This is a genomic window from Bartonella sp. B10834G3, assembly GCF_016102505.1.
Classification (GTDB): Bacteria; Pseudomonadota; Alphaproteobacteria; order Rhizobiales; family Rhizobiaceae; genus Bartonella; species Bartonella choladocola.
In genome coordinates this window covers 789,580-847,250 of the sequence record NZ_JACFOM010000002.1, presented here as the reverse complement: position 1 = coordinate 847,250, position 57,671 = coordinate 789,580, and the positions used below count along the sequence as shown (strand labels likewise).

Annotated in this window: 44 protein-coding genes and 1 other RNA gene (2 of these 45 only partly in view); 33 read left to right on the top strand and 12 right to left on the bottom strand. The window is 46.9% G+C overall.

Translation table 11 applies throughout. The features are described from left to right. On the bottom strand, nucleotides 1–380 hold the 5' portion of the coding sequence (locus tag H3S94_RS09130; RefSeq protein ID WP_077992828.1) for a UDP-glucose/GDP-mannose dehydrogenase family protein. The gene continues 919 nt to the left of window position 1, outside the view; 380 of the gene's 1,299 nt are visible here — the first part of the coding sequence; it begins with the start codon at nucleotides 378–380; the stop codon falls past the left edge of the window. A gap of 91 nt (nucleotides 381–471) precedes the next feature. Between H3S94_RS09130 and pncA the strand changes: the two genes are divergently transcribed. Then, on the top strand, nucleotides 472–1,083 hold the full coding sequence (gene pncA / locus H3S94_RS09125; RefSeq protein WP_077992826.1) for a bifunctional nicotinamidase/pyrazinamidase: 612 nt from the start codon (nucleotides 472–474) through the stop codon (nucleotides 1,081–1,083). A gap of 281 nt (nucleotides 1,084–1,364) precedes the next feature. Here the strand turns inward: pncA and H3S94_RS09120 are convergent, their stop codons facing one another. Further along, nucleotides 1,365–1,706 carry a hypothetical protein gene (locus tag H3S94_RS09120; RefSeq protein WP_077992824.1) on the bottom strand — a complete coding sequence of 114 codons (342 nt, stop codon included), beginning with the start codon at nucleotides 1,704–1,706 and terminating at the stop codon, nucleotides 1,365–1,367. Between the two features lie 92 nt (nucleotides 1,707–1,798). After that, entirely contained in the window at nucleotides 1,799–2,386 is a 588-nt protein-coding gene (locus H3S94_RS09115) for a hypothetical protein (RefSeq protein WP_198240839.1), read from the bottom strand. Between the two features lie 593 nt (nucleotides 2,387–2,979). Here H3S94_RS09115 and ettA point away from each other — a divergent pair. From ettA to H3S94_RS09100, 3 genes are all read left to right on the top strand, one after another. Next, entirely contained in the window at nucleotides 2,980–4,629 is a 1,650-nt protein-coding gene (gene ettA / locus H3S94_RS09110; RefSeq protein ID WP_077992821.1) for an energy-dependent translational throttle protein EttA, read from the top strand. A 536-nt stretch (nucleotides 4,630–5,165) separates the two neighbouring features. After that, nucleotides 5,166–5,930, top strand: a complete 765-nt coding sequence (gene tam / locus H3S94_RS09105) for a trans-aconitate 2-methyltransferase (RefSeq protein WP_077992819.1) — start codon at nucleotides 5,166–5,168, stop codon at nucleotides 5,928–5,930. Nucleotides 5,931–6,482: 552 nt separating this feature from the next. Beyond that, nucleotides 6,483–7,187 carry a L,D-transpeptidase gene (locus tag H3S94_RS09100; RefSeq protein WP_198231317.1) on the top strand — a complete coding sequence of 235 codons (705 nt, stop codon included), beginning with the start codon at nucleotides 6,483–6,485 and terminating at the stop codon, nucleotides 7,185–7,187. Between the two features lie 449 nt (nucleotides 7,188–7,636). On the opposite strand, the gene H3S94_RS09095 is transcribed toward H3S94_RS09100, so the two are convergent. Continuing rightward, nucleotides 7,637–7,942, bottom strand: coding sequence for a DUF2293 domain-containing protein (locus H3S94_RS09095; RefSeq protein ID WP_198231316.1), 306 nt, complete (start codon nucleotides 7,940–7,942; stop codon nucleotides 7,637–7,639). Between the two features lie 762 nt (nucleotides 7,943–8,704). On the opposite strand from H3S94_RS09095, the gene H3S94_RS09090 reads away from it, so the two are divergent. Next, nucleotides 8,705–9,712, top strand: coding sequence for a metalloregulator ArsR/SmtB family transcription factor (locus H3S94_RS09090; protein ID WP_225868093.1), 1,008 nt, complete (start codon nucleotides 8,705–8,707; stop codon nucleotides 9,710–9,712). After that, complete coding sequence (gene metF, locus H3S94_RS09085) at nucleotides 9,712–10,623, top strand: methylenetetrahydrofolate reductase [NAD(P)H] (RefSeq protein WP_077992804.1); 912 nt, start codon at nucleotides 9,712–9,714, stop codon at nucleotides 10,621–10,623. The genes H3S94_RS09090 and metF overlap by 1 nt, the downstream gene beginning before the upstream one ends. A 1,593-nt stretch (nucleotides 10,624–12,216) precedes the next feature. Here the strand turns inward: metF and H3S94_RS09080 are convergent. Together H3S94_RS09080 and H3S94_RS09075 are read right to left on the bottom strand one after the other, a co-directional pair. Then, nucleotides 12,217–13,479 carry a lytic murein transglycosylase gene (locus H3S94_RS09080; RefSeq protein ID WP_198240837.1) on the bottom strand — a complete coding sequence of 421 codons (1,263 nt, stop codon included), beginning with the start codon at nucleotides 13,477–13,479 and terminating at the stop codon, nucleotides 12,217–12,219. Nucleotides 13,480–13,603: 124 nt separating this feature from the next. Continuing rightward, nucleotides 13,604–14,407: a GH25 family lysozyme gene (locus H3S94_RS09075; protein ID WP_077994591.1), complete on the bottom strand. Its 804-nt coding sequence runs from the start codon at nucleotides 14,405–14,407 to the stop codon at nucleotides 13,604–13,606. A 116-nt stretch (nucleotides 14,408–14,523) separates the two neighbouring features. Here H3S94_RS09075 and H3S94_RS09070 point away from each other — a divergent pair, with 116 nt between their 5' ends. The 25 genes from H3S94_RS09070 (at nucleotide 14,524) to H3S94_RS08950 (ending at nucleotide 46,926) form a co-directional block, all read left to right on the top strand. Next, nucleotides 14,524–14,874: a hypothetical protein gene (locus H3S94_RS09070; protein WP_077992794.1), complete on the top strand. Its 351-nt coding sequence runs from the start codon at nucleotides 14,524–14,526 to the stop codon at nucleotides 14,872–14,874. 120 nt (nucleotides 14,875–14,994) lie between these two features. Then, nucleotides 14,995–15,708: a DnaJ family molecular chaperone gene (locus H3S94_RS09065; protein WP_198240836.1), complete on the top strand. Its 714-nt coding sequence runs from the start codon at nucleotides 14,995–14,997 to the stop codon at nucleotides 15,706–15,708. Between the two features lie 2 nt (nucleotides 15,709–15,710). After that, nucleotides 15,711–16,472, top strand: coding sequence for an N-acetylmuramoyl-L-alanine amidase (locus H3S94_RS09060; RefSeq protein WP_198240876.1), 762 nt, complete (start codon nucleotides 15,711–15,713; stop codon nucleotides 16,470–16,472). A 556-nt stretch (nucleotides 16,473–17,028) separates the two neighbouring features. After that, nucleotides 17,029–17,423, top strand: an RNA gene (gene rnpB, locus H3S94_RS09055) — RNase P RNA component class A. Nucleotides 17,424–17,539: 116 nt separating this feature from the next. After that, a complete protein-coding gene (locus H3S94_RS09050; RefSeq protein WP_077992787.1) occupies nucleotides 17,540–18,853 on the top strand; it encodes an Nramp family divalent metal transporter in 1,314 nt (437 codons plus the stop codon). 150 nt (nucleotides 18,854–19,003) lie between these two features. Beyond that, a complete protein-coding gene (gene rsmH / locus H3S94_RS09045) occupies nucleotides 19,004–20,005 on the top strand; it encodes a 16S rRNA (cytosine(1402)-N(4))-methyltransferase RsmH (RefSeq protein WP_198240835.1) in 1,002 nt (333 codons plus the stop codon). Then, the gene (locus H3S94_RS09040; protein ID WP_077992782.1) at nucleotides 20,002–20,409 is read left to right on the top strand and encodes a hypothetical protein; all 408 of its coding nucleotides are present in this window, start codon (nucleotides 20,002–20,004) and stop codon (nucleotides 20,407–20,409) included. The genes rsmH and H3S94_RS09040 overlap by 4 nt, the downstream gene beginning before the upstream one ends. Beyond that, nucleotides 20,406–22,157 (top strand): penicillin-binding protein 2, encoded by a 1,752-nt coding sequence (locus tag H3S94_RS09035; protein WP_077992778.1) that lies wholly within the window; start codon nucleotides 20,406–20,408, stop codon nucleotides 22,155–22,157. The genes H3S94_RS09040 and H3S94_RS09035 overlap by 4 nt, the downstream gene beginning before the upstream one ends. Nucleotides 22,158–22,175: 18 nt before the next feature. Beyond that, nucleotides 22,176–23,627 (top strand): UDP-N-acetylmuramoyl-L-alanyl-D-glutamate--2,6-diaminopimelate ligase, encoded by a 1,452-nt coding sequence (locus tag H3S94_RS09030; RefSeq protein ID WP_198240834.1) that lies wholly within the window; start codon nucleotides 22,176–22,178, stop codon nucleotides 23,625–23,627. Beyond that, on the top strand, nucleotides 23,624–25,042 hold the full coding sequence (locus H3S94_RS09025; protein WP_198240833.1) for a UDP-N-acetylmuramoylalanyl-D-glutamyl-2,6-diaminopimelate--D-alanyl-D-alanine ligase: 1,419 nt from the start codon (nucleotides 23,624–23,626) through the stop codon (nucleotides 25,040–25,042). The genes H3S94_RS09030 and H3S94_RS09025 overlap by 4 nt, the downstream gene beginning before the upstream one ends. Nucleotides 25,043–25,064: 22 nt before the next feature. Beyond that, the gene (mraY, locus tag H3S94_RS09020; protein WP_077992771.1) at nucleotides 25,065–26,135 is read left to right on the top strand and encodes a phospho-N-acetylmuramoyl-pentapeptide-transferase; all 1,071 of its coding nucleotides are present in this window, start codon (nucleotides 25,065–25,067) and stop codon (nucleotides 26,133–26,135) included. A gap of 4 nt (nucleotides 26,136–26,139) precedes the next feature. Continuing rightward, the gene (murD, locus tag H3S94_RS09015) at nucleotides 26,140–27,531 is read left to right on the top strand and encodes a UDP-N-acetylmuramoyl-L-alanine--D-glutamate ligase (protein ID WP_198231310.1); all 1,392 of its coding nucleotides are present in this window, start codon (nucleotides 26,140–26,142) and stop codon (nucleotides 27,529–27,531) included. Nucleotides 27,532–27,711: 180 nt separating this feature from the next. After that, nucleotides 27,712–28,857, top strand: a complete 1,146-nt coding sequence (locus H3S94_RS09010) for an FtsW/RodA/SpoVE family cell cycle protein (RefSeq protein ID WP_077992767.1) — start codon at nucleotides 27,712–27,714, stop codon at nucleotides 28,855–28,857. 1 nt (nucleotide 28,858) lies between these two features. Beyond that, entirely contained in the window at nucleotides 28,859–29,983 is a 1,125-nt protein-coding gene (gene murG, locus H3S94_RS09005) for an undecaprenyldiphospho-muramoylpentapeptide beta-N-acetylglucosaminyltransferase (RefSeq protein WP_198231309.1), read from the top strand. Continuing rightward, nucleotides 29,980–31,389, top strand: a complete 1,410-nt coding sequence (gene murC / locus H3S94_RS09000) for a UDP-N-acetylmuramate--L-alanine ligase (protein WP_077992764.1) — start codon at nucleotides 29,980–29,982, stop codon at nucleotides 31,387–31,389. Before murG ends, murC begins: the two co-directional genes overlap by 4 nt. Before the next feature lie 11 nt (nucleotides 31,390–31,400). Next, nucleotides 31,401–32,363, top strand: coding sequence for a UDP-N-acetylmuramate dehydrogenase (gene murB / locus H3S94_RS08995; protein WP_198240832.1), 963 nt, complete (start codon nucleotides 31,401–31,403; stop codon nucleotides 32,361–32,363). Between the two features lie 755 nt (nucleotides 32,364–33,118). Beyond that, nucleotides 33,119–34,039, top strand: coding sequence for a D-alanine--D-alanine ligase (locus H3S94_RS08990; RefSeq protein WP_077992759.1), 921 nt, complete (start codon nucleotides 33,119–33,121; stop codon nucleotides 34,037–34,039). After that, a complete protein-coding gene (locus H3S94_RS08985) occupies nucleotides 34,027–34,935 on the top strand; it encodes a cell division protein FtsQ/DivIB (protein WP_369805734.1) in 909 nt (302 codons plus the stop codon). Before H3S94_RS08990 ends, H3S94_RS08985 begins: the two co-directional genes overlap by 13 nt. Beyond that, nucleotides 34,932–36,230, top strand: a complete 1,299-nt coding sequence (ftsA, locus tag H3S94_RS08980; RefSeq protein ID WP_077992755.1) for a cell division protein FtsA — start codon at nucleotides 34,932–34,934, stop codon at nucleotides 36,228–36,230. The genes H3S94_RS08985 and ftsA overlap by 4 nt, the downstream gene beginning before the upstream one ends. 71 nt (nucleotides 36,231–36,301) lie before the next feature. Beyond that, nucleotides 36,302–38,080 carry a cell division protein FtsZ gene (gene ftsZ, locus H3S94_RS08975; RefSeq protein ID WP_077992753.1) on the top strand — a complete coding sequence of 593 codons (1,779 nt, stop codon included), beginning with the start codon at nucleotides 36,302–36,304 and terminating at the stop codon, nucleotides 38,078–38,080. 1,256 nt (nucleotides 38,081–39,336) lie between these two features. Beyond that, nucleotides 39,337–40,251, top strand: a complete 915-nt coding sequence (lpxC, locus tag H3S94_RS08970) for a UDP-3-O-acyl-N-acetylglucosamine deacetylase (protein WP_246786452.1) — start codon at nucleotides 39,337–39,339, stop codon at nucleotides 40,249–40,251. 223 nt (nucleotides 40,252–40,474) lie between these two features. Continuing rightward, entirely contained in the window at nucleotides 40,475–41,368 is an 894-nt protein-coding gene (locus tag H3S94_RS08965) for an outer membrane protein assembly factor BamD (protein ID WP_077992747.1), read from the top strand. 6 nt (nucleotides 41,369–41,374) lie between these two features. Beyond that, on the top strand, nucleotides 41,375–43,042 hold the full coding sequence (recN, locus tag H3S94_RS08960) for a DNA repair protein RecN (protein ID WP_198240830.1): 1,668 nt from the start codon (nucleotides 41,375–41,377) through the stop codon (nucleotides 43,040–43,042). Nucleotides 43,043–43,844: 802 nt separating this feature from the next. Beyond that, nucleotides 43,845–46,004, top strand: a complete 2,160-nt coding sequence (ligA, locus tag H3S94_RS08955; protein WP_198240874.1) for an NAD-dependent DNA ligase LigA — start codon at nucleotides 43,845–43,847, stop codon at nucleotides 46,002–46,004. Then, nucleotides 45,961–46,926, top strand: coding sequence for a DMT family transporter (locus H3S94_RS08950; protein WP_246791215.1), 966 nt, complete (start codon nucleotides 45,961–45,963; stop codon nucleotides 46,924–46,926). Before ligA ends, H3S94_RS08950 begins: the two co-directional genes overlap by 44 nt. Before the next feature lie 68 nt (nucleotides 46,927–46,994). Here H3S94_RS08950 and H3S94_RS08945 read toward each other — a convergent pair whose 3' ends face one another. The 3 genes from H3S94_RS08945 to H3S94_RS08935 all read right to left on the bottom strand — a co-directional run bounded on the left by H3S94_RS08945 (nucleotide 46,995) and on the right by H3S94_RS08935 (nucleotide 50,464). Next, complete coding sequence (locus H3S94_RS08945) at nucleotides 46,995–48,821, bottom strand: aminopeptidase P family protein (protein ID WP_198240873.1); 1,827 nt, start codon at nucleotides 48,819–48,821, stop codon at nucleotides 46,995–46,997. Nucleotides 48,822–48,973: 152 nt separating this feature from the next. Beyond that, the gene (locus tag H3S94_RS08940; protein ID WP_198240872.1) at nucleotides 48,974–49,843 is read right to left on the bottom strand and encodes a 50S ribosomal protein L11 methyltransferase; all 870 of its coding nucleotides are present in this window, start codon (nucleotides 49,841–49,843) and stop codon (nucleotides 48,974–48,976) included. Nucleotides 49,844–49,858: 15 nt separating this feature from the next. Further along, the gene (locus H3S94_RS08935) at nucleotides 49,859–50,464 is read right to left on the bottom strand and encodes an SCO family protein (protein WP_077994587.1); all 606 of its coding nucleotides are present in this window, start codon (nucleotides 50,462–50,464) and stop codon (nucleotides 49,859–49,861) included. A gap of 210 nt (nucleotides 50,465–50,674) precedes the next feature. Between H3S94_RS08935 and H3S94_RS08930 the strand changes: the two genes are divergently transcribed. Further along, nucleotides 50,675–51,316, top strand: coding sequence for a DapH/DapD/GlmU-related protein (locus H3S94_RS08930; RefSeq protein ID WP_198240829.1), 642 nt, complete (start codon nucleotides 50,675–50,677; stop codon nucleotides 51,314–51,316). A gap of 363 nt (nucleotides 51,317–51,679) precedes the next feature. Here H3S94_RS08930 and H3S94_RS08925 read toward each other — a convergent pair whose 3' ends face one another. After that, nucleotides 51,680–52,180 carry an SCO family protein gene (locus H3S94_RS08925; RefSeq protein WP_198240828.1) on the bottom strand — a complete coding sequence of 167 codons (501 nt, stop codon included), beginning with the start codon at nucleotides 52,178–52,180 and terminating at the stop codon, nucleotides 51,680–51,682. Nucleotides 52,181–52,540: 360 nt separating this feature from the next. Between H3S94_RS08925 and H3S94_RS08920 the strand changes: the two genes are divergently transcribed. Continuing rightward, nucleotides 52,541–54,256 (top strand): thiamine pyrophosphate-dependent enzyme, encoded by a 1,716-nt coding sequence (locus H3S94_RS08920; protein WP_198240827.1) that lies wholly within the window; start codon nucleotides 52,541–52,543, stop codon nucleotides 54,254–54,256. A 112-nt stretch (nucleotides 54,257–54,368) separates the two neighbouring features. On the opposite strand, the gene H3S94_RS08915 is transcribed toward H3S94_RS08920, so the two are convergent. Next, the gene (locus H3S94_RS08915) at nucleotides 54,369–56,837 is read right to left on the bottom strand and encodes an ATP-dependent helicase (RefSeq protein WP_198240826.1); all 2,469 of its coding nucleotides are present in this window, start codon (nucleotides 56,835–56,837) and stop codon (nucleotides 54,369–54,371) included. Between the two features lie 75 nt (nucleotides 56,838–56,912). Then, nucleotides 56,913–57,671 carry the 3' portion of a serine/threonine protein kinase gene (locus tag H3S94_RS08910; protein ID WP_198240825.1) on the bottom strand. It continues 348 nt past the right edge of the window, so the window shows 759 of its 1,107 coding nt (coding positions 349–1,107); the start codon falls outside the window, past its right edge; its stop codon occupies nucleotides 56,913–56,915.

The window sequence follows — 57,671 nt, the reverse complement described above, 5'->3', positions numbered from 1 at the left end:
GTGCCGACAACGACAGTCGATTTGATAACGATGACTGCACCATCTTTCATGGCATGGGCCACCTGATCGGCAGCCTGTTCTATAAAATGCAGGTCTGCTTCACCATCGCCGCGGCGCGATGGTGTGCCTACAGCGAGGAAAATAACATCGGCTTCTTTGACGCTGTTTTCCAGATCGGTTGAAAAGAAGAGGCGTTCTTCCTTGATGTTTCTTATCATCATTTCATCAAGACCGGGTTCAAAAATTGTGGCTTCACCTTTTTTCAACCGCGAAATAATATCAGGATTGGAGTCCACACATGTCACGTCGAATCCGAATTCGGCGAAACATACGCCCGAAACCAGCCCGACATACCCGCTACCGATCATGGTAATTTTCATCAAAGTCTTCCTTGCAAAATATCATGCCTTTTTGATATGACTGTTTTCACGTGACTTCAACCGTCAAGTGAGGGAAATAAGGGGAGAAAAAATGGCAGGCGAGGCTCTTATCGTTGTTGATGTTCAGAACGATTTTTTACCCGGTGGTGCACTCGCCGTTCCGGATGGTGATCTCATCCTCCCGACAGTCCAAGCGCTGATGATGCGCTTCGATCATGTTATTCTCACACAGGATTGGCATCCGCAAAACCATCAGAGTTTCGCTTCCAATCACCAAGGGGCTTCCGCTTACGATACCATAAATGTCGATTATGGCCCGCAAACACTTTGGCCGGATCATTGCATCCAAGGCTCGAACGGGGCAGCAATTCACGGGTCTCTTCCCGTTGACAAGGCCGAAATGATAATCAGAAAAGGTATGAATCCGGCAATAGACAGCTATTCCGCATTTTTTGAAAATGACCGTAAAACACCCACCGGATTGCGAGGCTATTTAAAAGAGCGCGGTTTGCACAAGCTTACTTTCTGCGGTTTGGCGACAGATTTTTGTGTGGCCTATTCAGCACTCGACGCAAAGAATTGTGGCTTTGACGTGTCGGTCGCGCTTGGTGCTTGTGCTGGATTGGATCTTAACGGTTCGCTTGATCTCATGTTGAAAACAATGAATGATACCGGAGTGAATCTGTTGATGGGAGCACTTTAACCCGTCAAGCGCCGGTCTTTCAAAAAAAACGGCTTGTTTCCGATAAAACGGCTTGTTTCCGATCGTTTCGCTTTTCTTGAAAACAGTATAGGTCGAACTGTCGCCCGCCGGTTGCTGTCAAAAGGAAAGCACAAACACGTTCCAAACGGCCGCATTAACAACCTGACCAGTCAGGCTTTACCAGCGAAAAGTTAACCCATTCATCTATCAATGCGCTTTCTTCTATAGCTACACGCTTTGCCGGAGCCGGATGATGATTATTAAATCAAGGCCTGAATATTCTAGCTTTTCGGCAGGCGTCTGGCGCAGCGCTCGAAAATTTGTCTGGCAAATTTGTTTGTAATTTCAATCCGCTCGCTATTGGTCGAAAACTGATTCTCCTTATAAGCGAGTTCGACAATTTTTTTATATACCGGATCAAGTATTTTCTGGTCTTCGGGTGACTTTTCTTTTAGCCCGTTTAAAATAAGGCTGGTTGTTTTTTCGATCGGTACGCCGCTTTGACGAACCATCATGACAGAACGACCAACTCCGGCAAGGTCTTTACATTCGATATTGGTTTCTTGTGAAAAAGCAGATGCAGGTAAAAAAGCTAAAAGAAATAGTGTCTGAGCGAAACGCATAAAAGTCTCCCGATTAAAAATAAACGTTCCTTTGACCGGCTATATCGGCACAAAAAGATGCGAACATTTAAAATCATCAAGAAAATTTTTTGCTATTTTGATACCTCTGTCAAGCATGAAAAAGACAAAACATCTTGATAACTTGTCTTTTTATCGAGCCAGAGTATAGCTTGCGATAATTGACCTGATTGTTGTTGTAATTTTTCTGAAAAATAAATCCAATCACCTATATTGAGTGGGAAATAATCAGCCACCGATAAAGATTCGCGCAGTCTTCGCATCATCAGGGGACTATAGACATCAGACCCCATGCGCCGTTTTTCATTTTTCAACCATATACGAGAAAGCCGGTTGTGCCAGTTACGATATTGCTCGCGCTTATCCAGAATCAATTTGGCAAAATGTCCGTCGGCCAAAGCATGAACTGCCCAAAGTCCCAATGGAAAAGGCGCATAAAGAACAATGGCATTTCGAGGTGCGGGATTTTCGACAATTGTATGTCCGGTGATGCGGTAACATATTGTTTTCATTCCGGTAAAGGAAACAGGCAGTTCATAGAGGCTGTCGGGCACGAGAAGAACATTGTTTTCGGCGGGAACAGAAGTGTTTCCATTCCGGTCGAAAATGATAGGTCTTGTGACACCAGTTGATTGTTCGCTCGTCAAAACCTGCCCAACCATTTTATGCAATTCACGCAAATGTCATATTTATATTTTGTTTCAATAAAAGAACATATAACACGATCGCTTGAAAAAACGAAAGAAACTGAAGCAAGCGGTTAAAGGGGGGTAATACGACATTGTTCTCGCCGGACAAGCCTTAAAAACCGCTTTTATGCACAATAATCAAGTGGTTTGAAGAAAGCACAGTGTGCACTGTTTCATGTCAGCAACTGGCTATAATTCGGTTTTTGCAGAATTTGGCCTTTTGGAAACAGAATCCGCTCTTTTAACAATTATATCACTGATAAGCCTTGTAATCGCGTCGATAAATATTCTGTCACGGTTATAGCTGTTATGTCGATCATGCCGGATCTATGTGATCGGAGCGGTGTTAAGGGAGCGCTATTTGCCCATCTTCTTTGAAAGGTTATTTCGGCAAGATCATTTTGGAATTGTTTTGCTCTTCTCAAAGATTGCCGATTGTGCCCGTTTCAGTTAAAAGACCAGAAACAATGTGGTTTCAAAACGTGTTTTCATTAAAAATGCGAGCGAAAAGATCGTTTGTATAAAGGCAGCTTTGAACGCGTCAATCAAGGAATGGAAAAACATATATGGCTCGGCAATTTATCTATCATATGGCGGGACTTAGCAAATCCTATGGTAATAAAAAGATTTTGGACAATATCAATTTGTCTTTTTATCCGGACGCAAAAATAGGTATTTTGGGGCCGAATGGCGCGGGCAAATCAACTATTTTGCGCATTATGGCCGGTCTCGACAAAGAGTTTACCGGTGAAGCCTGGCTGGCAGAAGGGGCAACTTGCGGATATTTGCCGCAGGAACCCGCTCTCGACCTGACAAAGGATGTACGCGGCAATGTTATGGAAGGTGTTGCCGAAAAAAAGGCAATTCTCGACCGGTATAACGAATTGATGATGAATTATTCGGACGAGACGGCCGAAGAAGGCGCAAAATTGCAGGATGTCATTGACAGCCAGAATCTCTGGGATCTTGACTCACAAGTGGATATGGCAATGGATGCGTTACGTTGCCCGCCGGCTGATGCGGATGTTTCCAAACTTTCAGGCGGTGAAAAACGCCGCGTCGCTTTATGCAAATTGTTGCTCCAGCAACCCGATTTGTTACTGCTTGACGAGCCGACAAACCACCTTGATGCCGAAACGACTGCCTGGCTTGAAAAGCATTTGCGCGAATATCCGGGTGCTGTTCTGATTATCACCCACGATCGCTATTTCCTTGACCATGTCACCGGCTGGATTCTGGAACTCGATCGCGGGCATGGCATACCTTACGAGGGCAATTATTCTGCCTATCTCGAAGCCAAGGCCAAACGTCTGGCACAGGAGGGACGGGAAGAGGCTGCAAGACAGAAAGCCCTGACACGTGAACAGGAGTGGATTGCCTCAAGTCCGAAAGCCCGTCAGGCAAAATCGAAAGCCCGTATCAAAGCCTATGACGAATTGGTCAAGGCTGCCAATGATCGTCGTCCCGGTGAAGCACAAATCATCATACCGGTGGGTGAAAGACTGGGGCAGGTTGTCATTGAAGTCGAACATTTAACCAAAGGATTTGGCGACCATGTATTGATCGACGATCTTTCCTTCAAATTGCCGGCCGGCGGAATTGTCGGTGTTATCGGCCCCAATGGTGCGGGTAAAACAACTTTGTTCAAAATGTTGACGGGGCAGGAAAAGCCGGATGCAGGAACAATCCGCATCGGGGATACTGTCAAAATGAGCTATGTCGATCAAAGTCGCGATGCACTTGATCCTGATAAAACGGTTTGGGAAGAAATCTCCGGCGGAAATGATATTATAAAGCTCGGCAAATATGAAATGAATAGCCGTGCCTATTGTGGTGCATTCAACTTCAAGGGGGGCGACCAGCAGCAAAAGGTCGGTAACCTTTCAGGCGGGCAGAGAAACCGCGTTCATCTTGCCAAACTTCTGAAAGAAGGCGGCAATGTGTTGCTGCTCGACGAGCCGACCAACGATCTTGATACAGAAACGCTGGCAGCGCTTGAAGAGGCGCTCGAAAACTTTGCCGGTTGCGCTGTTGTTATCAGTCACGATCGTATGTTCCTTGATCGTCTGGCAACCCATATGCTGGCTTTCGAGGGCGACAGTCATGTGGAATGGTTCGAGGGCAATTTTGAAGAATACGAGGCCGATAAAATACGCCGTTTAGGGCCGGAATCCGTCAACCCGAAACGGGTAACCTATAAACGTTTGACACGATAGTCGAACCGTTAGACACAATCATCCGGTTCTGTTTCAAGAATTATTCCTCAACAGGATTGTGAACGGAAATTGTCAGGAAAGGCGGGGCGAAAAACCCGCCTTTTAATTTGGAATATTCATTTTTATTCCAATCCTGAAATATATCATTTTGCGCGAGCATGGAGTCCGGCAGGCAATATTGACATTAAACTCGCCGAAAAAGACGGGGCGGGAAGAAGTGGATGACAAAAGCGGTTTGACAATTGGTTTCCAAGGATTGTTCGGAACAATCGGGTGTTTTGTAAAGCTTGTCCGGAACAATCAGGAATATGATTTATATTCCAGCAATAATGCGCACCTTTAATATATATTCGTTCGGCAGCTACACTATTGATCCGGTTCGCAGCGATCGGAAAATGGAAAGGCCGCTCCGAAGAATTTTTAAAATCGCGAGAAAAATTCGACTTTCTGCCGGAAAAAATTTGACTTTGTGGATGTCTTGAACCCAAAAAGTGGTAAACTTACTTCATTGCCCGATGAGACAATGGAGAAAATTTATGCAAGATTGGTCAGCAAAACAATATTTGAAATTCGAGGACGAACGTTTGAGGCCGGTACATGACCTCGCTAATGCAGTTCCTCTGAAAGAGGTCAAAACCATTGTCGATCTCGGTTGCGGTCCTGGCACATCGACCGAAGTTTTGTGCCAACATTGGCCTAACGCCAAGGTTTCGGGGTTTGACTCTTCTGCCGACATGATCGCCAATGCCAAAAAGCGCTTGCCGAAAATAGAATTTACAGTTCAAAACATTGAAAAATGGTCGCCGGAACCCGATGTCGATTTGTTATTTTCCAATGCCGTATTCCAGTGGTTACCCGACCATATTGACGAGATGAAACGATTGGTGTCTGCCATGAAAACCGGTGCGGCTTTGGCCGTACAAATGCCGGATAACCTGTTTGAACCGCTCCATCGTGCGATGATTCATGTTGCAGAAGATAAACGCTGGAATGACCGTATCGGCTCTGTAGCGCGAGAAAAACTACCGAATGTCTCGGTCTATTATGATGCTCTGAAGCCGCTCGTCCACTATATTGATATTTGGCAGACAATTTATAATCCCGTCATGGAAAATCATGAAGCCATTGTTGACTGGGTGAAAGGGGCAGCCCTGCGGCCATTTCTTGCGCCACTTAACGAGGAAGAAAAGCAACAATATCTTGCGCTTTATCTTGAGCGCATTACAAAACTCTATCCAACCCAGTATGACGGCAAGGTTTTGTTGCGTTTTCCGCGCCTGTTTATGGTGCTGGTAAAATAATGGATTGCTATTGCCACGAATAAAATTTGCAAAATGAAAAGAGCCATGATTGTTCATGGCTCTTTCTATTTTTACTGTAAACGGGCGGATTTATTCTTTCTGAACTATGACAAAGGCGGTTGTTGTTACTTTTTAAGCCCGTGGAAAATATTGGCTGGCATAAGCAGTCGACAGTCATTCAGGGTTTGTTTTTGGCAATTGTTTTATCCGGTTAAAAAGCTTTTTTAAAAAAACATTCCGCAAACAACAGAACAATTCAATAGCCGGATTGTTGTAATGAAATTTCTTTATTTGTAACCGGATCAGATTGATTCTCTTGAAAGCTATGACGATTTTTTAATATTCAATGGCAACGCATATGACGGATGGTGCTTTACTGTTGCATAATTGTCTTTTCGCTCAAAAAAAATCCTGGAACAGAGGCTAAAAGCTTTAAACCCGCTAAGCCGAACCTAAAAATACTTTCCATCTTATTAACCATCCATTAACCACGTTATACGAGAAATGACGAGCGATATAACGTGTCGCGATCAAGAGGCTTTTAGACGGAAAATGAAATATTTTTGGCAGCAAAAATTAGGGCTTGCAACAGCTCTTGGTGTTCTGGGGTTCGGACTTGTGGGATGTGCGACCACGCCTGCTCCTACTGTTGTATCAAACGACAATGTAAAGGTGGCACCGGCAAAACCGGTTGTGACATCAACATTGCTCGGTACGCAATCGGTTTATGACCGTTATGAGCAATCTCCCGACGAACCGTTCAAAATTCCGCCTGTAAAAATAAAAATCCCCGAACAATTTGAACGCACGGTTGTTCCTTATCCGACAAATGAAATTCCCGGAACGATTATTGTCGAACCGGAAAACCACTATCTTTACCTCATAACCGGTGACGGTCAGGCAATTCGTTACGGAGTAGGTGTGGGTGCTGCCGGTCTCGGTTTTCAGGGGGAAGCAAAAGTACAATTCAAACGCAAATGGCCAAGATGGATTCCGACTGCCGATATGGTGCAACGCAAGCCCCAGCAGTATAAGCGCTTCGCAGACGGTGTGCCCGGCGGATTGAGTAACCCGCTCGGCGCTCGTGCACTTTATCTCTTCCAGGGCAATGTCGACACATATTTCCGTATTCATGGAACGACACAACCGTCGAGCATTGGCAAAAATGTATCAGCCGGTTGCATTCGCATGTTGAACAAAGATGTGGTTGATCTTTTTGAACGCGTGCAGGTCGGCTCGAAAGTCATCGTGCGCTGATAGTTGCTGTAGACAAATTAAAAAGAAGGGCGGGTTTTCGCCCTTTTTTTGTGCCTTTTTATGCGCCCTTTTATGCGCCTTTTTTTGAATTGTGTTGGTTTCTATTGCGTCTATCGCCTTTCGAGATTGCGTCTGTCGCCCTTCGGGTTGAATTTTTTCCGCATATTTCTGCAATATTGAAAAAGAACGAAATAAAAAAGATTTCATATTGAACGTTTGACCGGCTTTGGCAGAAAACAGTTCCAGAGTGTCGCCTTCACCATTTAAGCCCTCCGATCAACATTCCCAAAACATTCCCAATCACACTTTTGCCAATCAGCCCAATCCCCAATCGTTCCGATCACAAATTGCCCCCTTGCCAATCGCCCTAATCGCCAATCAACCCCATTGCCAGTCATCACTTTCTTCGGGGCTAACGCGTGGATATAAAGAACTTGTCCGGCAAGATTTTAGTCGTGATCTTCATAGGTCACAAAACGCGTTGCACGCCATTCGGTGAGTTTTTCGTTAATGTCGTCTATTACAAAAAAACGAGCTGAATCCTTATCATAACCTTCATCACGCAATTCATCATAATTCGTATATGTGTGGCGGATATAGGCGACAATCGACAGCCAGACCGCAATTGAAGGGGGAAGATGTTTCATATGCGCGCTTAAAGCAGCAGATCTGATCGGCTCGCTATCAGAATAGGGAGCTTGCGGGATAAGCAGTGTCAGTTCCTTTAAAACAGCGCGTTGTCTTTTCGTAGTCATGGGTAACAGAAAATCATGGGAAACAAAAAATTTGTCTTGCTTCATTGTTAAACGGGTTTTCGAGCTTTTTCAGATATAGTTCGATATGTCAAAATGCAAAAATTGTTAAAGTAAAGAGTGCCGCAATTCGTTCACTTGATCTTTGCATGTCGCCTTTTTTAGCAATTACAAAAGTGCGGAACCGGTTATGTGGTATAAGGCGCGGTAACTGCTTTTTCATTTTATCAAATATCGGGGCAAGATCAAATGATAGGGCAAATGTAAAAATAACGGGTGAAGCGAAAATCGCCGCCAATTTTTATCCTTTTATATGACCATATTTTTGACCGCTCTTGCCAATATTTCAGAGGGGTAGCGTTCAAACACAAATTATTCGCAAACAGGCGTAATGGCCGTTTATCCGGAAAAACCGGCAGAAATAGACATTAAAGGCATGATAAATATTTGCTAGACTTGATAAAGCCTGACTGTTCAGGACGAGTAAGCGGCAAAATTCCCGCAATGATGACTTGTTTTCAAGACGAAGAATGATTTTCTGTTTTAGAACAGTCGGACAACGGCAAGCCCGCAAAATGATCGAAATAAGCGGGACGAATGAAACTTGCAGCAATTGCTGTGACACCAAAACTGTTCATACGCGTGTAAAATTTTATCTTCCGGAAAAAATCATGATCGGTGATTGTGGGCATAACCAATCTCTCCGCTTGACATTTGCAAAATATATAAAGATATCTTTATATCCATAAAACCGGAGAAATAGTCATGGTTCGCCAATTGGCATTGAACGAAATGGTAGACGTATTGAAAGCTGTTGCCGAGACGACGCGGTTACGGATACTGTTTTTGTTGGATAAGGGGGATTTGACTGTTTCCGATCTCACAAAAATTTTGGGACAATCCCAGCCACGTGTTTCAAGGCATTTGCGGCTTTTGACCGAAGCCCGTTTGATCGAGCGTTATCAGGAAGGGGCATGGGCATATTTTTCTTTGTCTTCATGCTCGTTACGTCAACAAATGTTGAAAACAATACTCGCACATATCGACACAAAAGACGGTCTTATCGAACGCGACATGACGCGCCTTGATGAAGTGAAGCAGCAACGCAGCCGCGCTGCTGCTGCCTATTTTTCCAAGAATGCGCATGATTGGGATAAACTCCGTTTGCTTCATGTTCCCGATAACACGGTTGAACAGACAATGGTTGAGCTTGTCGGCACAACGCCATTCCAATCCATGCTTGACATCGGCACCGGCACAGGCTCGCTATTAAAGCTCTTTTCCCCCCTTTATACCCGCGCAATCGGCATTGATAACAACCGCGATATGTTGGCGGTTGCGCGTGTCAATCTTGATAAAGCGGGTATTTCAAATGCGCAGGTCAGGTTAGGCGATGTGGCCGCCTTGCCGGTTGAAAAAGAAACATTCAATCTCGTCACCATCTATCAGGTTCTGCATTTTCTGTCAGATCCCGAAATTGCAATTTTTGAAGCTGCGCGCGTTATGCGCCCCGGTGCAAGGCTCATTATTGTCGACTACGCGCCGCATGAACTTGATTTCTTGCGCGAAAAATATGCCCATGTACGTTTGGGCTTTTCCGATTCCCAAATGGAATACTGGCTGGAAAAAGCCGGTTTGACACTGGAAAAAACCTTGAGTTTTCAACCACAACAAAATGGCAACACCAAAGGGCTTACGTTGAAGCTGTGGCTTGCACGTGACCCGCGTTTATTGATTGCCCGACAAAAAACACTTGTAACGGAGACCGCATAATGCCTGCCCCTTCACTTTCCCGCCGCCCCGATTTAGGCGACAAGCTAAAGGTTTCATTCGAGTTTTTCCCGCCAAAAACGGAAAAAATGGAAGAAATGCTATGGCAAACGGTGGAACGGCTTGCTCCGTTAAAGCCGGATTTTGTTTCGGTCACTTACGGGGCAGGTGGTTCCACACGTGAGAGAACCGGCCGCACCGTTGAACGTATTATCAAAGAAACGCATCTCAATGCGGCAGCGCATCTAACCTGTGTTGACGCAACGCGCGAGGAAGTTGACAGCGTAGCGCGCCAATTTGCTGCGATGGGCATTCGCCATTTTGTTGCTTTGCGCGGTGATCCGAGCAATGGCATAGGCGGGCGCTATCACCCGACTCCGGGGGGCTATGCCAATGCCGTTGAACTCGTCGCCGGTTTGAAAGCAATTAATCCGGATTTTGAAATTACAGTTTCCGCTTATCCGGAAAAACATCCCGAAAGTCCGGATTTTGCAACCGATATTGATCTGCTTAAACGCAAAATTGATAATGGTGCGACAAAAGCCATTACCCAATGCTTTTTTGATAACCATTTTTATGAAGATTATATAGAAAAAGTACGTAAAGCCGGTATCTATATTCCTATTTTGCCGGGTATTTTGCCAATCCATAATTTCTGGCAGGTTAAAAATTTCTGCGCACGCAATGGAACGCATATTCCCGATTGGCTGGCACAACGTTTTGAAGGGCTGGAAAACGACCAGAAAACGCATGATCTTGTTGCAGCAGCCGTTGCTGCCGAACAGGTTCTTGAGCTTGTGGAACATGGCGTGGAAGATTTCCACTTCTACACGCTCAATCGTGCAGACCTTGTTTATGCCATTTGTTATCTTATCGGTATTCGGCCAAAACAGCAGACCGCAAATAATAAATAATGGTGGTCAAATCGGATTTTTCAGTCTCTTAAAAGGGCTGTTCAGATAAACAGAACCGATAGTTGCCAGTATGATAAACAGAACCGATAGTTGCCAAGGTCATGTGGCGGCGGTTATTGAAAAGCAAAGGGCTTTTTAAGCTTTTGCCGCCGCAAATTTCCGGTTTTCAATATGTGTGCCCGATTGACAGGCGCGCATATTGGCTCTTGTCACATTTATAGCCGACCGGAACTATAAATATTTATTTTAGTGGCGTTCCTATTGTTCGTTACGCGCTGTCGTTCAGGAACGATGCCCGCCACTATTTTGTTCGTTCGGGTTTGGTTTTACCGATTCCAGTTTGGAGCAATTTTGAATTTTCTATTGATGCAAGCGTTCATTCCCGATTGCGACAATTGCCACAGACGCATTTCGCTTCACAAAAACGAAATCGCTCCGATTTTAAAAAGAGATGACAGCCGACGTCGTTTGAACATGCTGTGGGGGCACGATAATGTTAAGGGTGTAATTTTCTACAAATCAACTGAAAATAGATTAAAATTGCTTCATTTTAAGACAATTTAGACATTGTTTTATCATTTTGTTAAAAAAAATAGCAAAATAATCTATTTTTTGATTGTCGTTTTAAAGCTTTTTATTGCTATCAAATCCATTCTCGTCCATATCAATGATGTGCTTTTCAAAAAGCATAACAAATCGGTTAACAACCAGGGAGACCGAGACCCCCCGCAACGGATTTCCCTTGGTTGAAGCCCGACTGGAGCTTTGCTCCGGTCGGGTTTTTATTTTTGGGGATTTGTTCCGCGTCGATTGCCGGTTGAAGTGTTCGTGAAATTTACACAGATATTGATATGCCGTGAAATTCATAATCCATCCCGTTTTTTGCTTTGTTGAACTGCCATTACAATTTTCCAAAAGTTCTTTGCCCCTTTGTTTCCGTACTATGAAACATTGCGTGGAGCCGCTCCTGAAGACAGCCCTAAAATTATTCATAGTGAAACGCTGTTCCGGTTGTGGAGCGGGAGGGGTAGCGACAATGTCTTGGGTTGTCACCTTCCGTTAGTTCCCCTTTGGTGGAATTTCCACCGATATGTCGGTCGCACTTGCGCCAGCTAGCTTTGAAAACAAGCGACTTTATAAAGGTCGGGCAAAAAGCGAAAAATCAGGGGCGGGGGTATCGCCAGTGTATCGGGAGCGGGTTACCGCCAGTCATCAGGGGCGGGGTATTGCCAGTCCAATTCAAAAAAAACAAAACTTGCTCTGAAAGCGCGGAACAAAATTGCGGGTTTAGGCAAAAATAGTTTGCCGAAATAAAAATAATTACCAATCGGAAAATCTGATGGCTCGAAACCCCTGATGGCTCGATCCCCCTGATGTCTCGAAAACCCTGAAGAAAAGGCGCAATGTTCGGGCGGGTGAAACAAATTAAAAATAGCCGGAGAAGGTCTGTTAACCGGAGAACGTCTGTTAACCGGAGAACGTCTATGAACCGGAGAAAGTCTGTTAACCGGAGAAAGTGTAAAAAACAAGCGGGCTTTCACCCGCTTGCTTGATAAATTTTGCGCAGTTTTGAAACTCTATCGGCAGTTTTATTCAAAGCCGGTCGAGCAATTCTTTTGTTGGCCATGAATCGGCAGGTAGTCCCAAACGGAGCTGTTCCGTTCGCACGGCATCCCGTGTCAATATACCATAAACACCATCCACTTTGCCCATATCATAACCGCGGTTTGCAAGCTTTTGTTGTAACTGCTTCATTTCTTCTGTGCTTAACCCCGGATCCGGATGACCGATGTCAAAAGCGGGAGCACCGGCGAGGCGTGAAGCGAAATAGGCAACGGTTGTTGCATAGACAATTGACTTGTTCCATTCGACAAAAATATCGAAATTATCATAGGCCAGAAATGCAGGTCCCTTTCTGCCCATTGGCAACATCAGGGATGCATCGCCATTGTCGGGGCCTAAAGGCCCGTCAAGACCGGTAACGCCCCAACTTGTCCATTGCGAATGGGGTTTGCGATTTTGCCTGATGGCTTCCTGCCATGGCAAATCATCGCGGGTGAGGCGCACTTCTTCAAGCCATGGTTCACCGCGCCGCCATCCGAGATCGCTTAGCATATGGGCAGCCGTCATGACAGCATCGGCAACAGAACCTTTAAGGTCGATTTTACCGTCACCATCACCATCTACACCGCGTTCAAGATAATCCTTCGGCAAAAGTTGCATTTGTCCGATTTCTCCAGCCCATGCGCCGGTTGTTTCGGCATTGACCACACCCTGATCGAAGAGTTTCAAGAGCGCAATCAATTGCGGACGGAAGAGTTCCGGCCGCCGGCAATCATGAGAGAGGGTGAAAAGGGCGTTCAAAGTATCGAAATTTCCTTGCACCGCACCATAATCGGTCTCCAGCCCCCAAAAGGCTGCAATAACCGGTCCCGGAACACCGTATTTTTCTTCCGCCTTTGCAAAAACATCGGCATATTTTTGCAAGTTTTCCTTGCCTTTTTTCAAGCGCGCTTCTGGGATGACGCGTTTTGAAAATTCCGCAAATGTCAGATTGAAAATAGCCTGACCATTATCACGGTCGATTACTTTCTGGTCGATTGTTGCTTTCTTCAGTTCGTCGATAGCGTGCTCGCTCACACCCGCTTTACGCGCTTCGTCGGCCACATTCTGCCTGAACGTTTCAATCGGCGTACCACAGGCTTCCCGTGCAGCCTTGGTTGCGGCATCTTCGGTTGGTGCGGTATCTTCGGTTTGTGATTGTGCATCAGGTTGCTGAGCTTGTGACAGCGGGCAGAAAACTGTCGCAAACAAAAATGTTGAAGCTGCCAGAATAGCCTGTCTTGTCTTGAACATTTGTCTTCATGTCCTGCATATTGTGATGTTTGAAATGTTTTGAACCATTTATTATCAGAAATAAAGGTCTGCTCCTAGCTGAAGCTTATGTAAAGTTATATTCATTGTTGATTGTCACGGTTTTTTATTTTCCCGAAACAAATTTTTGCCATTCATCACGGCTGCCGTAAAAAACGTTGATGTCGGCGTCGCCTTTGATACCCGGCACACGTCCGGTTCCTGTATATTGCCAGAACGTCCACGGGTGGGGGCCATATTTTTCTTGCGGATGTCCGGCGACTGACCTCAGCCAGAACGAATAACCTTTTATTTGTGACAAACCGTTGCGGTCGAAGAAATCGACTGTGGTGTAGATAATGGGCTTCTTGCCATAATATTTTTCAACAATGGACAGGAAGACCTTCATTTCACTGCGAACAGTGTCTGCCGGTGGACGGATTTTGCATGTCGGTGAAGAATCATTCCACTCCATATCAAGAACCGGCGGTAGCGCAGTCGGGTCCTTCGGCACATTTCTGATATACCATTTTGCCTGCTCGGAAGCGGGGCGGCAATAATAGAAGAAATGGTAGGCTCCCCGCGGCATATCCACTTCCTTTGTACCATCCCAGTTGTGGATGAAATTATCATCGACGCGGTCACCACCTTCTGTCGCTTTGATAAAAGCAAATGAAATGCCGCTATGTTTGACCGCCGCCCAGTCAACAGCCTGTTGATATTTCGAGACATCGGTTCCGTGAATGGGGTAATGCCATGGCGTAAGCGCAGCCCAATCATGGGGCTTGCGATCATCGAAGCGGGGCGCGTTGATCGGCCCTTTCGGCGTTGTGCCGGATGGCGGCACAATATCGCCAAGGTCATAGGACACGGATGTGCAGCTTGTAAGCAAAAGAGCCGATGCAATAGCTGCCGAAATCTTGTGCGCAATTTTCCGAAAATTATTTTTAAACAACAATTCCACCCCTATAAGGCTCTCAAATCACAGTTCACCATTGCTAAAAATAGTAAAAGAATGGCATATAAATAAAAACTTTTGGAAAAAATATGAAGAAACTTCGTTGGCGCCGTATCATCGTTCTTTTTATCGTCCTCCTTCTCGTCATTGCAGGACTTTGGTGGACTTATTCCTATTTTATGAATGGTAAGAGTCAATCGAATGGAGAAAAAGCACTTCCCGAAGGTGCGGCCATAAGTTTGCCAAAAGTACCACTTACACCATCGGATATGACAGAGGCGCAAAAACGCGATGTCATTAATAAATTGATGGAAGATGCAAAGGCGGCTGCCTTGAAAAGCGGGCAAAGTGAAGAACAGGCAGAAAAATTTGCGCGTGATGCGGGCGAGGTTGCCCGTCAGGCAATGAACCGTCCTTCGACTGTCGATGGTGATAAATAGCGGCAAAATCAATTGCATTTAAACAGGTTCAATGGTTGACTATCGGGCGGGGGCCAAGAAATCCCGTTGCGGCACAAGAACACGAGACAAAGCGGGCTTTTAATATATCGGAAAAATAGAATGCCTTCATTATGGACACGCATCGGAGAGCTTATCAGCAATGTTGCTGGCGACGTATTGAACGCCATTGTCGAACGTGTGCGCACCATTTTTGAAGGTGATCCGGAAACACGCAGACAAGTTGCCTTTTCTGTTGCCATGATTGCTTTATCGGCAAAAATGGCAAAAGCCGATGGCGTTGTAAGCGATGCGGAGGTCAAAGCATTTTATGAAATTTTTTCGGTGCCCGACCACGAGTTCCACAATGTCGAACGGCTCTACAATCTGGCAAAACAGGATATTGCCGGTTTTGATGTTTACGCTCGCCGCCTGTTTCGGCTTTGTCACGAATCCGACTGTCAGGGACAATTGCTGGAAGATGTGCTGGAAGGGCTTTTCTATATCGCGAAGTCCGATGGAGTGATTCATGAGGATGAATTGGACTTTCTGCGCAATGTTTCCGATATTTTCGGCTTTTCGCGTGAACGTTTCAAAGCAATCAGTGCGCGCCATGCCGAAACGGGAGACAGCGACCCGTGGCTGGTATTGGGGTTGAACAAGGGCATAAGTTTTGAAGATGCGCGCAAACGTTATCATCAATTGGTGCGCGAGCATCACCCCGATAGGGTCATAGCACGAGGATTGCCGAAGGAATTCATGGCAATTGCCAATGAGCGTCTGGCTGCTATTAATAACGCATGGGCTATCGTGCGTGAGGAGTTTGTTACGGCATGACAATGCAACAGTTCAAAGCTGATTATCCGGAGGCGGTTGTCCGCCCTTCGCCTAATTTTGAAGAACGCAAGAACAACACAAAACCGCAATTTCTCGTTCTTCACTATACGGGCATGGAAAATGCCGAAAGCGCCGAACAACTTTTATGTTCGCCCGAAGCGAAGGTTTCAGCCCATTATGTTGTGGAAGAAGATGGAAAAGTCGTTCAACTGGTTCAAGAGGCGTTTCGCGCATGGCATGCCGGTGAAAGTTTCTGGCGCGGTATCACAGATGTTAATTCAAGCTCGATCGGCATTGAAATCGTCAATGGCGGGCCTTTGTTGAACTTTCCCGATTATCCGGAAAAGCAGATCATATCGGTCATTAAATTGTGCCAATCCATCATTGAAAGATATTCGATTGAACCGAGGAATGTGCTTGCCCATTCCGATATTGCACCGCATCGCAAAACCGATCCGGGTGAAAAATTTCCTTGGGAAACACTTTTTAAAGCCGGTGTCGGCCATTTCGTGCGTCCTGCACCAATTGCCGGGGGGCGTTTTATGAATATCGGCGAAAGCGGCCGTCCGGTCGAAGCGTTTCAATCCATGTTGGCTCTTTATGGCTACGGTATCGAAATAACCGGATCTTTCGATGAACGTACGCGATTGGTCACACAAGCTTTCCAGCGCCATTTCAGACCTGAAAAAGTCGATGGTGTTGCAGATGTTTCGACGATCGACACGCTTCATCGTCTGCTTGGCACGTTGAAAAGCCTTGCATAATTTATGTTTTTGAACCGGATATTGATCGCTTGAATCATAACGATCAATGAGAAAACGCTTGGAACACTGAATAACAGGCAATAGCGGAAAAACAGATTTTTGAATTAAAACCCTGTGCATCCGGAAAATTTCAGAAACGATTATGAACAGATTGAAATTGTTTCGGGGAATTTTATCGGGAGAATTGTTTTATTTTCGGGTGGGGCGATTCTATTATTCAGGCCGAGCCGGATTAATTTATTTCAACTCTGTTATCGGGGATTCTATCCTGAAAAATATCGGCTTTTTTAAAAAGGGAAGCGCTATAAGTTTCCGGATATGCTCTCGCTGCCAGTTCGGCTTCAGTACATATATATCCATGTTGGCGAGAAGACGATGAAGGGGGACATTTCCACCTGATTATTCGCGAATCGATTTTAAGTCTCCGATAAAGAAGCTTTTGATATTCGGCCTTGAATGACGGGCGGTTGTTCAACCAAAGGCAGGATATGATTGCGACTATTGTTCCGGTTTTTATCGGTTTGCAGCAGCCCGATTTTGTTTTATAGAGAGCCGGTCAGTTGGTCGGGCAGCCGCGCCTTCTCAATACCGAAAGGTGAAAGGTGAGGAAAGTCCGGGCTCCATGGAATAACGGTGCCGGATAACGTCCGGCGAGGGTAACCTCAGGGAAAGTGCCACAGAAATATACCGCCTGTTCAATCAGGTAAGGGTGAAAAGGCGGGGTAAGAGCCCACCGCGCATCCAGTAATGGATGTGGCAAGGTAAACCCCACCGGGAGCAAGACCGAATAGGAATGACACGCAAGCTTTGCTTGCAGCCGATTTCCGGGCCTGTCATTCGGGTAGGTTGCACGAGACGGGTGGTAACATCCGTACCAGATGAATGGCTGCCACGCGGAATTTTTAATCAAATTTCGCCATACAGAACCCGGCTTATAGACCAACTGACATTTTCCTTTTGTGCTATTTACCTTTTTAGAATTCACAAATATTTTTATATAACCCCGATTGACGGGATAGATCGATTAGAGCTAATGCAAAGCATTCGCAATTAGAAAGTTTTGTTGCATGTCTCTTCAAGATGATAAATTCTCCCGTAAGTCCTCGCTCACCGAACGGACGTCGGAAGGCATTTCTGCAATGCTTGCCGGCAAGCGAAAGGGCGGACGTACATTTCTTCTCATGGTTGGGCCTGCCGTTATTGCCTCAATCGCCTATATGGATCCCGGTAATTTCGCGACGAATATTCAAGCTGGATCGGGATACGGTTATACGTTGTTGTGGGTTGTGTTGCTCGCCAATCTTATTGCCATGCTGTTTCAGGCACTGTCGGCAAAAGTCGGCATTGTAACCGGCCGCAACCTTGCAGAACTCTGCCGTGACAATCTGTCAAAGCCTGTCGTTGTGGCTATGTGGATTATCAGCGAAATTGCTGCAATGGCAACCGACCTTGCCGAATTCCTCGGCGGTGCTATCGGTCTTGCCTTGTTGTTCAATATGCCGCTTATTATCGGTATGATTATCACCGCAATCATTACCTATGCACTTCTGATGATTGACAGCCGCGGTTTTCGCCCGACTGAAATTCTGATCGGTATTCTGGTTTCCATTATCGGTATTTGTTATCTGATTGAAATGGTGATCGCGCCGGTTGATTGGGAAGCTGCGGGTTTGCATCTTTTCACGCCGGAAATGCCGGATGCCAACGCTTTGTTGATTTCTGTCGGCATTATTGGTGCTACCGTTATGCCGCATGCGCTTTATCTCCACTCCGGCCTGACACAGGCACGTGCCAAAGTCCAGAGTGACAAGGACCGTCGCCAGCTTGTCCGCTATTCCAACCGCGAGGTGATTGTCGCTCTTGCTATTGCGGGCATGGTCAATATGGCCATGGTTATTATGGCGGCAAGTACCTTTCATGGTGCGCATAACGACATCGCCGAAATCGATCAGGCCTATCACACATTGACACCGCTTCTCGGTATCGGTGCGGCGGGTGTTTTCCTTGTTTCGCTGATTGTTTCAGGTATTTCAAGTTCGGTTGTCGGTACTATGGCCGGACAAATGGTGATGCAAGGGTTCGTCGGCTTCTATATACCGATCTGGGTTCGCCGTCTCGTTACGATGATACCGGCCTTTATTGTTGTGGCCCTTGGTGTCAACTCGACAGAAGCGCTGGTTGTCAGTCAGGTTATTCTTTCAATCTCGCTGCCTGTCCCCATGATTGCGCTTCTCTATTTTAGTGGCCGCAAGGTCATTATGGGGCAATTTGCCAATGGAATTGTTACCCAGATTGTTGCCATTCTTTCGGCAATAGTGGTTCTTATACTGAATTTTGTTCTACTCTTCATGACATTCGGTTTGATACCGGAAATTTCGTGAATGACGGGTTCAATCCTAACACTTCGTTAAGCATAACTGTGCGATAAAGAAGATTGACGCATTCTGACCGGTTGAAAGGTCAGGATGCGCCAATCCATTCTGCTGCATTCAAAGTGCAACATTTTTTAAACGTGCTGTTAAAAGATAACGATGCCAACTGTTAAGGATACCGGTTTTAAACGTCATATCCCTGTTTTACTCGCACCTGTTGTTGCGGGAATGGATGCTTGCGCGGGTAAAACAATTATCGACGGTACGTTCGGCGCAGGCGGCTATTCACGCGCGCTGCTTGATAAGGGTGCCGATGTCATTGCCCTTGATCGCGACCCCGAAGCAATTCGTGACGGTCAGACTCTGGTTGAAGAATATCGTCCGCGATTGAAACTCGTTCATACCGAATTTTCCAATCTCGGCCACGTGACAGAAGATAAAGTCGACGGGGTTATTCTCGACATCGGTGTTTCATCCATGCAAATTGACGAGGCAGAGCGCGGTTTCTCGTTCCAGAAAGACGGGCCGCTTGATATGCGTATGTCGGAAAAAGGTTTCAGTGCGGCCGATGTCGTCAACGGGATGAAGGTGAATGATCTTACCCGCATTTTCGGGCTTCTTGGTGAAGAACGTCATGCAGCACGTATTGCCAGAATGATTGTTGAAAGGCGCGAGAAAAAACCGTTTTTGCGAACCTCCGACCTTGCGGACGCTGTCGAAACATTGGTCGGGCGCAAACCCGGCGACCACATTCATCCGGCAACAAGAATTTTTCAGGCATTACGCATCTATGTCAATGACGAGCTTCAGGAACTGGTCAAAGCACTTGAAGCCGCCGAAACCATATTGAAGCCGGGGGGAAGGCTTGGGGTTGTAACGTTCCATTCACTTGAAGACCGTATAGTCAAAAAGTTTTTTGCTTTCCGTTCAAAAGCACCGGCGCAATCGCGTTATTTACCGGTCGTGGAAACAGAAAAACCGATATTCAGGCTCGTAGCCAAAGGCGGAGTGACGGCAGATGAAAAAGAATTGCAATTCAACCCGCGTTCACGCTCGGCACGTTTGCGATTGGGTATCCGCACCGAAGCTGACGTAACACCTCTTGATAAAACGATATTCGGTCTTCCTGAACTTGCTCGATTTAACGGAACTAGAAAATGACAGTTTTTCGTACATTTGATATGATTCTGGTGGCGATTATGATTTGTGCAGCCGGCATTACCTATAAGGTAAAATATGATGCACAAAAGCGCATCGGCGAGGTTCAGCGTATCGAAAGACAGATCGTTGCAGAGAAAAACACCATCAATCTTCTCCATGCCGAATGGGCGATGATGATCGAGCCGGAACGTATGCAGGTGTTGGTCACCCGTTATCAGGACCAACTCGGATTGCAGGTAACAGATGCCCGCCAGATTATCAAATTGCAAGATATACCGGAACGGCTGCCGGACCAGATTGAAAATCTGATTAAAGACGACGAACTTGAAGAAAAGAATTCCCTGCTCGCCAGAAACGGCAATGCCAATGTCGATAATATCGCAACAGGGAGTGTCCGGCCATGAAGTTGATACCGTTTTTAAAGCGTAAACCGAAGGCCGCTCCCAACCGGTATGAAGAGTTACAAAAGGCCGAATACCGTTCGCGCAGAACCCGCCGCCGCCTCATGGTGGTGATAAGCTGTTTTCTCAGCGTCTATGCGGTCATTTTTGCCCGCCTTATTTATTTCGGTATAGAAGGCGGGCAGATTGAAGAAGCATCCGGCCCCGCTGTCGAGCAATCGGCCGCGCGTCCCGATATTCTTGATCGTAACGGGCGGCTTCTTGCAACCGATTTGAAAACCTATTCACTTTTTGCCGAACCGCGCCGCATCATTGATGTGGATGAAACAATAGAATTGATTTCAACGGTTCTGCCCAATCTTGATTGGCAGGAAACCTATAAAAAACTCAAAAAGAAAACCGGTTTTGCCTGGATACAGCGCGGGCTAACACCAAGCCAGAAAGAGCAGATTATGGCTCTTGGTATTCCCGGTGTCGGCTTCCGCACCGAAGTGCGCCGCTTTTATCCGGGTGGGCCTACAGCTTCCCATATTCTCGGCATGGTCAATGTCGACAATCAGGGCACGGCGGGAATGGAAAAATATATCGATAGTGCGGGTTTAAGCGATTTGCGTGCTGCCGGTCTTGCCGACGAAACGTCGCTTGAGCCGGTAAAATTATCAATTGACGTACGTGTTCAGGCCATCATGCGTGATGTGTTGGCAGACGCTATGCAAAGATATCAGGCCATTGCTGCCGGTGCGGTGGTTATCAATATCCACACCGGCGAAGTGCTTGCCATGGCTTCCATGCCCGATTTTGATCCGAATAATCCGGTTGATGCACTTAAAAAAGATCGCCTTAACAGGATGACAGCCGGCACATTTGAAATGGGTTCGACGATTAAAAGCTTCACTACGGCAATGGCACTTGATTCAGGAAAATTCCAGTTGAACAGTGTCATTGACGCGTCAAAGCCGCTGGCCGCCGGACGCGGACATTTCATTCGTGATTTTCATGGTAAATATCGCCCGCTAACCGCTTGGGAAATTTTTATTTTTTCTTCCAATATCGGTTCGGCAAAAGAAGCACTGACAATCGGCATTGACGGGCACCGCGAATTTTTGAAGAGAATGGGACTTCTCGACCGTATGACGACGGAACTTCCCGAAGTCGCCCGTCCGGTGGAGCCAAGACGGTGGAAAACCGTCAATTCCATGACCATTGCGTTTGGCCACGGCATGATGACAACGCCTTTACAAACCGCAGTTGGCGCCAGTGCTTTGATGAACGGTGGCAGGCTTATCGAACCGACATTTTTAAAACGCACGGCAGAAGAGGCGCAAGAACATTCCAAACAGGTGGTTGCACCGGAAACAAGCCGGGATATGCGTTATCTTTATAAATTGAATGGCGATATAGGTTCGGGGCGCAGAGCCAAGGTTGAAGGTTATCGTGTTGGTGGCAAAACCGGAACTGCCGAAAAAGTCGAAAACGGCAAATATTCAAAAAATAAACGGTTTAACGCCTTTCTTGCGTCGTTCCCGATTGATAATCCGCAATATGTGGTTTTGACAATTATTGACGAACCCAAGGCGGAAGAAGGAAAGTTCGGCGCAACAGCCGGTTTCAACGCGGCTCCGATGGTGGCTGAAATTATTCGCAGATCGGCTACATTTTTGGGCGTAAGACCTGATTTCAGGGAAGAATATGCACCTGTTCTTGCCTCCTCCGGCAACCAGAAATTGCCTGAAACGTCGTTTAATGATTAGAACAAAAGGGGTTAGAACATGAAACTCGATCAACTCGTAAGCGGCGTTCAACAAAAGTCGATTGTGCCCTCTATCGAAATCAAGGGCGTTACTGCCGATTCCAGAAAAGTTCAACCCGGTTTTCTTTTTGTCGCTCTCAAAGGCAATAAAGGCGATGGCGGCGTTTATGCCAAGGATGCAACAAAGCGCGGTGCAGTCGCAATCCTGACAGACCATGATTTTGAACTTGCAGAAAAAAATGTGCCGATCATACGCGTGGTTGATGCACGCCATGAATTGGCAATGGCAGCAGCACGTTTTTTTGGTAAACAACCCGATACTGTGGTGGCTGTTACAGGTACAAGCGGTAAAACATCTGTGGCTTCGTTTACACGCCAGATCTGGAAAGATGCCGGTTTTGCAGCAGCAACCATCGGCACAATCGGTGTTATTACGCCAACAAGAAATGAATATGGCTCGCTCACCACTCCCGATCCGGTAAGACTACAACAGACAATGGCCGAACTTGTTGATGAAGGTGTGACCCATGTTGCTATGGAAGCTTCTTCCCATGGCATAGACCAATGCCGGCTTGACGGGGTAAAATTGAAAGCCGCAGCCTTTACCAATCTCGGGCGCGACCATATGGATTATCACCCGACAGTAGAGGATTATTTCAGGGCTAAGATGCGTCTATTCGACACACTTCTGCCGAAAGAAGCGCCAGCCGTCATTTTTGCCGATGACAAATTTTCCGAAGCGGCAATCGAACATGTCAAACGGGCTAAACGCAAAGTTCTAACCGTTGGTCGCAAGGGCGATTTTATCAGGTTACGTCATGTCGAACACCAACGCTCGCGCCAATTTGTCGATTGTATCGTCGATGGCGAGGTTTTTGAATTCACCTTGCCGCTTGCCGGTGACTTTCAGGTTTCCAATGCACTTGTCGCGGCCGGACTTGCCCTTGCAACCGGTGTTTCTGCGGCGGCAGTTTTCCGTGCACTCGAACGGCTGCAAGGCGCACCGGGGCGTCTCGAACTTGTCGGAACGACAAAAGATAAAGCGGCAATCTATGTCGATTATGCCCATAAACCGGAAGCTCTGGAACAGGTTCTACTTGCTGTAAAAGCATTCACCACAGGAAAAGTCGTGGTGGTTTTTGGCTGTGGTGGCGACCGCGACAAGGGTAAACGCCCGATTATGGGTAAAATTGCTACCAAATATGCCGACATTGTTATCGTCACCGATGACAATCCGCGCACTGAAAATGCCGCCGAAATCCGCAAAGAAATTATGGCAGCCGCAAGCAGCGCCAAAGAGATCGGGGATAGACGCGAAGCTATCCGTTATGCCATTTCCCTTCTTCAAAGTGGCGATACATTGGTTGTTGCCGGAAAAGGGCATGAAAAGGGCCAGATTATCGGAACCGAAGTTCATCCCTTTTCCGACCATCAGGAAATAACGGAGGCCTTGGAAGGACAACACAAATGATGCCATTATGGACTAAAGGCGAGGTGAGAGAGGCACTCCATGGCGACGAGATCGGCAATTTGCCGGATGAATTATCGGGTGTGTCAATTGATAGCCGCACAGTAAAACCAAATGAAATCTTTTTCTGTATCAAGGGCGAAAAACTTGATGGTCATGATTTTGCAGCAAAAGCTACCGAGGCTGGCGCGGGCCTGTTAATTATCGAAAAAGGCCGGAAACCGGATCTCCAAAAACTTGGCGTACCGATGATAGCAGTGGACGACGTGCTCGAAGCGCTCGATCAACTTGGACATGCAGCACGGGCAAGATCAAACGCAAAAATCATTGCTGTAACCGGATCTGTCGGAAAAACCACCACCAAGGAAGCGCTTCGTCATTGTCTTGGAGCTGTCGGAAAAGTTCACGCCAATCCTGCATCTTTCAATAATCAGTGGGGCGTGCCGTTAACCCTTGCCCGTATGCCGGCCGATACCGATTATGGTGTATTTGAAATCGGCATGAACCATCCAGGTGAAATCCGCCCATTGGTAAAAATGGTACAGCCTCACCTTGCCATTATCACCAAGGTTGCAGCAGTGCATTTGGGATTTTTTTCAAGTATTGAACAAATTGCAACTGCCAAAGCCGAAATTTTTGAAGGTGTTGTCAAGGGTGGTGCGGCATTGCTCAATGCGGATGACGATTTTTTCCGCTTTCTTTGCGACAAGGCGAAAGCATGCGGAATTGAAAATATATTGAGTTTCGGCGAAGCAAAAGATGCCGATTACCGTTTGGAAAAGCTCCATATGTTGGCCGACTGTTCCTGCATGAGCGTGAAGATCGGCAACAATGAAGCGATGGTAAAAGTTGGTGCGCCCGGCCGCCATATTGTACAGGATTGTCTTGCGGTACTTGGGGCTTGCGATTTTGTCGGTGCCGATATGGCTCATATTGTCATGGCAATGGCAACATTTAGCGCCGAAAACGGGCGCGGCGCACGCTATCGTCTGGAACTGCCTTCAGGTGGTATATTTACGCTGATTGATGAAAGCTACAATGCCAATCCGGCCTCGATGCGCGCTAGTCTCGAACTGTTGAAACAAGCCCAAACCGGAACACGCGGGCGGCGCATTGCGGTGCTTGGAGATATGCTTGAACTTGGCAAATATAGCGAAAAACTTCACCGCGAACTTGCCGAACCGGTTTTAGCGTCGGGTGCAAATCCGGTTTATCTCGTCGGTCGGGAAATCGAGCCTTTGAAACAGGAGCTTTCAAAAAAGCTCAAAGTCTATTTGAAAGAAAATGTCGAAGAGATTATTCCACTGGTTTTGAAAGATATTCATGATGGCGATGTCATTATGGTCAAATCATCAAATTCCATCCGCTCTTCCCGTGTTGTGTCGGCTCTGCTTGAACGTTATAAGGCAGTCGATTGAAAGATAAAAAGGCTTTGCTTCCATGTTGATGTATTTTTCATCACTCACCGATATTTTGCCTGGTGTCGGGGTGTTCCGCTATATTACGTTCCGCACCGGTGCGGCATTGCTCACGTCGGGACTTATCGTTTTTCTGTTCGGACCGAGCATTATTGCTTCGTTGAAAGTGCGTCAGGGCAAAGGCCAGCCAATCCGTGCCGATGGCCCGCAAACCCACTTCAAAAAAGCCGGTACGCCGACAATGGGCGGGTTGATGATTTTAAGCGGAACGGTCGTTTCGGCACTTTTATGGTGCAATCTTTCCAATATCTATTTCTGGGTTGTCCTTCTTGTGATGTTGGCCTTCGGTGCAATCGGCTTTTATGATGATTATCTCAAAGTCACCAAACAAAGCGAAAAAGGTTTTTCCGGCAAGGCACGTCTGACACTGGAATTTCTCATTGCCATTGTTGCCTCCGGCGTCATTATGCATACGGAATCAACAGGTCTCGCACTTCCCTTTGTGAAAGATTATTTGCTCAATCTTGGCTGGTTTTTTATTCCCTTTGCGGCATTTGTTATGGTGGGAGCCGGTAACGCGGTCAACTTCACCGATGGTCTTGACGGCCTCGCTATTGTTCCCGTCATGGTGGCTGCATCATCATTTGCCCTCATTGCCTATTTGTCGGGTAATATCAATTTTGCCGATTACCTCCAGATTCACTATGTCGCAGGTTCAGGTGAACTGACAGTGCTTCTTGGCGCGGTTGTCGGAGCGGGACTAGGCTTTTTGTGGTTTAATGCGCCGCCGGCTGCAATTTTTATGGGTGACACCGGCTCGCTCGCACTTGGCGGCATGTTGGGTGCAGTTGCGGTTGCAACAAAACATGAAATTGTTCTTGCTGTTATCGGCGGACTATTCGTCATGGAGGCGCTTTCCGTCATTATTCAGGTTTTCTGGTTCAAATTGACAGGCAAACGCGTTTTCCTCATGGCACCAATTCATCATCATTTCGAGAAAAAAGGCTGGACAGAAAGTCAGGTTGTTATACGCTTCTGGATTATTTCTATTGTGCTTGCCCTGATCGGTCTTTCAACTCTCAAACTGAGATAAAAAAATGATTATAGTCAATTCTTTCAAGAATAAAAAAGTTGCACTCTTCGGCCTTGGCGGTTCGGGTGTTGCAACAGCAAAATCGCTTCTTGCCGGTGGTGCCGAGGTTCTCGCTTGGGATGACAACGCGGAAACTGTTGAAAAAACACGTGCCCACAATATTCCGGTGAGCGATCTTCATAACGTCGATTGGTCAAAAATCTCGGCTCTCGTTCTTGCCCCCGGTGTGCCGCTCACCAATCCGGAACCCCACTGGACAGTCAAACTGGCAAAAGCCGCCGGTGTCGAAATTATCGGTGACATCGAACTGTTCATTCGAGAGCGTAACAATTATCTCGAACAGCATAATCTTTCCGATGCGGATATGCCTTTCATCGCAATTACCGGCACCAATGGCAAATCCACCACCACCGCACTCATCAACCACCTATTGAACGAAAGCGGAAAATTGTCGGAAATGGGTGGCAATATCGGCACTGCTATTTTGTCACTCGAAGCGTTTGAAAAAAATCGCTTTTACGTCGTCGAGTGCTCGTCTTTCCAGATTGATCTTACTCCGTCAATCAACCCGACTGTCGGCATTCTTCTTAATATCTCGCCCGATCATATCGACCGGCACGGGACATTTGCCCATTATTGCGAAATCAAGAAACGGTTGGTAAGTGGCGCAAAAACTGCACTCGTTGCTGTTGATGATGAAAATTCGACAAAAATCTATGAAGAGCTTTCACATGACCATCATAATGTTTTGCCGGTATCAAAAGACAAGGTTTTAAAGAGCGGATATTATGCTGTCAAAGACGAGCTTTTCAGTGTGAAAAATGGCAAGCCGGAAGCACGTTTGTCGCTTTCGGGAATAGACTCGCTTCGTGGCAGTCATAATGCCCAGAATGCTTTGATGGCACTCGCCACCCTTGATATTCTGAAAATAAAACCGGTTGAATTGCAGCGGATTTTTGCTTCCTATGTCGGGCTGCCGCACCGTATGCAGCAGGTCAGAAAAATCGGCAATGCTCTTTATATAGACGATAGCAAGGCAACCAATGCCGAGGCTAGCGCACCGGCACTCGCCACTTTTGATCACATTTACTGGATTATCGGCGGGCTTGCAAAAGCCGGTGGTATTACCGCTTTGAAAGATTATTTCCCGAAAATCCGCAAAGCCTATCTCATCGGTGATGCTGCGGAAGATTTTGCCCGTACCATTAACGGCGCATTTCCGATTTCAATGTCGGGAACACTGGAAAAAGCGGTTCAGGAAGCCCATCAGGATGCGGGGTCGGACAAGGCTGAAGAAGTGGCTATTCTGCTTTCGCCTGCTTGTGCAAGCTATGACCAGTTCAAAAATTACGGCGCTCGCGGTGATGCCTTCAAGGCTTTTGTCAAAGCGTTGTAACCTCTTTATTTATTTCTCCGATATTTTATGGCTTCGGCTTGAGAAGGCCGAAGCCATTTTTTTGTCAATAATTGAAAAGTTGAGTTCGCGTTAACCAACCGGAATCTTTTTCGGCGTAATTTCCATGGGCGAATGAGCAAAAATTGTTCTTGAACAGATGATCGTAACGAAGGGGTTGAAATGGTTTCTCGTGCCGACCGTGGACCGATTGCCAATTGGTGGTGGACAATAGACCGGCCAATTCTGGCAGCCTGTCTCATGTTAATGGGGCTTGGCATTATGCTTTCCTTTGCTGCCAGCCCCACTGTCGCCAGCAAAATCGGTATTGCGGATAGTTTCTATTTTGTGCGTTGGCACATTATTTTCAGCTTTCCGGCACTTTTTACAATGATTTTTGTTTCCTTCTTTACCCCGCGCAATATTCGCCGGTTTTGTGCACTGCTATTGCTGGTAACGCTTGTTCTATTGGTCGCAACCTTATTGTTCGGAGCCGAAGTCAAAGGGTCAAGACGGTGGATTTCCGTGCTTGGCGTGTCCGTGCAGGCTTCCGAATTCATGAAACCGGCTTTCGTTGTTATGTCGGCATGGCTTTTTTCCGATCAGACCAGAAAAAACGGCATTCCGGGCTTTTTGCTTGCTATTATTCTATATGGAACATGTGCTTGCCTTCTGGTGCTTGAACCCGATATCGGGCAGACAATGCTTATCAGCGCCACCTGGGGCGGCTTGTTCTTCCTTGCCGGTGTACCGATTATTATTATCATTCTGTTCATCGGCCTTGCCATTGTTGGCGGTTTTGGTGCCTATCTTTTTGTTCACCACGTTCAGGAACGCGTCAACGGATTCCTGACCGGCGAAGGGGATACATTTCAGGTGGATGTCGGGCGTGAAGCCATTTTGCATGGCGGCTGGTTCGGGCAGGGGCCGGGCGAGGGAACAGTCAAACGGATTGTTCCCGACAGTCACACCGATTTCGTATTTTCGGTTGCAGCGGAAGAATATGGCATCGCTCTTTGCCTGCTGATTGTTGCACTTTTTGCCTTCATCGTTATCAGATCCATGAAAATAGCCATGAACGAACGGGATTCTTTTACCCGTTTTGCTATTGCCGGAATGGCTATTCTGTTCGGTTGCCAATCCATGATTAATATGGCAGTGAACCTGCACTTGATGCCGCCAAAAGGCATGACTTTGCCATTTATCTCTTATGGCGGTTCGTCTATGGTGGCGATTGCCATATCTATGGGAATCCTGTTGAGCTTGACGCGTCGTCGCCCTGAGGCAAGGCTTTCCGCGTCGTTACCGACTATTATGCCGGCGGTGTAAAATGACTGATAAAAAAACAATTGTTCTGGTTGCGGGTGGCACCGGTGGCCATCTTTTTCCTGCCGAAGCTTTAAGAGGCGAACTTGTCCGGCGGGGCTATGATGTCCATCTGATTACCGATGACAGGGCAAGACGCTTTGTGCGCACATTTGACGACGATCATGTGCATGTCATTCCCTCGGCAACTATAACCAGTAAAAATCCTTTTGCAGTGGCGAAAACGCTCTGGCAGCTCTTGAAAGGCGTTCGCGCGTCACGGCGATTATTCAAGAAATTGCGACCGGTTCTTGTCGCCGGATTTGGCGGCTATCCCACATTGCCGCCACTATACGCTGCAAAATCGATCGGTTTGCGTGCTTTTATCCACGAGCAAAATGCAGTGATGGGGCGGGCCAATAAAGCTTTGGCTGCACGGGTTGATGCCATTGCCGGCGGCTTTCTTGAAGATCAAGGACCGTATAAAGACAAAATTGTTGTAACCGGCAATCCTGTTCGCGATGCAGTGATTGAAGCCTCGGAACAGCCATATCACCCGTCTGATGGAGCTGATGCTTTCAATCTGCTGATCTTTGGTGGCAGTCAGGGCGCTTCTTTTTTCAATGAAATTGTACCGGCGGCGATAAAACTACTTGGCGATGATGTTAAAAAACGCCTCTCTATTGTCCAGCAGGTCAGGGGTGACGATGAAGAACTCATCGAAACCTATCGGAATCTCCAGGTCAAAGCCGAAGTCAAAGAATTTTTCGAAGATATGCCCAAGCGTATTGCCGATGCCCAATTTATTATTGCACGCTCCGGCGCTTCTACAGTGTCGGAAATTGCTGCAATAGGCAGACCTGCTTTGCTTGTTCCATACCCTTACGCGCTCGATCACGATCAGGCAGCCAATGCTGCGCAGTTAGCTGCAACCGGCGCCGTCAAAGTGATGCAGCAGAAAGAACTCGATAGTCACGAACTTGCAAAAATGATTGATGCGGTGGCCAAAAACAGTGCGCTGTTGGTTACACAGTCAAAAGCTGCCTACAATGCCGGTCATAGAGATGCGACGAAACGTCTTGCCGATCTGGCGGAAGCATTGGTCGCCGGCAAAACAGTAAAAGAATATAAAGAAGGAGAAACTTCATGAAAATGCCCTTGAGTATTGGCCTTATCCACTTTGTGGGAATTGGGGGTATAGGCATGAGCGGTATTGCCGAAGTGCTCCATAATCTGGGCTATAAAGTTCAAGGTTCCGATCAGGCGGACAATGCCAATGTCGAGCGTTTGCGCGCTCACGGAATAAAAATTCATGTCGGCCACAGTGCCGATAATCTGGGGCAGGCGGAAGTTGTCGTTGTTTCAACGGCTATTCATAAAAATAATCCGGAATATATTGCAGCCAAAGAACGTCATTTACCAATTGTAAGACGGGCTGAAATGCTTGCCGAATTGATGCGTTTCAAGCAAGCTGTCGCGATTGGCGGTACACACGGAAAAACCACAACCACTTCACTGATCGGCACGCTTTTGGAAGCCGGTAATCTTGACCCGACGGTTATTAATGGTGGTATTGTCAACGCTTATGGTACCAATGCCCGTATGGGTGAAGGCGACTGGATGGTGGTCGAAGCCGACGAAAGCGATGGTACATTTTTAAAACTGCCTGCCGATGTCGCGGTCGTTACCAATATTGATCCCGAACATCTCGATCATTACGGGACTTTCGAGGCCGAACGTGAGGCTTATTTGCAATTTGTCGAGAATGTTCCCTTTTACGGTTTCGGTGTCATGTGTCTCGATCATCCGGAAGTGCAAGCATTGGTGAGCCGCATTGATGACCGTCGCGTTATTACTTACGGCTCCAACCCGCAGGCAGATGTGCGTTTTCTGAACCACCATATGGAAGGCCCGAAATCGCATTTCGATGTTGTGATACGCTCGCGTAAAACCGGCGCGGTTATCGAGATGAAAAATCTGGTTTTGCCGATGCCCGGTCGTCATAATGTGCTGAATGCCACGGCAGCTATTGCTGTTGCACACGAACTTGGCGTTTCCGATGATGCGATTATCAAAGGCTTGGCGGGTTTTGGCGGTGTCAAACGCCGCTTTACCCATACCGGTAGCTGGAACGGCGTGGAAATTTTCGATGATTATGGACACCATCCGGTTGAAATCAAAGCTGTTCTGAAAGCTGCCCGTGAGAGTGTAAAAGGGCGTGTCATTGCTATTGCCCAGCCGCATCGCTATACGCGCCTTCATAACCTTTTTGACGAATTTGCCACCTGCTTCAATGATGCCGACACAATTCTCGTCGCTCCGGTTTATCCGGCCGGAGAAGACCCGATTGAAGGTGTCAACTCGAAAGCTCTGGTTGACCGGATCAAAACCGCTGGTCACCGTGATGCGCGCTATATTGCTGACCCGAAGGAAATCGCCCCGATTGTCAGAAAAATAGCAAAGCCCGGTGATTATGTTGTATTTTTAGGGGCTGGCAATATTACCCAATGGGCTTATGCTCTACCGAATGAATTGGCAGATCTCGATAAAAAATAAGTTTTGGTCAGATGATAGATGGCGAAGCACTTTTAAAGCGGTTGCAACCTTCTCTTGAAGGCATAAGAGGACGAATTCACCCGAATGTGGATATGAGTAAGGTCACGTGGTTTCGTGCCGGTGGCCTTGCCGAAGTCTTCTATCAACCGGCAGATGAAGCCGATCTTGCGGCTTTTTTAAAAAAATTGCCGCGTGATATACCGATAACAATTGTCGGTATCGGCTCCAATTTGCTGATACGTGATGGCGGGATTGGCGGTGTGACAATCCGCCTTTCGGCCAAAGGGTTCGGTGAAACCCAGCAAGTCTCGCAGACGCGTATTTTTGCCGGTGCTGCAACCACTGACAAAAGGCTTGCTTCTGTCGCGCTCGAAGCGGGGATTTCAGGTTTTCATTTTTATTGCGGAATACCGGGAGGGCTTGGTGGCGCACTGAAGATGAATGGCGGCGCCAATGGCGGCGAGACAGCGCAACATGTTGTTGAAGTCTATGCGCTTGATCGCGAGGGAAAACGCCATATCCTCAATCTTCCGGATATGCATTATTCCTATCGTCAGTCAAAGGTTGATGATGATTTGATTTTTGTCGGTGCTTTGCTTGAAGGGCAGAAAGGCAACAAGGAAGACATTAAAAAAGCCATGGATGAGGCTATTCGTCACCGCGAAGAAGTTCAGCCCATCCGTGAAAAAACCGGCGGCTCGACCTTCCGCAATCCTGAAGGCACATCGGCTTGGAAAGTCATTGATGAAGCCGGCTGCCGCGGATTGACAATAGGTGGTGCCGAGATGAGCCCCATGCATTGTAATTTCATGATTAATAAAGGCGATGCAACCGCCTATGATCTCGAACTTTTAGGCGAAACGGTGAGAAAACGTGTGTTTGAAAAAACCGGAATTGACCTTCATTGGGAAATCAAACGTATCGGCCAATTTATACCCGGTCGGGAAGTAGAACCCTTTGTTGCAAGCCGCTGATCCAATAAAAAAGCTCGATATAAAATGCGCGAGATAATTTAATCAGTAAAAAATGACCTGTCTTGGAAGGTTTGTAACAACAATACGAATTAAAAATATAGAAATACATTTTTCGTAAATTTATTAGAATGATAGAAGCACAAAAATAAAGACATAACCTAAAAATTTATAGTTAACCGGATAAGAAAAAATAAAAAAATAAAGAATTAAAAGGTTTAACAAAATTTGGCTATATATTCTTTTATAAAAAATTTTTTATAAAAACAATGAAGAAAATGTTATTCAAGTTTTAAATAATAAATATAATTTGAATTGATTGAAGTGGTAATGGTATTATAAAAAACCCGCGATTGATAAATTTTGAAATTTATCTTTATTATCGAAAACGGTGTTTTTGCCACTCTGTATTTTCCGGATAGAATTATCCATAGTAGAAAATTTTTCTAAAAATTAATGTGTTTTAATTTGAAATTTTCTTATTTTATGAATTGCCAAGCTTTGTTCCAATCGACAAACACAGACAACGAAAAAAAACTGAAAAAAATCTATGAGTCATTTCAAGGGGATGAACGGAATTTCGCCTTACGAATCAGCATCTTGGATATTGCGGGGCTTGTCAGGGAAGGGCGATTCTGATTCATTATGGTTAACGCTAGTCCATTGATTCGCAAGGATGATTCAGAATTCAAACGATCAATAGTATGGCTTTGATGTGGGTGAACTATATATAGTGGTTGCTGAGGGAGCTTTAGAACATGGCAAAAAAACATGTTGCCGTATTGATGGGTGGTTTTTCCTCCGAGCGCCCTATAAGCCTGTCGTCAGGTACGGCTTGCGCAGAAGCTTTGGAAAAAGTGGGCTTCAAGGTTACCAAGGTTGATGTCGGCCGCGATGTGGCTTCAAAGCTTGTCGAAATAAAACCGGATGTGGCGTTTAACGCTTTGCATGGTATCTTCGGTGAAGATGGACGTATTCAGGGCATATTGGAATTTTTAGAAATTCCCTACACGCATTCCGGTGTTTTGGCGTCTGCTCTTGCTATGGATAAGGGGCGGGCAAAAATTGTTGCATCTGCTAACGGTGTTGTTGTGGCTCCCTCGCGCGTGATGAACCGCTTCGAGATCGGTAAAAAACACCCGATCGAGCCGCCTTATGTGATAAAACCGGTTTATGAGGGGTCGAGTTTCGGTGTTGTTATTGTCAAGGCCGGGCAGAATACGCCACCGGCTGAAATAACTGGTCCGGCGTGGCATTACGGGGATAATGTTATTGTTGAAAAATACGTTGCGGGGCGTGAACTGACATGCACCGTTCTGGGCGATAAGGCACTGGATGTTTGCGAGATTGTTCCGGATAAAGAATTTCAATTCTACGATTTTCAATCAAAATACAAACCGGGTGGGTCGAAACATGTTTGTCCTGCTCCGCTTTCACCAATTATTTACCAAAATGTGCAAAGGATGTCTGTAGCAGCACATCAGGCACTTGGGTGCAGGGGTGTTAGCCGTTCGGATTTTCGTTTTGACGAGGAGAAAGGTGAGTTGGTCTGGTTGGAGATTAATACGCAACCTGGAATGACACCGACTTCTCTGGTTCCGGATATGGCAAAAGTATCGGGTCTATCATTTGAAGACCTTGTGAAGTGGATGGTGGAGGACGCGTCGTGTATGCGTTGAACAGTCAACACGGAGATAGTTTTTCGGCATCTGTTATGTCGAATCTGCCTCGCCTTTACAGGCGATTGCGGCGGACTGTCTCGCAACTTGTTTTGGCTGAAATAGAATTGCCACGCCATTTCGGTTCATTCGCAGTGGTGTTGTTTTTTGCGGCTTCGACTTTTTATGGTATTTCGGCAGGGGGCCATACCGACGAGGTTGTGAAAGCCACGACATCGACTTTCGGTTTTGCGGTCGAAGATGTAGAAATTGCCGGAAATAACCGTATGTCGGAGCTTGATGTTCTTTCGGCTCTGGGGCTTGACGGCGAAACTTCAATGATCGGCTTTGATGCGACAAAAGCACGTCAGGTTTTAAGCGAACTGCCATGGGTGCAATCGGTTGATGTGCAAAAAATATATCCCGATCGTGTGCGTGTTTCACTTGTGGAACGGCAACCCTATGCTGTTTGGCAGCATGGCGACAATCTTGACATTATTGATAATGAAGGTCGGGTTATTGTACCGTTCAGACCGGGGCTGGTTGGTGATTTGCCACTGGTTGTCGGTATCGGTGCTGATAAAAAAGCTTCCGACTTTGTGCATGAACTGGCAGCATTTCCCGAAATTCAGGAACATGTGCGTGCCTATGTGCGCGTTGGTGATCGGCGTTGGGATGTGCTTCTCGATAATGGCGTGCGTATCAAACTTCCGGAAGCAAATGCCATGGCAAGGCTTGCCGATGCTGTCAAGGCAGACAAAGAGCAGGGACTTTTTTCGCGCGATGTGTTGAGCGTCGATTTGCGGCTTCCTGACCGGATTACCGTGGCTGTGTCCGACGAAGCTTTGGAACGGCGTAATAACGTTGTCAAAGAAGAAGAGCGTCGTTTGAAGGCGCAGAAGGCGGGGCGCGCATGAATTTGCTCGGTTCAAGCCATAACGGATTGCGCAAGACGCGGCTGTTGACTGTTCTTGATATGGGGTCAAGCAAGGTTGTTTGTGTCATTGCACGGTTGCGCCCGCTCGATCATACGCAATATTTGCCCGGCCGTACGCATCATATCGAAATATTGGGATTTGGCGTACAACGTTCGCGCGGGATAAAATCCGGCGTGGTCATGGATATGGCAGCGGCAGAGCAATCGGTACGGTTGGCGGTTGATGCTGCTGAGAAAATGGCAGGATTGATTGTCGATTCGTTGATTGTCAATTTCTCGTCTGCCCGCTTGAGAAGCGTGGTTGTTCATGGCGAATATGATGTGAGCGGTCGTGAAGTTTCCATGCGCGATGTCCGCTCGGTGTTGGCAAGTGCTTCAAGAAAAGCTTTTGCCCTTGATCGTCATATTGTTCATTCGATCCCGCTCAATTATTCGCTTGATAGCGAAAAAGGCATTTCCGATCCGATCGGAATGACAGGTAATTTGCTTGGTGTCGACGTTCATGTTCTCACTGCTGAAACCGTACCTTTGCGCAATCTTGAAGCCTGCATCAATCGCGCTCACATCAGTGTAGAAGCAATGGTTGCTACACCGCTGGCAAGTGGTCTTGCAGTTCTCGTCGATGATGAAGCCCGTCTGGGAGCAGCTTGTATTGATATAGGCGGCGGCACAACAACATTTTCGGTTTTTTCGGATAACCGTTTTGTCCATGCCGATGCTATTCCGGTTGGTGGCAATCATGTAACGCTCGATATTGCCCGCGGTTTTTCAATGCCGCTCGAAGATGCCGAAAGACTTAAAGTCATGCACGGGTCAACACTGCCGGGCGGCGTTGACGACCGTCACATGATTAGCGTTGCTCCGATTGCCGACGAGCGCAGCGAAATGCAATATCCCCGTGCTGTATTAACCAGAATTATTCAGGCACGGGTTGAAGAAATTCTTGAAATGGTACGTGACCGTCTCAATCGTTCGGGCTTTGGTCATGTTATCGGAAAACGTATCGTGTTGACTGGCGGTGGAAGCCAGTTGACAGGTTTGCCGGAAACGGCGCGTAAAATATTGGGACGCAATGTGCGGGTCGGCCGCCCACTGGGAGTATCGGGGCTGCCGACTTTGGCTAAGGGATCTGCTTTCTCGGCGGTTGTCGGTTTGATGATCTATCCGCAGACAGCAAGTTTCGAGGAAAAAATCGTCCATACGATCGGTCAACTCAAGACTGGTACGGGGGGGCGCTTTCAACGCGTAGGCCAATGGCTGCGCGAGAGTTTTTGAGTTGTTGAGTTATGTTTTTAAAATTCTACCGCTAAGGGCTTTGCGGTGTACTTATTGAGAAGGAAAAGACAATGACAATCAATCTGCACGGGCCAGATATTACAGAATTGAAGCCACGCATCACTGTTTTCGGCGTGGGGGGCGGCGGCGGTAATGCCGTCAATAATATGATTAATGCCGGTTTACAGGGCGTTGATTTTGTCGTGGCAAATACCGACGCACAGGCGCTTACAATGTCGAAAGCCGACCGTGTCATCCAGCTTGGTGCAGCCGTAACCGAAGGCCTCGGTGCCGGAGCACTTCCCGAAGTTGGTCAGGCTGCTGCCGAAGAATGTCTTGATGAAATCGTGGATCATCTCGGCAATTCCCACATGGTTTTCATTACCTGTGGTATGGGCGGTGGTACCGGTACGGGTGCTGCACCGGTGGTTGCCCGTGCTGCCAGAGAAAAAGGCATTTTGACAGTCGGTGTCGTGACCAAGCCCTTCCATTTTGAAGGTGCCCGTCGCATGAAAACCGCCGAAGCAGGCATCGAGGAATTGCAAAAATGTGTCGATACGCTGATTGTTATTCCTAACCAGAACCTGTTTCGCATTGCCAATGAACAGACAACTTTTGCCGACGCTTTCATGATGGCCGATCAGGTGCTTTATTCGGGTGTCGCTTCGATTACCGATTTGATGATTAAAGAAGGTCTCATTAATCTCGATTTTGCCGATGTGCGTTCGGTGATGCACGAGATGGGACGCGCAATGATGGGAACCGGTGAAGCTTCCGGTGAAAACCGCGCTCTTGCTGCCGCAGAGGCAGCAATTGCCAATCCGCTTCTCGACGAGACTTCAATGCGCGGTGCCCGCGGCTTGTTGATTTCGATTACAGGCGGTCGCGATCTCACATTGTTCGAGGTTGACGAAGCTGCAAACCGCATTCGCGAAGAAGTCGATGCCGATGCAAATGTTATTTTCGGTGCTATTGACGATGAATCGCTTGAAGGCGTAATCCGTGTTTCGGTTGTCGCAACCGGTATTGATCGTGCGAATGTAGAGGGCGCTGAAACAGATGGTCAGGGCAGCCAGATGCCTAATCCGGTTCGCAAACTCGAAAATTCGGCTGCACCGCAAAACGGACCGAAAGCCCAACTTTCCGAGCCGAAAGCCCAGCCGATGGTCGAGGTTATGGAAGCTCTCGAATTGGAAATGAACAGACCGGTTGAAGAACCGTTCCGTCCACAAAGCGAAATCTTTAAAACGCCGATGTCGAATGGCGGCGTCATTCCGCAACGTGCCAACCCGCAAATCCAGGCTTCGTCAACGGTTCATGCGCAGCCCCAGCAAATGCCGCAAACGCCGCGTATGCAGGCTCCCCGCATGGCTCAACAACAAACCAATGCTCCGGTGAATATGGAAGCAACGGCTCGTGTTCTCGACGAAATGACAGAACTACCGTCGATGCGTGAAAAACAGGCTGCACCGCAGCCTCGTCAGGCTCCGGTCAGAATGCCGGAATTGCGTGACTTCCCGACAGTCGCTCGTGAAAAGGCCAATGCTGCAGCACACCGTCAACCCGCACAGCAAGGTCCGCGCAGCCTTTGGCAAAAATTGACACAAAGCCTTATCCATCGCGATGAAGAACCGACGGCGCGCCTCGAACCGGCACGCAAGCAAACACGTGAACCGGTTATGCCAGCACCGGAAAACCGCCGTCAACTTTCTTCGGATGCTGCGGTTTACGCTCCACGTCACCAGCAGCCTGCCGAACCGCAAATGCGGCCGCAGCAACAGCAACGGCAGCCTGTCAACGAAGAAGAACAGTTGGAAATTCCGGCTTTTCTGCGTCGTCAGGCAAACTGAATATAAACGGTAATAACAAATCGGCTCATGAAATAATGAGCCGGTATAATAAAAAGCCCCAATTACCTTCTCAAAACTACCGCTGTTCTCATAAAACAGCGGTTTTTTTTGTTTTGACGGTTCACCGTTAATGTAAGAGTGCCGGAAAACGCGCCCTTTTCACATCTCTGATAGAAATCTATTTGACTGTTTCTCTATAAACCCGTTTTGCTTTTTATGAGCAATTCTTTGGGAGGGGCGCAAGTCGGATCTGTTTGAAAAAGGGAATTGGTTGAAACTGGCTTTTAATAGCCTGCTATATTTCCGACCATGAAACAGTGAGCCGGTATAATAAAAAGACCCAATTACCTTCTCAAAACTACCGCTGTTCTCATAAAACAGCGGTTTTTTTTGTTTTGACGGTTCGCCGTTAATGTTAGAGAGCCGGAAAACGCGCTTTTTTCACATCTCTGATAGAAATCTATTTGAAGCTGTTTCTCTGGAAAACCGTTTCGCTTTTTGTGAGCAATTCTTTGGGGAGGGGCGGCAAGTCGGATTTGTTTGAAAAAGGGAATTGGTTGAAACTGGCTTTTAATAGCCTGCTATATTTCCGATCGTTCAATTTTTGGGCAACGCGACTTGATTCCGCGGGCGTAAAAGGCACCGCTGTGGTTCAAGCTTTATCATTCGCCCGTTCAGTGGACGGGCTGTGGTTCTGTTTTTTAGGTTCACCGTTTATTGCATCCAAATCGTCTGGAACGGGGGGGGGTTATCAACAAGAGTCGGACGAAACGTGTTTTTCAGAAAAACGATAGAACAACCGGTTTTTGAAAAAACGCAGAAACACGAATTATCTAACATAAACCGATGACGTAAAAAAACGGTTGAATAAGCCGCAGAAAGCCGGTTGAGAAACGGGCTGAGAACCGGATTGAGAAACGGGCTGAGAAACCGCTGCCGTATAAAGGGGGCTAAACCGGATAAGAAATGCGGATTGCTCCACGAAAATGCAGCATTACAGATAAAAGCTTGAGGCAATGTGATTGAATAGTGTTTTGAAATAGTCAGGGAATGATAAAACTGCCCGACGGTTCCGATAATCGGTTCCTTTTGTCGACAACGATAGCCGCAATTTTCCGGACAATCATTTTCAAGAGAATAAAACAAAATGCCGCTTCTTTTTAAAAACACCGTTTGCAACCTGTCGTGTTTTATTGAAATTCTCTGTCGAAGATTGTCATGAATGGTGTTATGTGAAGAAAAGTTGGAAAAGCCTCATGAAGGGAAATCTTGCAACTATGGTTGGCAAACATATGAATTCTCGTTTTGATCCTCATTACCAGTCAACATTGGCTGAAGCTGTGACACTGAGCGGGCATGGTGTGCATACCGGTCTTCCTTCCGTTTTGACGATCAATCCGGCTGAACCGGATACGGGAATTATATTTATCCGCACTGCATCGAACGGCGAAAAAAAGAGCTTCCGCGCAATCTCTTCTGAAACCGGCGCGACCGAACTTTCGACAACGCTGGGAACCGGCGAGCTACGTGTTGAAACAATCGAACATTTGATGGCAGCTATCAACGCCTATAATCTCGATAATTTGAGAATCGAGGTTTCGTCGAACGAACTTCCCATTCTGGATGGCGGTTCATGGAGCTATTGCACCGCATTTGAAAAAGCCGGTTTTGTCAACCAGAAGGTGAAACGCAAATTCATCGTTATCAAGAAAATAGTCAGAGTCGAATCGGCAACCGGTTTTGCCGAATTCGAGCCGTTTGACGGCCGCAGGTTCGATGTTTCTATCGAATTTGCCACGCCGGTCATCGGAAAAAGCACTTTTGTTTTTGATTGCGAGCCGGAAAAATTCAAAGATCAAATTTCCAAAGCGAGAACATTCGGCTTTTTGAAGGATGTTGAAACTTTATGGGCTGCCGGTATGGCGCTTGGCTCTTCTTTGGAAAATTCGATTGTGATCGGCACAGATGACAAAGTTGTCAATCCTGACGGTACTTATTACGAAAATGAATTTGTACGCCATAAATTATTGGATGCCATGGGCGATACAGCCTTGGCAGGCGCACCTATTATCGGGATTTTTCGTTCGTTTCGCGGTGGCCATTCATTGAATGCAAAACTTGTAAAAGCGTTGCTTCAGGATGCTTCGGCTTATGAAACAAAAGAATTTTAATAAAATTAGGTTTTAATAACTTCAGTTTTTGGGGAATTGCCATAATTGAGCCTATAAGGAATGATTGACCGATTGAGTAAAAATCGGCTAATCCAATATTAATGTTGTAGGTTGATAATAGCTCATTATAACCTCCCATGACTTCGATTCGGTCTGAAACACGAGCTGGGTGATGTCTTTTGGGTTTTGATAAACGAGGGAATGCCGGAAGGCCGGAGAGACCATGACGAAGTTGAATTCGTATATTATGGATGCTGGAACAAAGAAATCCACTATCGTGCGTAAAGTCATTATCGGGTTGATGCTTGGCAGCGTATGCCTGACAGCCGGTTGTTCAAAAAAAGATAAAGATGTGGATTTGACATCTTATGTCGAAAAGATTGATCCGCCGGATGTTTTGTATAATCAGGCACTTGCCAATCTTGATGCCGGCCGTTTGAGCGAGGCTGCAAAAAAATTCGAGGCTATTGATCGTCAGCATCCCTATACGGAATGGGCACGTAAAGCACTTGTCATGGGCGCTTTCACCAATTACCGCAAAGGCAATTACGATGAAGCGGTCAATATGGCCAAGCGTTATATTGGTCTTTATCCGACATCCGAAGAAGCAGCTTATGCCTATTATATCATTGGCCTTTCATATTTCCGGCAGATTCCGGATATTACGCGCGATCAGAAAGACACAAAACGCGCTATTGCTGCAATGCAGGAAGTTGTCGACCGCTATCCTAATTCCGAATATGTCGATGATGCCAAAACAAAAATACGTTTCGGTCGTGAACAGCTTGCCGGTAAAGAAATGCAAATCGGCCGCTATTATCAGGAACGCAAGCAATATCTTTCGGCGATCAAGCGTTATCGCACGGTTGTTGAAGAATATTCCAACACCAACCAGATCGAGGAAGCTCTCTACCGTCTGACAGAAACCAATTACGCTTTGGGTCTGACATCGGAAGCACAAACGGCAGCCGCCGTGCTGGGGCAAAACTATCCGGAAAGCAAATGGTATAAAGATGCCTATAATCTCCTTCAAAAGGGTGGGGTAGCACCTCAGGAAAATAAGGGATCGTGGATTTCACGTGCTTTGAACAAAACCGGATTGAAAAAAGGTTCTTGAGCTTAGATGCTTATACAGCTTTCGATCCGCGACATTGTTCTGATCGAAAGGCTCGATATCAACTTTGAAACGGGCCTGTCGGTGCTCACCGGTGAAACCGGTGCCGGCAAGTCTATTCTGCTTGATTCGCTTTCGCTTGCGCTTGGGGGGCGGGGGGATGCTTCCCTCGTTCGCCATGGTGCCGAAAGCGGGCAGGTAACAGCGGTGTTCGATGTGCCGCTTGACCACCCTGCCAGAAAACTTATCAAAGAAAATGGCCTTGATGACGAGGGTGATATCATCCTTCGCCGCATCCAGTCTTCGGACGGGCGTTCGCGTGTCTTCATCAACGATCAGGCGGCAAGCGTCGCATTGATGCGAGATGTCGGCCATGAACTTGTTGAAATACACGGGCAACATGCCGATCGGGCGCTTGTCGATATTGCCTCCCATCGTGATCTTCTTGATGCTTATGGCCGTTTGGATGACGATCTCAAAAAGGTCAAAGAGAGTTATCGCCATTGGCACGAGCTGGAAACGGCTTTGAAAAAACACCGCGAAAAAGTTGCGGAAGCTATGAGAGAGGCGGACTATCTGCGCTCGTCTGTTGAAGAACTTGACGCACTCGCCCCGCAAGAGGGCGAAGAAGAAACTTTGGCAATCCGGCGAACAGATATGATGAAAGCCGAAAAAATTGCGGGCGATATTAATGAAGCCGGAGATATGTTGAATGGTGCACAATCACCGGTTCCCGTCTTGGCAAATCTTGTCCGGCGGCTCGAACGCAAAATTCCCGAAGCCGAGGAATTGGTAAAGCCGATTGTCGATTCGATTGATAACGCACTTGAAGCACTGGGACTTGCGCAGGACAGTATTGATGCAGCCATGCGTGCTCTCGATTTTGACCCGCAAGAATTAGGCAATGTCGAAGAACGCCTGTTTGCTTTGCGTGCGGCCGCACGGAAATATAATGTTCCGGTCGATAATCTGTCGCAATTGCGCGACAAGATGGATCAGGACTTGAAAGACCTTGACCAGAGCGAGGAAACTGTCAAAAAACTGGAAAAAGAGGCAGCCGCAGCCCTTGCCGATTATGACAAGGCAGCAGGCGAGCTTTCGCAAAAACGGCATGAACGGGCAAAGGAATTGACGAATGCGGTCATGGCCGAATTGCCGGCTCTCAAGCTTGAACGGGCGGAATTTATCGTCAATATCGAAAGCAATAAAGAAGAGCGCACGCCCGAAGGTATCGACAGGGTTGAATATTGGGTTCGCACAAATCCCGGAACCCGTGCAGGACCGATGATGAAGGTTGCCTCCGGCGGCGAATTATCACGCTTTCTTCTGGCTTTGAAAGTGGCTCTGGCCGATCGTGGTTCTGCTCCCACACTGGTTTTTGACGAAATTGATACAGGTGTTGGCGGCGCGGTTGCCGATGCGATCGGGCAAAGATTGTCAAGGCTTGCCAAAGGTGTTCAGGTGCTTTCTGTGACACATGCACCGCAAGTTGCAGCCCGTGCCGACAGTCATTTTCTGATTTCCAAATCGGAACACAAGGATGGCGACCGGCTGATTACCAGTGTGCGTAAGCTTGAAGATGCTGAACGCGCCGAGGAAATTGCACGCATGCTTGCAGGCGAGCATATTACCGATGAAGCCCGTGCGGCAGCGTTAAAACTGCTTAACGCAAAATAGAAAACGTCAGCTCGCACGCATCCGGCTTTGCAGGAGAATTGAAGACTGTATAAAGTCAGCTATTTCTTGAAAGAGATTGATCTATAAAAGCCTGATGGCTGAAATTTTTGTCGAAATATATGTTTTTCGTAAATGAAAATCGGGTTGCCGGAAAGCAGCATTCATTAAAAAAGCAGGCTGAAGTCAATATTCGAATGGTGAAAGCCACCCTTCTTTTCTTGCAGTGTTCGCGGGTTTTGCAAGTATGATGACCGGTCGAATACATCATTCGATCTAGGCGCAGATTATTGCATGATAGATTGATCGCATTTTTACTTTCTTTAAATCGTGTCCAAAGTCAATCGGAATGTCCGGAACCTGCCGATTAGCCGGATGATGAATGCGAAAGATGAGAAAACGGCGCTATATTTTTGAAGAAACCGGATTTAACGGAAATTTGTGCGTAAATGAGAAAGCGGGATAGCACTATTTCAGTGATAAGAGAATAGGAGGGCTATTCAATTTGCGGGCAATTTTTGCGGGTTATTCCTTTTATTCGACAGGCAATAATGTCGGGCTATCATCTGCTTACAGGCGATGGAAATAAAACAGGCAATTGGTGCATCATGCTCGTTACCACTGCAATGGCCATCTGTGAATTTGAAAATATATGCGGCATATGTGTTCTTGTTTGTGGTTCTTTCACGTTTTATCAGCTAGATATATGGTCACATTTTAAAGATGAGCCATATCCTTCTTTGTGCTGATGAAATGAATAATCATAAATCGTCAGGCTCACTTTCAAAAATTCTGGAAAACCATGATGCAAGATATTTCAGTTGATGATCTCACAGCCGAGCAGGCAAAACAGGAATTGGAACGGTTGGCAAAAGAAATTGCCCACCATGACTATTTGTACAATACCAAAGATCAGCCGGAAATATCGGATGGTGAATATGATGCGTTGAGGCGGCGCAACAATGCTATCGAACAACGTTTTCCTGAACTGATAAGGCCGGATTCTCCGTCGCGGAAAGTTGGCGCCACGGTTTCCGAAAAATTTGAAAAAGTGCGTCATCGCATACCGATGCTTTCGCTTGATAATGCTTTTTCTGATCAGGATGTCTATGATTTCGTTGACCGCATACGGCGTTTTTTGCGCCTCAAAGATAATGACGAGCTTGATATTACCGCCGAGCCGAAGATTGACGGCTTGTCACTGTCGCTCAGATATGAAAACGGAAAACTTGTTACGGCAGCAACCCGTGGTGACGGTACGGTGGGTGAAAATGTTACTGCCAATGCGTTGACAATCTCCGATATTCCGCATGTTTTGAAAGGCGATTATCCCGATCTGATCGAGGTGCGGGGCGAGTGTTATATGGCTCACGCCGATTTTCAGGCGCTGAACACGCGTCATGAAGCCGAAAACAAGCAAGTCTTTGCCAATCCCAGAAATGCGGCTGCCGGCTCTCTGCGCCAGCTTGATGCCAGCATTACCGCGCGGCGCAAACTCAAATATTTTGCCTATGCATGGGGCGAGATCAGCCACATGCCGGCCGATACGCAATTGGGTATGATGGATGTTTTCCGTTCTTATGGCTTTACGGTCAATCCTTTAACGAAACTGTTTCATTCGGCAGATGGATTGCTTGAACATTTTCATGCAATCGAAGAACAACGTGCCGATCTTGATTATGATATTGATGGCGTGGTCTATAAGGTTAATGATCTCGCACTCCAGCAGCGTCTCGGCTTTATCTCGCGTTCGCCAAGATGGGCTATTGCCCATAAATTTCCGGCCGAACGTGCCATGACTATTTTGCGAGCAATCGATATTCAGGTGGGGCGCACAGGCGCATTGACACCGGTAGCCCGCCTTGAACCGATTACAGTTGGCGGTGTGGTGATTACCAATGCCACACTTCATAATGAAGATTACATCAAGGGCATTGGCAATAAGGGGGAAACCATCCGTGGTGGCAGGGATATTCGCGTTGGTGATACGGTTGTCATCCAGCGTGCCGGTGATGTCATTCCCCAGATTGTCGACATTGTCGAGGAGCGGCGTCCGAAGACGGCCGAGCCTTATGTTTTTCCCCATATTTGTCCGGCTTGCGGAAGCCATGCGGTGCGCGAAGAGGGGGAAGCCGTTCGGCGTTGCACCGGTGGCCTCATTTGTCCGGCGCAAGCGATGGAACGCATCCGCCATTTTGTTTCCCGCAATGCCTTTGACATTGAAGGGCTTGGTGAAAAGCAGGTCGAATTTTTCTTCAATGCCAAAGACGAGAATTTGGCAATCCGCAGTCCGGTTGATATATTCACGCTTGAGGCACGCCAGAAGGGGGCATTGAGCAAGCTTGAAAACCTTGAAGGTTTCGGGAAAACATCTGTCCATAAACTTTATGATGCGATCAATGCACGTAGACAAATACCGTTAAGCCGGTTTTTATTTGCGCTTGGTATTCGTCATGTTGGTGAAGTCAACGCAAGAAGACTTGCGCGGGCGTACAAAAACTATAATGCTTTTGAAGAGGTTGCTTTAGCGGCGCGTTATCCGGAAGAAAATAGCGGCGAAAGCGGAAACGAGGCATGGAATGAACTGACCAACATTGAAGGTGTCGGTTTTATTGTTGCCGAAGCCGTCGTCGATTTCTATGGTGAGGAACATAACCGCAATATTTTGCGAGCCTTGCTTGCCGAAGTCACTCCTCTGGACGAGGTTTTGCCGGTAACAGATGGCTCACCCGTACAGGGCAAAACAATTGTGTTTACCGGTTCGCTCGAGCGCATGTCACGTGACGAAGCAAAAGCAATGGCGGAAAGATTGGGTGCAAAAACCGCTGCTTCCGTCTCGAAGAAGACAGATCTCGTTGTAGCGGGGCCGGGAGCAGGTTCAAAATTGACAAAAGCACAGGAGTTGGGTGTGAAAATTATTGATGAAGACCAGTGGTTCGACCTTGTTGGTGAGGAAAATGCGTAAAGCGTCTCCACCGGAATTACATGTGAGCGAATCTGCCGGTAACGAGCCACGCATTGTCTTAGGAATAAGTCTGGCACTGACCGCGACAGTTATTTTTGCTTGTCAGGATGCCATGACCAAGACGTTGGTTCATAACTATCCGGCAACTTTTATCGTTATGGTGCGCTATTGGGTGTTTTTTCTTGCCGGTGTCTATATGGCTAAAACGGCAGGTGGTGGTCTTATTGCCAATATCAAAAGCAAACGCCCGATTGTCCAGTGTTTGCGTGGTCTGTTGCTTCTTCTGGAACTCATTGCCATTGCTTTGGCATTCCGTGTGATGGGACTTGCCGAAGCCACATCCATTTTCCAGTCCTATCCGCTTTTCGGAACGGTGATTGCAGTCTTTTTATTAAAAGAAAAAGTAGGCTGGAGAAGAATTTGTGCACTGATAATCGGCTTTATCGGTATTCTGATTATGTTGAGGCCGGGTAGTGGCGTGTTGTCGGTGGGAGCAGTCTGGGCACTTGTTGCGGCGATATTCTTTGCCCTTTATATGGCTTTGACACGCCTTGTCGGCGGCATTGACAAGCCACAAACCTCGTTTTTCTATGTCGGTCTCGTTGGCCTTGTGGTTATGAATTTGGGATTGCCCTTCTTCTGGGTTCATATGGATAGCCACTATGTCTGGATTCTCGTGGCGCTATGCTTTACCTCTGTTGTCGGCCATTTTTTAATGATTAAAGCGTTAAGTCTGGCGCCGCTCACAGTGGTTCAACCATTCAACTATTTGCAGCTCGTCTGGTCGGTCATTATCGGTTATATCGTCTTTGGGGATATGCCTGACCTGCTTACGCTTGTTGGTGCAGCTCTGGTGGTGGGAAGCGGTTTGTTTGTGTTCTTCCGCGAACAGGTAAAAGCGGCAAAAATCGTTGTGAAATGATAAGGTCAATACAAAGCTTCTGCCTGAAGAAACGCGAAAGATTTTTCTTTCGCGTTTTTCTTTTGTCTTTAAAGTGGCTTTGTTGCTGTCTCAAGCCATTTGCGATCAACATCATCAAGATGTGGCGCATTTTCTTTCAAAACGCGGGCATGATAGGCGTTTAGCCACTCGCGTTCTTCATTTGTCAACATGTCAACAACAATCAGATTGCGATCAATCGGGCAAAGTGTCAGGGTTTCAAAACCGAGCATATCAATATCGCCGCCCTTGACCGGTTCAGCCGGTTTGACAACAAGCAGGTTTTCAATTCGGATTCCGAATGCACCTTCGCGATAATAGCCGGGTTCATTTGAAACAATCATTCCCGGCAAAAGTTCCTGTCCACCACGTTTTGAAATGGTTTGTGGCCCTTCATGAACAGCAAGATAGGAACCCACACCGTGTCCCGTGCCATGGGCAAAATCCAGCCCCGCCTTCCATAATGCAATGCGCGCCAGAACATCAAGGTCCTGCCCGCGTGTGCCTTTCGGAAAACGGCTTGTGGAAAGGTCAATCATGCCTTTGAGAACAAGCGTAAAACACCGTTTCTCTTCGTGACTTACCTGTCCGATTGCAACAGTGCGGGTGACATCGGTAGTGCCATCACGATATTGCGCACCGGAATCAACGAGATAAAGCTCGCCTTCATCAAGCGGCCGGTTGGTTGCTGTATTGACGCGATAATGGATAATCGCACCATCGCTGCCACTTCCCGAAATCGTATCGAATGACAGATCTTCGAGTTTTGAACCCATTTTCAACGCGGTGTCGGCGCGCATAGTTTCAAGCTTTGTGGCCGCCGAGATTTCATCCACAGTGCCGGTTTTTTGCCTTGAAAGCCACGAGAAAAACCGGCAGAGAGCCACACCGTCACGCGCATGGGCCTGTCGGCTTCCTTTAAGTTCAGCCGTGTTTTTTATCGCACGCGGGAGGCGTGCCGGATCGCGCAAATCTTTAATTGTGCCGCCATGATCGACAATGATCTGCCTGAATTTTTCAGCCGCCAGTTGGCCGTCAAGTGAAAAGCAGGCTTTCGACTGTGCTTCTCTGGTGACTTCACCGACCAATGCGGAAGGCTCGAAAATATCGACATAACGGGCAAGATATTTCTTTTCATTTTCTCCAAGCTTGCGCTGGTCGATAAATAAAGATGGTCGGCCACCTGCGCGAAGAATAGCAAAGGAAAGGCAAAATGGTGTATTGGAAACGTCATTGCCGCGAATATTGAAAACCCATGCGATCGACGACGGGTCTGTCAATAATACCAGATCACAGCCGTCTTTTTTTAAACTTTCTGCCATCAATTCGAGCTTTTTATCGGCAGCAACACCGGCATAGTCGAGAGGCTGGATTGTAACCGGCGTCAGCGGTGGTTCCGGCTGGTCGTGCCAGATGAGATCAACAAGATTTTTGTCAGTTGCGACAAGTTTTCCATGAGCCTTTTCTTCAACGGCTTTTTTCAGTGCCTTGACGCCATTGACTGTATGGAGAAAGGGGTCAAAACCGATTTTCAAGCCTTTTGTGTTTTGTTCGAGCCAAAGCGAAGGAGGGCAGGAAACGAGATCGGCATAAGTGAATATTTTTCCGTCGGTCTGGTTGCGCACCTGCAAAGTGTAGCGGCCGTCAACGAAAATAACCGCTTTATCTTTCAAAATCAGTGCAACACCGGCCGAACCGGTAAAACCGGTGAGCCATTGCAGTCGCTGGGCATGGGGAGGCACGTATTCACCCTGATGTTCATCTGCCCGCGGTATCAAATAACCGTCAAGTCCGAGTTTTTCCATTTCCTTGCGAAGTGCAGAAACACGTGACTTTGCATTGTCGGGATTTGTTGCAATATCAAATGATTGAAACATAAAATCGCCTCTGGTTGTCTGGTCGGTGAAGGAATTAAGATCGCTATGATCGGGCAATTCGATCACCTGTTATTTTTGTGAAATGGCCAAATGTCCGATTGTTTATCGGCCACTTATTTTGTTTATCGGCCACCTGTTTATTTAATCGTCACCTATTTCAAATGAATGGCAACCCAGCCTTCATGATGCAAGGTCTTTATATATTTTGCACCTGCCGCCTCGAAGGCCTTGACCACGCGGTCATGTTGTTCTTCCAGTATGCCGGAAAGCACAATAGAACCACCTTTTTTCAGTGCGGGAACCATTTGTGGCGCAAGTTCGATCAAAGGATTTGCGAGAATATTTGCCACGATCAGATCAAAGGGGACGCGCTTTTTAATCTCTTCATCGTCAAGGCCGGTGGCCGTGATGGCAGTAATCGTTTTGGCGACACCGTTTAGAGCAAAATTTTCCTTTGCAACTTTGATTGCTATCGGATCAATGTCGGTTGCCAGAATTCTGATCGGCTCAATCAGAGCAATACCGATTGCCAGAATTCCGCTCCCCGTTCCAAGATCAAGTGCATTTTGCGGTTTTTCATGTTCCATAACATCGGCGATAAGTTCAAGGCAGCCGACTGTCGTTCCATGGTGGCCGGTTCCAAAAGCCTGACCGGCATCAATCTCGATTGCAAGATCACCCGGTTTGACTTTGTCGCGGTCATGGCTGCCATGAACAAAAAAACGCCCCGCGCGAACAGGATTAAGCCCTTCAAGACTATGGCTTACCCAGTCAATATCCGGAAGTACCTCTATTTCTATATTGTTTTCATTGACGCCCAAAACACGCGCAAAGCGGGGAAGTACGGAATTTTTTTCCAATTCATCCACGTAGAGAGAGACTTCATAAATTGCATTTGCTTCGTCAATTTCGGTTATAGCAAGCGGAAATGCTTCATCCTCGAAGGCATGATCGAGAAGTTCATATTGCTTTTCAGCATCCCGTTTCGGTGATTTGTAATGTAGACGGATTTGTCCCAAAATTTTAGTCCTTATGTTCTATTGTTTTGCCAGGCTCTTGAGACGCTCAATGGCAATCTGGTCTTTCAGCTCGTTTCTGTTTTCTTCCACGCTATAAGGAATGACACCGGCAAATTGGCCACCTTTTTTGGTAAGCAGAATGGCTGCCGTATGATCGTAAGTATAATCGCCATTTTCACCGGGTACTTTTTCAGCGGCAATGTTGAAAGACGATACCAGTTTATGAACTTTTGCAGGATCACCGCTAATTCCTATAACTTTATCGGTAAAATTGGATAAATAGTCATGGAGGACTTCCGGAGTATCCCGTTCCGGATCAACAGTGATAAACCAGATATTGATTTTATCTGCATCCGGTCCCAACTCCTTGATCCAATTGGTCATACTCATTAATGTTGTCGGGCAAATATCCGGACACATTGTGTAACCGAAAAATATCGCCGACGGTTTTTCGCGAAGTTCTACCTGCGTAACGGTTTTTCCGTTGGAATCGGTAAGGCTGAAATCCTCACCCAGTGGCGGACTGACGAAGGTTTGCCAACCGAATATGAATGCCATAAAAACCGCAACCAATATAACAATGTAAAAAACACTTAATGCGGTACTTTTACTTTCACTCGTCATTGCCAAAATCCCTTGAGCTTGATGCATCGCCATAAAAGCCACTCGCGTGACTCCTGAAGGATATTCAAAATATATCGGTATGAACACGATACTGCAATGAAAAGCGGTAATTAATTCGTCATTGTCGCGACAGTGCGGACAAATACACGGGATTGCACTTCTTGTGCCGGCGTTTTATGGTTATTTACCCATTCAATATACCGGATTATCATGAGCACATCACCCACTGACCAACGCTTTCATGACAGTGAACCGCGCATTCATTCGACGGCCAAGTTACATGGTTGCAAACTCGGCCGTTTTTCCGAAATCGGCGAACGGGTTATTTTACGTGATGTCACTGTCGGCGATTTCAGCTATTTCGAGCGCAATGGTGAAGCCATATATACAGATGTCGGCCGTTTCAGTTGCATCGCTTCCAATGTCCGTCTTAATGCCCTTGAACATCCGATGGAAAGGGTAAGCATGCATAAAATGACTTACCGTCCCAACGAATATTTCCGCTTCATGACACTTGATAGTGCTTTTCGCGAAAGGCGGCATAATAAACGCGTGACTATCGGTCATGATGTCTGGATCGGTCATGGGGCGGTGGTGATGCCGGGAATAACTATCGGCCACGGTGCGGTGATCGGCGCCAATGCGGTTGTAACCAAAGATGTTATTCCTTACGAGATCGTCGGCGGTGTTCCGGCAAAGAGGATCAGGATGAGATTTCCCGATCATACCATTCAGGCACTTCTTGACCTTAGCTGGTGGAATTGGCCGTTGAACATGATTTATCAAGCAATAGGCGATATGCAACAACTGTCAGCCGAAGAGTTTATCGCAAAGTGGAAAAATCTGGTCTGAGAGTAGAAAATCAACAAAGGCACGTGATTGACAGGACTTTAATTTCCGTTTCGCGTTGTTTCTTTTGAAAAATGACCATGTCGTTCAATTTTGAATAAAAATTGAAAATGTCTTCCGAATGCATTGGCGAAAATCTCTGTCGAAACAGTGTAAAACGCCGGTGTGAAATAGTGTCACGGTATGGTTGGTGGCAAAACCGGTCATTGTACGAAAAAATATACCATCCACGAAGGAATGGCCGAGAAGTTGATATTGTTTTTGAGCCACCTGTTTTGGCGATTAAAAAAGAAACGCGCCTGTCCTCGATATTGTTCTTATATCTTCAATATGTTTTCTATTGTTTTGCGAGATTGGCAAGACGGCCTATAGCGACCGGTTATTTGCCAGACTCTTAAGACGCCCTACAACGAACATATACAACGAACATATCGAAATCTTTGGCACTTTTTCTTCCGATATTATAACGGATGGTCGTCCGGAAAGTTGGCTACCTTTTTTGGCTCCTATATTGAAAGATAATACCAATTCATGGATTTTTGCCGGTTCACCGCTAATACCGGTAATTTTGTCGGTAAATTTCGACAAATAATCATGGAGAACTTCAGAGGTATCCTGTTCGGGATCCACCGTGATAAACCGGAAATCGCGTTTATCCGCGTCCGGTCCCAATTCTTTGACCCGATTTTCTATACTCGCCAACATTGCCGGGCAAATATCCGGAGACATTGTATAACCGAAAAATATCGCGGACGGTTTTTTTCCAAGGTCTTTCGCAGTGACTGTTTTTCGGTTGGAATCGGTAAGGCTGAAATCCTTAACCCACGGCGGAATGGAACAAGATTGCCAATAAAATAGAAACGCCATAAATGTGCGACCTATAAAACAATGTAAAAAGCACTTAATGCGGCCTTTTTACTTTCCCTTCTCATTGCCGAAATCCGTTGAATTCGATCGGGTTGCAATAAAGCCACGATGGTCACGTCGAAGATGATATTCAAAATAAATCGGTATCAAAAGAAACAGCAATGAAAAAGCCGAACGCATTTTATGAACGAGTAGCCGATATTAAAAAACGATCGGCCGGAGAATTGACACTAAGTGGAAAAATCTTATCCGGAGATAGAAAATCATCAAAGACACGTGATTGACGAGAAATTTATTTTCAATTTCTTGTTGTTTATTTCAATAATTACTTTGTACCTCAATTTTGAAAGGAAATTGTGAATGTCTTCTAAACGTGTTGGCGAGATTATCGTGGAAACACTGCAAAACGCAGGTGTGAAACATTGTTACGGCATTGTCGGTGATACACTTAACTATATCACTGATGCGATATATCGCTCGAAAATCGAGTGGGTCCATACACGCCACGAAGAAGCTGCTGCCTTGGCAGCAGGAGGAGAAGCTTATTTGACTGGCGAATTGAGTGCATGCGCAGGCTCGTGCGGGCCGGGGAGCTTGCATCTTATCAATGGTATTTACGAATCAAATCGCAATCGCGCACCGGTTGTGGCCATAGCAAGCCAGCTTTCGACCAACGTTATCGGCAGCGAATGGCCGCAGGAAGTCGACTTTCCTGCGCTTTATTCACATTGCTCGGTGTTTTGCGAGCAAATTTTGAACCCGGAGGAAGCCCAACGTATAACCGTCGAAGCATGTCAGGCAGCACTGACAAAAAGGGGTGTTGCTGTCATTATACTTCCGGTGGATGTATCTATGCAGGCAGTGAACCATGTGACGCAATATCGCGTTCACCGGCCAAATCCGGTTATTCGCCCTTCCGATAGCGACCTTGAACAAGTTGCATCGCATTTGAACAAGGGCAAAAAAGTTGCAATCTATGTCGGTTCTGGTGTCAAGGGCGCTCATGACGAGGTGGTCGCTTTGGCTGCCAAGTTGAAAGCACCGATCGGGCATTCGTCAAAATCGAAAGATTTCATCGAATATGACAACCCGTATAATATGGGAATGAACGGCATGTTGGGTGGCAAGCCGGGTTTTGACATGGTTGAACATTGCGATACTTTGCTTCTGCTCGGCACCGATTTCGCTTATACGCAATTTTACCCTGATAAAGCCACGATTATTCAGGTGGATGAGGACGGAACGCATCTCGGGCGCCGCCATCCCGTTAATATGGGGTTGATCGGCGATGTCAAATCGACCGCAGCAGCACTTCTTAAATATGTTGACGAAAAGAAAGACACCGGTTTTCTCGACCAATGCTTAAAAACCAAAGCCGAAGCCGAAAAAGCCGAGGCGAAGGAAACTGCTGTTTCCAAATCCATCATTCATCCGCAATATCTTGTCTCGCTTATCAATCAATATGCCGATGATGATGCGCTGGTCACAGGTGACTGCGGTTCGCCAATGGTCTGGTTGCTCCGCCATTTCAAAACAAATGGCAAGAGAAGAACCCTTGCCAGCCTTTCCCATGGAACTATGGCAAATGCTTTGTCGCAGGCTATCGGTTTCAAAAAAGCCTATAAAGACAGACAAGTTATCTCGCTTTCCGGCGATGGTGGCCTTGCCATGTTGCTGGGTGAACTTTTGACTGTTGTTCAGGAGAAGGTTGACATCAAGATTGTGGTTTTCAACAATTCTTCACTCAACTTTGTTGAACTTGAACAAAAGGTTGAAGGACTGGTCGACCATTATACCGATTTGCAAAATCCGGATTTTGCAAAACTTGCCGAATCTATTGGCATTAAAGGCTGGAAGGTTAACGAGCCGGAAGAGCTTGAAAGCGCGGTTAAAGCCTTTTTGAGTGCCAAAGGACCGGCACTTCTTGATGTCAAAACCAGCGGATATGAACTGGTTATGCCGCCAAAAGTAACGGCCGGTGAAGTTTCCGGCATGGCACTTTACGGCACAAAGGCGATTATGCAGGGACGCGTGAAAGATGTAGCCGATCTGCTCATTCACAATTTCATCAAATAGTCGCTTGAACGATTTGATAAAACAAAAGGCAGAAAATCGATTTGTTTTCTGCCTTTTTTAATTTTATGGAAGCTTCACAAAAACCGGATGATCGTGGGTGGGGGAAAGAGGTTCAGACTTTTTTGACAAAACTGTCGAGCACACGTTTTTCGCCAGCTTTATCGAAAGCGATGGTGAGCTTGTTTCCGTCAATCGCTGCAACATTGCCATTTCCGAATTTGATATGAAAAACCCTGTCTCCCACGCTGAATTCGGAAGGCTTGTCGGAAACCGATTTGGCGATGAGTTCGCCTTCAATAATTTTCGATTGTTGTACCCGCCCCGCACCATATCCGGAATCGACATCCCCATAGCCGATGCGCTCGACATTGGCACCCGAACGGTTGCCCCAATTGGTACGTGTCGCTTCGGTTGCGTTCTTTTTTGCTCTCTGCCAGCCGGGTGTTGAATAATTATTCTGGAACGGCTCCTGACGGTCAAAGCGCGATTGCCCATAACCGCCATAGGATGTTTCGACTTCGGCAACTTCGACATGTTCGTTGGGCAGCTCATCAAGAAAACGCGACGGAATTGTCGATTGCCATAAGCCGTGAATACGCCGGTTCGAGACAAACCAGATATGCAGATTTTCTTTTGCGCGGGTAAGGCCGACATAAGCAAGGCGCCGCTCTTCTTCGAGACCGGAGCGCCCACCTTCATCAAGCGACCGTTGATGGGGAAACAGTCCTTCTTCCCAACCGGGCAAAAATACGGTGTTAAATTCCAGCCCTTTGGCCGAATGCAAGGTCATGATATTGACCGCATCCATATCCTCATTTTTTTCGGTATCCATAACCAGCGAGATATGTTCAAGAAAACTTCTCAAACTCTCGAAATCTTCCATGGAATGGATAAGCTCTTTCAGGTTTTCAAGCCGCCCCGGAGCCTCGGCAGAACGGTCTGCCTGCCACATGGCCGTATAGCCCGATTCATCCAGAATAATTTCTGCAAGCTCGGTATGGGGAGTATTATCAAGCATGTTCTGCCAACGGCGGAAATCTTCGACGAGTTTTCTTAAAGAACTTCTGGCCTTGGGCTTCAATTCGTCGGTTTCGACCATTTCCTGAGCGGCTTTGAGCATAGGCTCGTTGCGGGCGCGGGCTGTATCGTGGATTTGACGAACGGTTGCTTCACCAAGGCCGCGCTTCGGTGTATTGATAATACGCTCGAAAGCGAGATCGTCGGAAGGCTGTGCAACAACACGGAAATAGGCGAGCGCATCGCGAATTTCTTGCCGCTCATAAAAACGCGGGCCACCGATAACGCGATAATTAAGCCCCAATGTGACAAACCGGTCTTCAAATTCACGCATCTGGAAAGATGCGCGAACCAGAATGGCAATGTCATTCAAAGCAAGGCCCTGATGTTGCAATTGCTCGATTTCTTCACCAATAGCGCGCGCTTCCTCTTCAGAATCCCAGGCTGCATGGACTTTGACCTTCTGGTCATTTTCCGTTTTATTATCGGTAAAAAGCGTTTTACCCAACCGGCCTTCATTATGGGCAATCAGATAGGATGCGGCTCCCAGAATATGGGAAGTCGAGCGGTAATTGCGTTCAAGACGAATAACAGTTGCACCGGGAAAGTCTTTTTCAAAACGCAAAATATTATCAATTTCTGCGCCGCGCCAACCGTAAATGGATTGGTCGTCATCACCCACGCAACAAAGATTGACAGTTTCACCGGCAGGACGTTGCGCCAATAGCCTTAACCACAAATATTGTGCAGTATTGGTATCCTGATATTCGTCGACCAGAATGTAACGGAATTTTTTATGATATTCGCGCAAAACATCGGCGTTTTTTTGAAAAATATGAATAGGGTGCAACAATAAATCGCCGAAATCACAGGCATTCAGTGTTTGCAGGCGTTCCTGATAGGCGCGGTAAAGCTCGCGCCCTTTGCCATTGCCGAAAGAACGGGCATCACCTTCGGGTATCTGATCGGGTGCAAGACCACGGTTTTTCCAACCATCAATCATATTGGCAAAACTACGTGCCGGCCATCTTTTGTCGTCAAGCCCTTCAGCCTGAATGAGCTGTTTGATAAGCCTTATCACATCATCGGTATCAAGAATGGTGAAATTGCTGTTGAGACCGACAAGTTCTGCATGGCGACGAAGAATTTTTACCCCGATCGAGTGGAAAGTGCCAAGCCACGGCATACCTTCAACCGCGCCGCCCACCAGTTCACCAATACGGTTTTTCATTTCACGTGCGGCTTTATTGGTGAATGTGACCGCCAGAATTTGCCCCGGATAAGCAAGACCAAGCCGTAAAATATGGGCAATGCGTGTGGTGAGAACCCGCGTCTTTCCCGTGCCTGCACCGGCGAGCACCAGAACGGGACCTTCCGTGGTTGTTACAGCAAGGCGTTGTTCAGGGTTGAGCTTTTCAAGATAATCGGCCTTTGCATTGCGACGCGCCGCCATGGCGCGCGATGCCAAGCCGCTGCCGCCCTCGTGCTGCGACGTGTCAGGCTGCTCTTCCGGCTTTCTCGGTTCGTCATCAAAAAATGGTATATCGTCAGGAAAATCGCTCATTATCACCAATCTAATGGTTCAAGATATTTTCTGCTAGGCCAGACTTGACGCTTTAACACGAAAATGATCGGAAAATCACTTTTTTTTACGTTGCACTTCATATTGATAGACGCGACGGTCGGTCAAATTCTTCCGGTTGTCTATAATCGGCGCAACAACCGGTTTCAAGTCCGGCTCTCTTTTAATCAACGCGACAAGATCATTAAGCTCGTTCATGGCGACAAGTTTTATAATGTCTTCGCGGATCGAACCATCTTCACGCTTCGGCAATTGATGCACAACCTGAAGCGATTCAATTTTCTGATCTTTAAGAAGATTGCGAACGGCTTGTTCGTCAAGTTTGTCAGATTCGACAAAAACATAAAGCCCGACACCTTTTGCAGGAAGCGAATATGTCGCAAGCGCAATATCACCAATATCGGGGTTATTTTTCAAAAGATTCCGTATGGCCGGCCCCTGATGCTGGATGCGGTCGCCGGTACCATCTCCATCCGACCAGTTGAACATATCTTTGGTTATAAAATTATAGACACGTTTGCCTGTTGCCAACCAAAGTCGCGACGGCCATGAGCGGTTTTTCAGTATCCGCTTTTCCGTGGGCGTCATCAGTTCAGGCGCAAAACTTCTTTTTTGTTTGATAAGATGGCGGAAATCTTCATAGGCAAAATAGCGGTAGAGAGCGCCGCGATGCTTGTGTACGCTTGCCAACTGAAAGTCGATGATCGAGGCTTTACCGTCACTTGTCATCAACCAGTTTTGCGGTTTTGCCAAATCATTGTGGGTAATACCCATGCGCCGCAGATTGCGCAGGAGTTTGAATGCGCTCAGGTAAAA

Excerpts from the sequence above, each read along its gene's own strand:
- pncA (WP_077992826.1), top strand. The coding sequence starts at position 472 with ATGGCAGGCGAGGCTCTTATCGTTGTTGATGTTCAGAACGATTTTTTA.
- H3S94_RS09120 (WP_077992824.1), bottom strand. The coding sequence starts at position 1,706 with ATGCGTTTCGCTCAGACACTATTTCTTTTAGCTTTTTTACCTGCATCT.
- H3S94_RS09115 (WP_198240839.1), bottom strand. The coding sequence starts at position 2,386 with ATGGTTGGGCAGGTTTTGACGAGCGAACAATCAACTGGTGTCACAAGA.
- ettA (WP_077992821.1), top strand. The coding sequence starts at position 2,980 with ATGGCTCGGCAATTTATCTATCATATGGCGGGACTTAGCAAATCCTAT.
- tam (WP_077992819.1), top strand. The coding sequence starts at position 5,166 with ATGCAAGATTGGTCAGCAAAACAATATTTGAAATTCGAGGACGAACGT.
- H3S94_RS09100 (WP_198231317.1), top strand. The coding sequence starts at position 6,483 with ATGAAATATTTTTGGCAGCAAAAATTAGGGCTTGCAACAGCTCTTGGT.
- H3S94_RS09095 (WP_198231316.1), bottom strand. The coding sequence starts at position 7,942 with ATGACTACGAAAAGACAACGCGCTGTTTTAAAGGAACTGACACTGCTT.
- H3S94_RS09090 (WP_225868093.1), top strand. The coding sequence starts at position 8,705 with ATGGTTCGCCAATTGGCATTGAACGAAATGGTAGACGTATTGAAAGCT.
- metF (WP_077992804.1), top strand. The coding sequence starts at position 9,712 with ATGCCTGCCCCTTCACTTTCCCGCCGCCCCGATTTAGGCGACAAGCTA.
- H3S94_RS09080 (WP_198240837.1), bottom strand. The coding sequence starts at position 13,479 with ATGTTCAAGACAAGACAGGCTATTCTGGCAGCTTCAACATTTTTGTTT.
- H3S94_RS09070 (WP_077992794.1), top strand. The coding sequence starts at position 14,524 with ATGAAGAAACTTCGTTGGCGCCGTATCATCGTTCTTTTTATCGTCCTC.
- H3S94_RS09065 (WP_198240836.1), top strand. The coding sequence starts at position 14,995 with ATGCCTTCATTATGGACACGCATCGGAGAGCTTATCAGCAATGTTGCT.
- H3S94_RS09060 (WP_198240876.1), top strand. The coding sequence starts at position 15,711 with ATGCAACAGTTCAAAGCTGATTATCCGGAGGCGGTTGTCCGCCCTTCG.
- H3S94_RS09050 (WP_077992787.1), top strand. The coding sequence starts at position 17,540 with ATGTCTCTTCAAGATGATAAATTCTCCCGTAAGTCCTCGCTCACCGAA.
- rsmH (WP_198240835.1), top strand. The coding sequence starts at position 19,004 with ATGCCAACTGTTAAGGATACCGGTTTTAAACGTCATATCCCTGTTTTA.
- H3S94_RS09040 (WP_077992782.1), top strand. The coding sequence starts at position 20,002 with ATGACAGTTTTTCGTACATTTGATATGATTCTGGTGGCGATTATGATT.
- H3S94_RS09035 (WP_077992778.1), top strand. The coding sequence starts at position 20,406 with ATGAAGTTGATACCGTTTTTAAAGCGTAAACCGAAGGCCGCTCCCAAC.
- H3S94_RS09030 (WP_198240834.1), top strand. The coding sequence starts at position 22,176 with ATGAAACTCGATCAACTCGTAAGCGGCGTTCAACAAAAGTCGATTGTG.
- H3S94_RS09025 (WP_198240833.1), top strand. The coding sequence starts at position 23,624 with ATGATGCCATTATGGACTAAAGGCGAGGTGAGAGAGGCACTCCATGGC.
- mraY (WP_077992771.1), top strand. The coding sequence starts at position 25,065 with ATGTTGATGTATTTTTCATCACTCACCGATATTTTGCCTGGTGTCGGG.
- murD (WP_198231310.1), top strand. The coding sequence starts at position 26,140 with ATGATTATAGTCAATTCTTTCAAGAATAAAAAAGTTGCACTCTTCGGC.
- H3S94_RS09010 (WP_077992767.1), top strand. The coding sequence starts at position 27,712 with ATGGTTTCTCGTGCCGACCGTGGACCGATTGCCAATTGGTGGTGGACA.
- murG (WP_198231309.1), top strand. The coding sequence starts at position 28,859 with ATGACTGATAAAAAAACAATTGTTCTGGTTGCGGGTGGCACCGGTGGC.
- murC (WP_077992764.1), top strand. The coding sequence starts at position 29,980 with ATGAAAATGCCCTTGAGTATTGGCCTTATCCACTTTGTGGGAATTGGG.
- murB (WP_198240832.1), top strand. The coding sequence starts at position 31,401 with ATGATAGATGGCGAAGCACTTTTAAAGCGGTTGCAACCTTCTCTTGAA.
- H3S94_RS08990 (WP_077992759.1), top strand. The coding sequence starts at position 33,119 with ATGGCAAAAAAACATGTTGCCGTATTGATGGGTGGTTTTTCCTCCGAG.
- ftsA (WP_077992755.1), top strand. The coding sequence starts at position 34,932 with ATGAATTTGCTCGGTTCAAGCCATAACGGATTGCGCAAGACGCGGCTG.
- ftsZ (WP_077992753.1), top strand. The coding sequence starts at position 36,302 with ATGACAATCAATCTGCACGGGCCAGATATTACAGAATTGAAGCCACGC.
- lpxC (WP_246786452.1), top strand. The coding sequence starts at position 39,337 with ATGAAGGGAAATCTTGCAACTATGGTTGGCAAACATATGAATTCTCGT.
- H3S94_RS08965 (WP_077992747.1), top strand. The coding sequence starts at position 40,475 with ATGACGAAGTTGAATTCGTATATTATGGATGCTGGAACAAAGAAATCC.
- recN (WP_198240830.1), top strand. The coding sequence starts at position 41,375 with ATGCTTATACAGCTTTCGATCCGCGACATTGTTCTGATCGAAAGGCTC.
- ligA (WP_198240874.1), top strand. The coding sequence starts at position 43,845 with ATGCAAGATATTTCAGTTGATGATCTCACAGCCGAGCAGGCAAAACAG.
- H3S94_RS08950 (WP_246791215.1), top strand. The coding sequence starts at position 45,961 with ATGAAGACCAGTGGTTCGACCTTGTTGGTGAGGAAAATGCGTAAAGCG.
- H3S94_RS08945 (WP_198240873.1), bottom strand. The coding sequence starts at position 48,821 with ATGTTTCAATCATTTGATATTGCAACAAATCCCGACAATGCAAAGTCA.
- H3S94_RS08935 (WP_077994587.1), bottom strand. The coding sequence starts at position 50,464 with ATGACGAGTGAAAGTAAAAGTACCGCATTAAGTGTTTTTTACATTGTT.
- H3S94_RS08930 (WP_198240829.1), top strand. The coding sequence starts at position 50,675 with ATGAGCACATCACCCACTGACCAACGCTTTCATGACAGTGAACCGCGC.
- H3S94_RS08925 (WP_198240828.1), bottom strand. The coding sequence starts at position 52,180 with ATGGCGTTTCTATTTTATTGGCAATCTTGTTCCATTCCGCCGTGGGTT.
- H3S94_RS08920 (WP_198240827.1), top strand. The coding sequence starts at position 52,541 with ATGTCTTCTAAACGTGTTGGCGAGATTATCGTGGAAACACTGCAAAAC.
- H3S94_RS08915 (WP_198240826.1), bottom strand. The coding sequence starts at position 56,837 with ATGAGCGATTTTCCTGACGATATACCATTTTTTGATGACGAACCGAGA.